Here is a 57671-nt window from a genome sequence, read left to right as displayed (position 1 = left end):
GAGGAATGTTACAGGGGACAAGACTGATTGGCCCTGCCCTCTTTTCACTTTCTGTGTATGTATTGACGTCGCCTACTCCAACGTAGGGGCGGGACCCACGTGTCCGCCCGCCTTGCGACATTCCATTTACAATAAAAAGAACAATTGGAACCAGCGCGAAAGGTAATACAGGAGGCAGACATTGATCACTCTAGAGTTCTGACATCTTTTTCTCCCCGAATATGCACTAGCTAAAAAGAAAAAACTAGCGATGTTGAGTAAAGAAGAGCTTGGAAAGTATTGCGATATAGATGGTGCCATAGAAATATTGGGGCGATTACTTGGGTGGAGTCCAGAAAGAGTTATTGAATGGGCACAACAGTTTGAGGACCAACTGGAAAATCCCTGGTTCGATTACGAAGGTTTTTTTAGGTATATATGTAAGGCATTGATTCCCCCAGAAACGTTTCAAAGGTTAACGCCCGATGAACTTCAGTCATTACAAAACTCCCTTCATGAGCCATTAATTCCGCGTTTTTGGTTAGGAGACAAGCCCGATGATCGCGGGTGGAAAATAGTCCGACTACAAATAGACACATGTATTGGCCTGTATGACAAAGAGTATTTAAAAAACAAGAAAGTGATATCACTTAAAGATCTCGAGCCCTGAATCCAGAGTAAAAAAGGAGCAGGAGAAAGCTATTAAAGGACTATTAAAGTGGTCAGGACTCTATTAGTACTTAATAGTCCTGACCACTTTATTCTGCACAGCAACAGCATTTTCGCAAATTAAAACCGTTACCGATAATCTTCCCAGAGATCCGCGTTTTCATAGCTGTCGCGGATGCGCCATTCTCGGAGGAGGGCGAGCAGTTCTTTCTTCTTTTCAGAATGTGCGGGCGCATCCCAGAGATTGTCCACTTCCAGAGGATCGGCTTTGAGATCGAACAGTTGGCCCCACGGTTCGTCGAGGAAATGCACCAGTTTCCAATCTTGCGTGCGCACCATGGTCATAAATTTGCTGGTTGTCAGAATGCCATCTTTGGCCTGTTCGGCGAACACGACGTCTCGTAAACAGGACGCCGCTTCAGGTCCCGATTGGAGCAGCGGCAACAGGCTGCGTGCTGCCATTGGTTCGGGAATGGGGATGTCCGCGATGTCCATCAAGGTCGGACCAAGATCCATCTGCTGAACCAGACCATCAACGGCCCGCGGTTCTCCAAAGCGATTGGGGGCCCAGATGATCATCGGCACGCGCGTTATGACGTCGTACATGGTCCATTTCTGGCTGTGTCCATGGTCTGTCAGGCAATCGCCGTGATCAGAGGTGAAGATCACAATGGAATTGTCGAGCAGTCCTTTCTCTTCCAGCGCCGCCATAATCTCACCCACCTTTTCGTCAATCATCGTGACGTTGGCCAGATAATAGGCGCGCTGTCGGTGCCGCTGTTCTGCTGTCGGTTCAAGCAGATGCACAACGGAATCGTGATCCACTTCGTTGTTATGAATGCGCATCGCCTTTAACGGCTCCGGCTGGTTAGCCAGATCGCTTTCGAGAACGGGTGCGATGTTGAGCTCTTTTTTCAGATACGACTCTGCATACCGGGGAATCGGATCATAGGGCGGATGCGGGCCGGGAAAACCAATTTCCAGAAACAGCGGTTCGCTGACGGGGTAATTGCGGATCCAGTCGACTGCCATGTTCCCCACAAACATGTCGGGATGCATATCCTCATCCAGCAGCCAGTCAAAGGCGCCCAGGCTTTCCTTGTAATCAGGTAACTGACGGTAGAGTTCCCGTTGCTGTTTCACCAGGCCGCGCGCCCGTAATGCTTTATCCCACTCATCGTAAAAGTAGCGCCCTTCCAGGTAGCGATCTTTGTTCTCCACCACGTAGCGCTGTTCGAAGCCTAGTGGAGTGGTATAGGGCCAGCTGTGCATTTTGCCAATGTTGACCGTCTGATAACCTCCGTCATGCAGGTTTTCGATCCAGCCATGCTTCCAGGTATCGGCATTTTTCAGAATACCCGTCGTATGGGGATAATGGCCTGTAAAGAGTGATGCTCTTGCAGGTGCACAGGAAGCGGCTGTGATAAAACAGTTGTTGAAAACAATACCCTCGCGATGCAAACGATCAATGTGTGGCGTTTCCATGAAATCATAGCCGGCTGCCTGAATCGTATCGAACCGCTGCTGATCGGTAATAATGAGTATGATGTTTGGTCGCTGATCTGTCATTGGAATGCCCTGCGCCCTGCCCCATAGTGATATCGGAAAGAAGTCGAAGTCTTTGATTGGATCGAAACAGTATTGTTTATCTATCAGATGAGAGCGGACAGACGCAAGGACTGCAGTCGGATTTGGCAGGGATGTCACTGAAAAACGTGGTTGTTACTGTGAAATTCACCTGCTGTTTTATGCTAAGCACTCCAGCGAAATAAAGGAAAAACATCCCGTAATAGACATAGGAGGGGTGGTTGAGTTAGAATAAATGAAGGCTTATACATCGAACAGTCTCAGCCCCAACCACAATGGGCAATCCCAGAAAAGAAACGACTTTGATCTCACGATTTTTATACATCAGCGTTTTTGCAGCAATCTGGCTCTCTTCCCTGTTTAGTCAGGGAGCTGAGCGTACGCCTGATCCAAAGTCGGATGCTTTCTCGACCGTCATCCAGCCTCTCTTTCAGCAGAACTGTGTGAAATGTCACGGCAAGAAAGAAAAGGTGGACGGCGATGTCAATCTGCTCCAACTGGAACATGCCGATCAGTTGGTAAGTAATCCCGAACTGTTGGAGAATATCATTGAAGCGGTCGACTCTGGGTACATGCCACCCGAGAGCGAAAAGCCGCTTTCTGAAAAGACAAACAAGCAACTGGTCTCCAGTCTGAAAGCGTACTTGAAGCAATCAATTGCATTACAGAAGAACTGGCCAGAAACGCCGATTCGAAGAATGAATCGGTTTCAATACAACAATGCCGTTCAGGATCTATTCCAACTCAAAGTGGAAGTCTTTTCGCTTCCGGAACGGATGATGCGGGAGCATGACAATTACTTTCAGCCACAAACGGGAAAAATGCGCCCGGAAGTCAGAGTCGGCAGTCGTCCGCTGGGCAAGTCTCAGTTAATCGAAAGACGACTTGGCGGAGTGGCCGCATTTCCCCAAGACCTGCGTGCGGAAAACGGGTTCGATAACAGAGCCGATCACCTTTCACTTTCGCCATTATTGTTGGAATCATTTCTGAGACTGAGCCGTTCGATTGTCTCCAGTGCCGACTTCAACTCAAAGACCTGTGGTATCTGGAAGGAGTTTTTTGAATTTCCGAAAGACAAGTCGACAGAAGAAACACAGGCGATTGTGGAAGTTCGCTTAAGAAAATTTCTGACACGCGCCTTTCGGCGTCCCGCCAGCGATGAACTTGTCAACCGTTACACCTCTTATGTAATGCGGCAGATTCAAAATCAAAAGTCTTTTACGGAAAGCATGCAGGAAGCGGCAGCAGCAGTACTGGCTTCGCCTCAGTTTTTCTATCTGTATGATCAGTCGGCTGACCGGGATTCTCCGAATCAAACAGGAATTGATGATTTCAGTCTGGCATCGCGGCTTTCGTTTTTCCTCTGGGGCAGCATTCCTGACCAGACACTACTCGATCTGGCGGCAGCCGGGAAACTTCATGAGCCTGACGTTTTAACGACGCAGGTTTCCCGCATGTTGCATGACGAACGTCTGAAACGATTTTGTGACAGCTTTCCTGTCCAATGGCTGCAACTGGAACGGATTATCTCTTCCACTCCCGATCCTCAGCGGTATCCGCAATTCTACTTTGCAAAGTACCGTGCCAGCATGCATATGATGCTGGAGCCATTACTCTTGTTTGAGACGTTACTGATTGAAGATCAGTCCGTGCTGAAGCTGATTGATTCCGATTTCAGTTATCGAAGTGATTTGCTGGAAGCCTGGTATCGCGATGGGAAACGGGGAAATCCAGGCTCGCCCGTGACAGTGAATTTTCGACGCGTTCCTGTGAAAGACCGGCGGCAGGGCGGAGTGATCACCAATGCTGCCGTCATGACAATGACATCGAATGCCACTCGCACCCAGCCGATCACGCGCGGTGCCTGGATTGCGGGCGTCATTCTGAATGATCCTCCCAAACCACCTCCCGCTGATGTCCCCTTGCTGGAGGATAAGCCGAAGGAGGGCGAAGAAAACTTGACGTTGCGAGAGCGATTCGCTGCCCATCGAAAACAAGCCAGTTGTGCGGGCTGTCACCAGCGGATTGATCCCTTAGGGTTTGCGTTGGAAAATTATGATGCAGCAGGCCTGTGGCGTGAAACATATCCCAATGGGCGAACGGTCGATGCCAGCGGCAAGCTGCTAAGCAAACATGAATTCTCAAATATTATCGAGTTCAAAGATGCGTTGCTGGCTGAAAAGGACCGGTTTACGCGTGCCTTTGCGGCGCATTTACTTTCATTTGCCCTGGGACGCGAAATGGGAGTGGCAGACTCATTGGCCCTGGACAAGATTGTGGCTGATACAGCAACTGCCGATTACCGGTTCCAGTCTCTCATCAAAGAAATCGTATTGAGCCCCCCGTTCTTACAGAGTACAGTCAGGCAGAGGAACGAGTCCGTCGTTGAATAAGCAGACTCGCCCTCAAACATAATTCCGAACACGTTAGCTTAGAATGGTAGAATGATGATTGAAATCAATCGGCGATCATTTCTCCGCGGCGCCGCTGGTGCGACCCTGGCATTGCCCTGGCTGGAAAGTCTCGCGCACTCTGAAGTTCCTCCGCAACCGGCACAACGACTGGCGGTCTTTTATGTGCCCATTGGTGTTGTGCGTCGTGGTTTCTTTCCGGGCGAACAGGATGCAGCGATTCCCAAATTCACAAGTAGTCAGGAAGAGATTGCCCGGGAAACCGGTCTGAAAGTCGGGATGCGACCTCTAAAAGAGCTGACGCCCACTCAGCAGCCACTCGAAAAAGTCAAGCAGAAAGTCACACTGATCACCGGCATGGATCGTTTCTACAAGCATGGAAGTGACGTTCATGCGCAATGTGCCTCCTGTTTTTTAAGCAGCGCTACTGCCCACGCCGTCAAGTCGTCGGTGTACCCCCTGTCCCGGACTCTCGATCATATCATCGCTGACCATGTCGGGGAGAAGACTCCTTTCCGCACTTTGGAATTGAGTTGCAACAACCATCAGGACAACAAAGAGTCGATCTATTTTGATAATATCTCCTGGTATGGAACGGGGCATGTGGCACCCTCGATTCGTGATCCGCGAAAAGTCTATCGCCGGATGTTCGGCACACAGGAGAATCAGGCCTATCGCGATATCACGGGACTGGTTCTCGAAGATGCGCGCTCATTGAACAGACGACTCGGCCGTGCAGACCGTGAAAAATTTGCAGAGTACTTCGATGGCATCAGAACGATCGAAGAACAGATGGATAAACTCGATCAGATTAAAAATGAAATTGGCAAAGCTTCGGTGAAAGAACCAGATAACTCACAACTCCCCCGTGGCCAATATATTCGCCTGATGGGAGACCTGATGGTGGCTGCACTGCAGGTTGGTTTAACCAATGTAGCCACGTTGATGATTGGTCCCGAACGCTGGGATACCCCCATGCGATACGAATCGCTGTTCGACAAACCGATGAGCCATCATCAGATGTCTCATAATCAAAATAAGTATTTGAAAGAACTGTTGCAGGTGGATCGATTCCATATGGAACAGTTTGTGTATCTCGTGCAGAAGATGGATGGCATTCGTGAAGCGAATGGAACGACATTGCTTGACAATACCATCTTCACGTATGGTTCCGGTCTGGGCGATGGTGCCACGCATCAATATACCGACCTGCCCATTGTCGTCGCGGGTTCTGGCGGAGGACAATTAAAGACGGGACAGCATCTGCATTGCTCCGATGGCACCGCCCTGGCAAACCTCTGGCTCACGCACGCACAAGTCATGGGTTTAAAGCTCGATCGATTTGCCGACAGCACGGGCCCGGTCCAGCAATTATTGACCTGATCCAATCCATGGTTCTTTCTCTTCACCGCTGAAACTCCCCTGCCTCTGCTGAATAAAAATATCTTGACGCCGCCCCGCCGTTTGCCATGATCTCTGGTTATGCGTCGCGCGCGAGAACACTACTGGTTCAGGTGAATCCCCGGAACGAAACAAACGGCACCATCCCATAAACCGCTGGTTTGAGCACGATTTTCCCCAACCAACCCCAAAAAAGTTATGCGGGTCGACACACGCCGACGCACAACACCACACAACCAACACCGCCCGCCCCCCTGACAACACATCCCGCCACGCTTCGCCACAGAACGTTTTTCCAATCCCCTTGACCGCCCCACGCCCTTCACAAAAATCCATTTCACAATCATGATACTCTCTCCCGATGTAGGGGCGAGTCTATGTGCTCGCCCGCCTCACGACATCCCATCCAAAATAAAAGAACAACGGGAACCAGCACGACAAACAAAAAGTGAGCGGGTCGGCGCTAGCCGCCGGTAAAAAAACATCGAACCAGAGCGACTAACAAAAAAAGTAAACGACACGGCATCAGGTAACGATTCTTAATTCAAAAACCGGGGCTAACGCCCTTCGGCTAATTAGTCATTCCGGTTGGAAAGTCACCAAAAACCGGATCAGCCGCACGGCGTTAGCCGCGGTTAATACCAACCTGGGTTAGGTTGCGGTCCTGGTAATCACATTCAATCATTAAAGAAACACAACCTGGCCGCCGGTAGATTCCAGTGAAAACAAACGCTTCACCAGCAAACAAATCCTACCAGATCGCCACGGCAACCCGAGAGATAAACACCCCGCACCAGGGTGAAGAAACGGCCCCTGATCAAGTTGATCGAAAACGTCCGGGCAACGAACGTTTCTCAGATCACAAAATCAGAAACCACAGAGCCTGCACCATTAGCCGCAGGGCGTTAGCCCCGGTTGAAAGTGTCATCGCAGGAAAGAAAAAATGTCAGGTCCATAAAATTATTGGCCCCGACATCTTAAATTGTTCTAAATAACCCCAAAGCCCTGCTACTTATTCTCGTTAAATAATTAAATGACCGAGTTAAACTTTTGCTCGTTGTTCAATCAATATATCAAGCTGAGTTCTAACTTCATTGTAAACCATGACTGTACCACCAAGGTCTTCGATTCGTACGACGACACCTATTTTTGTAGGTTCAACTTTCCTCTGCCATTTTTTATAAGAAGCAATGGCCAATGTATAGTGATTGTTACTAAATTCTTCTCTATGCTGAGTCCATTCACACCAATCATGCTGAACGGTACCTCGCGAGCGACGATTTACTTTATGTTCATATTTTAGTTCGTTCGGTATGTCCACTGTTTCTGATTCATCATTACCTTCTTCAGCAGTAGACATTCCATCTATGATTTTTTCTTGATCAACATCGCCTCTGAACATTCGCCATTTTAAAGAGATGCCGAAATAATTCTCTAACCCCCATTTCTGAACTTCGGGGTCATGTACCACTGTCACAGTAATTCTTTTTTTTGCAGTTGAATCTATCATTTGAGCAGGTACAGGTATCTCAAAGAAAGCAACTTGATCTGCTCCTAACCGCCCTTGATGAAAGAGGATTACAGAATAGTCGTCACATTCAGTAGCTCGTGCAGCGTCAGGCCATCCGTTCCCCAATACATCCAACCATCGTTTTCTATCTAAGTGTTCTTGCAAATGGTTCAAATCACCTCGGTATCCAGCAGAATTTATAAGAAATGCCTTAAGTAAAGGAGCACTCACGTTAGCTGGTCCCATGTCGGTCAAGTCATTTAAAACAATGGCCAACTTATTAGCGACGCGAGGCGCAGCAAAACTTGTCCCATAGTCGTATGCAATGGCTGGAGATAGTTGATGACTAGCCATTACCACATTAGTGGCTAAATTAGATTGCACCCAAAGTGGGTCAGCACTCCTAAGTAAATTGCCCCCAAACTCTACAAGATCAGGTTTTGTTTCTTCTTTGATTCCTGGGCCAGAACGCGTAAATGGTGATGGCTCAAATGCAAGAGCAATTGCAGTATCGGCTGTTTGCGAAATTAATGTAGAGGGGGCAATAGAACCGACACTCAATGCTAATCCTGCCTGTCCCGGATCAAGGATTCGAGAGTCTGAATCACATAGATAGGAAGGATACTCAACCTCTGAATTAATGTATTCGCGTATTTGATTTAGAGGGATGTTGCCTGTCGAAACTACAAACACAATGTCAAATTCACGACTTAAGCGGTCAAGAGTACGTGCGGTCCACGAAGTTCGAGGTTGAGTTCTTTTGTTATCTGGATTCCACTTTTTAGCAAGGTCTGCTACAGACAAGTTAAATATTCTAACCCCCAGAGGGACGAATTCTTTTACAACTTCTTCAATAACCTTGGAAAATAATCGCTCTTCTTCTAATTGGTTAGAAGCGTCCAATATGCGTGCACTAGCAATCCATGCTTTCCCGCTATTTCTTGCCCCCTTATTCAGATCGAGGGCATAATAAGCCGCCAAAGATGCGACACCCGAACCATGACCATTTTCATCATATGGATTATCTGGAGAGTGCTTTAAAAAAGACTTTAGCATCTCATCCTTAGTAACCGGTTCCAAAAATGGGTTTCCCGAGGAAACACCAGAATCGACAATACAAATAATTGGGACCTGATCATTGGGTGCACTAATTGTTTCAAGATCTTGAATTTTAAAATTTTTACGAACGGTCTGAAATGTCTCAAACTTTGGTTTAGGTTCAAACCATGATATTCTTCTTTGCCACCTATCCTCCTCGACCAGCCGTCGAAACATTTCTCCAGTACACCGAATTACGGCTCTACAAACTCCTTCCCTTTCTTCGTGTTCAAACAATGTTCCATGAATACCGTTGGCAAAGACACTTCGCAAATCTGCTAAGATCTGGCGAATTTCTTCACGTTGCTTATTCCTACCATTTAGTAGAGACAGTATTTCTATTTCACAAATTACATACTGCTTCTTCACCAAATCATCGTATTTAGCAAATAGCTCATCGCTTAATCTATCTTTGGGGTCCCCTCGTTCAACATCTTCAATCCGAGCTAATTCCGGGTGTTTGACTCTATCTTTTTTAGGGATATCAGCAGCAAACGCTTGGATTTTCTCTTTAAAAGAGTGAAGGTCGCTACCCGTTGGAACTGCAAGTGTAATAGATTCAGATCGATCAGTAAGTGGCTTCAGCCCAATCCCAGATATTTTTACAGGCCCATCGTGTGTAATTTTGTAGAAGATTGTTCTTCTTTGCTCGTCAGTCAAACTTCTCAATTGCTTATCTAGCTGATCAACTTTTGTACCTAGTACTCTTGCAATTTCGTTTTTGCGAGCAAGAAGTTCTTTGGAGAGTGGGACAGCTCTGCTTTTTTCTTTCTTCCGTTTTTGTATCGTAGGACCAACAAGCTCTCTCGGTGGGAATTCATTATCCATCGGCGTCTATCTCACGATCCATCGCAGCCATCATACTTCTCATATACTTCAATTCTGAAGAGATCTGCTGAGTGGTTAGTTGCTTCTTATCCTCTAAAATCATAGATTTGATTGCTTCAATTAAAATCGATTCAATTTGTGCAAATGATAGTCCTGCCATTTTTTTGACCAGTGAATCAAGTGAACCACTAAATCTGACTCCACTTAGGTGTTGCTGTATGAATTTTTTTCGTACTCCTGGAGACGGAGAAGGGAATAAAACTACATCGTCGAATCGACGCCAAATTGCTGGATCGAGTAGATATTGATGGTTGCTTGCACCTATCAATATGCTCTCTCTAGAGACAAAGGTGTCCATCGCTTGTAACAAACTATTGACTACTCGTTTGAGTTCCCCCACGTCCCCCATGTCACTTCGTGATTTAGCCACTGAATCGAATTCATCAAACAAAATTACCATCGGGGTTTCTAATGCTATATCGAAAACTTGCTGCAAGCGTGCTGAAGTGTCTCCCAAGTAACTTGAAATTAACGCACTCAAACGTACTACACCAACCTTTAGATTAAACTGATTAGCAATATGATGGGCAGTCAAAGTCTTGCCACAACCAGGTGGTCCCCAAAAAAGTAATTTTGACTTGGGAGAATACCCATAACGAGCTAGCTTCGCTGAATTTCGACGCTCATCAATGAACCGATCTATTCGCATCCTTGTCTCATCTTCAAGAAGTAGATGCTCGGTACTAGCAGGTTCATGGAAGATAGCAAGTAACTGCTCACCCGAACGTCGATCTCGGGGTAGTGTAGATAATTTTCTGTTTGGCACATTTGTAGATTGGCTAGAATCAGCCCCAAGTGCAGATCGAAGCTCTTTTGCGAGACTATATTGATTGGCGGCTAGTTGATCAGAAATGATTGACTCTGCCAGTTTCCGAAAGACAGCATCATTTTTATCACGGTGAGCTCGAAATAGCCGTGTGACAGATTCAACATCCGCGATTTGTTTGTTTCTTGCACTTGTCATAATTAACTCAAATTAAAGCAATATTCGTAAAGCCTCCTACCTGTACCCATTCTATCGGTTACAAACTAATGCTGAAGCCATCAATTCCTAAGTAGCTATAAAATCAAAGTCATCCATACATCATCAATGGCAATATACACACTTAAATTAACAATCCTTTAGTTGAGAATATGAGTGTTTAACGGAACACGGACACTGAACACACACAAGTGTACACATAAGTGATAACATTGTCTATAGCCATCTTATGCTTTCCAGACTTGTTCTACTAGGAACTTTTTTGACTGTCTAGTTTGTAAATAGAGAGTTTCCCCTCTCCAGTAAATGATCCTCAACGACCAGCCCAATTCGACGTTGACCTAATCATAGTTAGGGCACCTTCTGCTTCCACACGCCCCCCCAATGAAATACAGGATCGTCGACTGCAGGTCGCGCTCGCTGGCTTTCTTTTCGGATGTAAAAGGCGTTAGCGATTTCGCCACTACACTGCAGGCGTTCCCTCTCCCTACCGGTTGTTTACACCAACATATGCACCAACTATAATATGTTCGTGTTACAACAGCTGTTAGGGGAGTGTTTGAATGTCAGTTTTAGAGGCACGTTTTGTTCGCGGCTTGATTGCCGTTTTGGTGTGGGGGGGCTTGTGGGCCTGTCCGCATGTAGGTCGGGCTGAGTCCAAGGTAGACAAAGCTCTGGCGGCACGGAAAGCGGATGCGAAGCAGTTTTTCAGTAAACGGGTCACGCCCTTCATCAAAAAGTATTGCCTGGAGTGTCATCAGAACAGGCGCCCCACGGAAGCCGGACTCAGCTTTGACCCGGCCCTGCGGAGTCCCGGGCATGCCGCCTTTAGTGAGAAGTGGAAGAAGTCGGCGGCCCGCGTGAAAACGCACGATATGCCGCCGGAGGGGTTGGATCAGCCGACCGACGACGAACGCCAGATGTTTGCGGAATGGCTGCAGAAGGTCAAATATCTCAGTCCGAAAGATCCGGGACCGTTTGTCATTCGGCGGCTCACCAAAACGGAATATGGCAACACGCTGCACGATCTGTTTGGCGTCGATCCCAACATCGTCGCCAGTCTGCCGGACGAAGTCAGCGGCGAGGGATATCTCAATTCGCTCTCCCCGCTGCAACTCGAACAGTACCTGGCCATCTCCGAAAACGTGTTGAATCAGGTTCTGGCGCCGGAAGGGGAACCGCCCACCAAAATACAACAGCAACTCTTTGGTGAACCTCCCCCGTCCGGGACCGACGCGCAAGCAACCGCTGGCAAGGTGGCGTTGTCACTGGCGCGAAAGGCTTACCGCCGTCCCCCCTCTACTGCGGAAATTGATGTCCTGCTGAAAGTCTTCGACCTGGGACGACAAAACAAACTGAGCTACTACGCCTCCTGTCGGCTGATGCTAAAGGCGATCCTGGTTTCTCCCCAGTTTCTATTCATCACGCCGGCCAAGGAGATTGAGACGGAAAAGGGAATTGTGCCCCTCGATGATTTTCAGCTCGCCTCGCGTCTGTCTTATCTGTTGTGGGCCACCATGCCCGATGAGGAGCTGATGGCGTTGGCGGATCAGGGAAAACTGCACGAGCCGCCGGTCCTGAAAGATCAGGTCAGGCGGATGCTGATGGCCCCGCGATCGCGGGCTCTGTTTGACGGCTTTGGTGCACAGTGGCTGAAGCTGGGGAACCTGCACGAGCGAACGTTTGACCCTGAAAAATTTCCGCAAATGAACGCCGCCCTGCGCACGGCGATGTACGATGAAGCCCGGCTCTTTTTCGAAAGCATCGTGCGGGAGAACCGCAGCGTTGCGAATTTTATCGACAGCGATTTTACCTTCCTCAATGAAAACCTGGCCACGATCTACGGTCTGGAAAAAACGGTCACCGGCCCCGAGATGCGCAAGGTCAGCCTGACCAATGGCAATCGGGGCGGAATCCTGGGAATGCCCGGCGTGCTGGCGGCGACCTCCTTCCCCAACCGGACCAGCCCCGTCAATCGAGGCGTCTGGGTGCTGGAACAGGTGCTCGGGGATCATGTCCCCCCTGCTCCGCCCAATGTGCCGTCACTGGAGAAACAGGATCAAAAACAGGTCGCCAGTCTGACGCTCCGCGAACGCACCGAACTGCACCGCTCCGAGGCGGTCTGTGCCAATTGCCATCGCTTACTCGACCCGATCGGGTTCGGCCTGGAGAACTTCGACGCCATCGGACGCTGGCGCGACCAGGACGAGAACGGCCAGGCCATCGATGCCTCGGGCGAGCTTCCGGGAGGTAAACATTTTTCCAATCCCCAAGAACTAAAAGCCATTATCGCCGAGCAGAACGCAAAGTTTTCTCGCAATCTGGTCGAGCGACTGTTAGCCTATGCATTATGCCGACGCTTGGAAGGGTATGACGAGATTGTGATCGATGAATTGATGCAGAAGATCGCCAAAGACGACTATCGCATGCAGACACTCATCACTGAGGTCGTCACCAGTTATCCGTTCACGCATCGTCGCATTGAGTGACCAGCAAACCACACACCCGATTTCCTCTGCATCCCAGCAACCCACCTGAAGGCTTTCCCATGAGCAATTATAAAACAATCGACCGTCGCACCTGTCTGAAAGGGATGGGAACCGCACTGGCTTTACCTTTACTGGATGTCATGGGCTGGGCCGAAGCCAGCGAGAAAAAAGAATTCAAGCCGCCGGTCCGAATGGGGTTCATGTATATGCCGCATGGCGTGATCATGGATCAGTTCTGGCCCAAAGATCCCAAGACGTTTTTGACTTCACCGCCCCCTGCCCTCGCATCGCTGCGGCCGGTACTTGATCAGTGTCTGCTGATGAAAGGCATCGCCGGCGTTTCCAACGGTCCCTTCCGCGGCGCGCCTCACGCGCTCGAACTCTCGACGTGGCTCACCGCGGCCTTGCCCGATCCGGACAAGCGAGACGAGATCAGTATCTCGATCTCCGCCGATCAGATTGCCGCGAATTCGCTGGGCGCGTTTACCGCGCTGCCTTCACTGGAACTGGCCACGATGCCGCAGACGTGGAAGGAAAACCAGGCGGGGTTGAACGAGGCCTACTATTCGCACTGCAGCTTCCGCTCGCCAACCCAGGCGGTTCCTGCCGAGACCAATCCCCGTAACGTGCTGAACCGTCTGTTCAACAAGAAGGAAAAAGGGGACGGACTGTCGGCGAACGGGATGAGCAGTTTAGACCGCAGCATGCTGGATCTGGTGATCGGCGGTGCCCGCGATCTCAGGCGCACCCTCTCGCAAACCGACCAGAAGAAGCTGGATCAATACCTGGACAGCGTGCGTTCGGTGGAACGACGGATCGCCGCCATTGAAATGCGCCAGAAAGAAGCGGCCCTGGAAAAAGCAGGAATCCGCCCGAGCCGCAGTCACAAGAACGACTCGCCGCCCATCGAGATCAAGATTCCCGAGGGAGACAAACGGAGCGAGTACATGCAGGTGATGTGCGACCTCAACGTGCTCGCCTTCCAGACTGATACGACCCGCGTCAGCACCTACATCGGTTCGACCCCGAACGGCGTCTCTTATCCTGAACTTGGCTTCAACGACCAGCATCATTCCCAGACGCACCACAACGGCGAGAAGAAGAAGGTCGACAAAGTCGCCGCGATCACGAAATTCAACATCGACCAGTTTGCCTACATGGTCAACAAGATGCACAGCCTGAAAGAAGGGGACGGCACCCTGCTGGAGAACTGCATCATGATGTGGGGCTCGGGGCTCGAAGACGGCGACCGGCACACCCGGGCCAACCTGCCCTTCATCCTCGCCGGAAGTGGCGGCGGTGCGATCAATACCGGACGCTTCCTGCCCGATGTGAAAGGAAACCAGGGCGACCTGCTAACAACCTTACTGACGTGCATCGGGATTCCGCTGGACCGTCCCGTGGGGATCGCCACGAAGCAGATCGCAGAGATCCCTGCCAAATCCTGAAACAGTTACCTGCCTCCCTAAACAAAGTGATATCGATCCCAGATGCAGCAGAGTAGATTCCTCGTCAGGTCCTGCGCAGAATCGCGTGCAGGTGCCTCTGTTCAAATCAAAATGAGAGTAGTTCGGTCTCTTCGTTTAAAGACCCAAAAAACTGATCCGTCTCTTCATTCCAGTCCGGCAGCTTTCGCACTCCCGGTTCCAGTGTCGCTTCCATCACGCCGACTTCAGCATGTTCGTATCCCAGAATGTGCCCCAGTTCATGACAAATAACAGTCCAGAGATCAATCAAACCATCTGCCTCACTGCCGGACAAAGCAATCAACGTTAAGCGACTATCGAATTCAAACTCGTGATGATCCAGAGGGGTCTCATCAATAAACCAATGATATCCTGCGGCGTCCTGATCGAGATAAATGGTATCCGCAGATGCCAGCCCCAGAGAATCGCCTTCTAAATCGCCGATCCGCACCTGGATTTGATCGAGTTTTTCTCGTCCACTGGAATTAAGATTAGTAGTCAGGCTAACCTTTGCAGATTCCAACATGCTCTCTGCTGCCGTTTGAGTCAAAGTGTCTCCACTCTGATTTAACGTCTGCGATATTTTTACGATCAGTTGTTGATTCCAGGCTTCGGGAAAATTTGCAGGATAACTGATTCGGGAAGAGTTTGCTTTCCCTTTGCCGTAGTTGCTCACAAATAGAACCAAATCTCTGATTTCGACGCGATTGTTTTGATTCAAATCCGCAAACCAGGCATCGTCTGAATCGGACTCACTGGGAATATCTCCATAGACAGTGATAAAGCGAACCAGGTCACGGATATTGATTTCACCGTCGTCATTCAAGTCATAGGGATTGGCCCAGATGGTCGTATCGGCATTTTCAATATTCAGCGGTTCGACCCCCTGCCCGTTTCTCAGACCAATCAGGGAATTCGTAATCTCAAATGAAAGTGTCTCCGATCCCAGGCTCTCGCCACCCAGCCCCAAAGTGACTTCATCCTGCTCCTGTGCTTCAAATTTAATGCGGGCGAATAACAGTTGATTTTCGATGCCCAGATCAGCAGTCTCAGTGCTGGCGGCCAGTTGATGGATTACACCATTCGCGTCATAGATCATGCCAGACTGGTTCTGTGTAAACGCCTGACCAAAATGAATCTCAGTGGCGGAAGTCGCGACTGTCAGATAATTCAGATCGACAGCAACCAGGGCCACGCCTTCGCTGTTTAAGTTTTCAGTATGCACCCAGATTTCCACCCAGTACGTCGACCATTCTCCGATCCAGGTTTCATTCGCCGGTAATACAGACGCTTCACCGTTGGCGTCAACAGTGGTCGGAGTCTCTACGATTCGCAAGGAGAGAGACTCATCCGTAGATTCTTCAATGGCGTTGATCGTCAGTGTAAATATTCGCTGGAAGGTACCGTTATCTTCGGGGGTATCCAGATTCTGATCCAGGCCGCCATCTTCGACCTGCACCGTAATCCGCGCGGTGCCGGTCCTGCCTGCGGGAGGAGCGACGCGCAATCGCGGCCTGCCCCCCTCATCCAGAACGGTCAGCCCGGAATCAGGAATGACATCAGGATTGTCTGACGAGGCCGACCAGATGACAGGCCCCTCTGTGACGGGTTCCAGTCCCGTGAGATCGATGGATTGCTCTGGTGCATTCTCGCTGATCACAACATCCTCAATCAGATCAAAGGTCGTTCCCGCAAAGCCGTCGATCTGCGAACCAATCCAGATCGTATTTTCTTCCTCGTAGGCCACCAGAAACGTCTGATTAACATCGTCGCGAATGAGATTGATGAAGAAGCTCCCCCCCTGCATCGATGCCACGCTGTTCCCGGAAGTAAGGAAGCCGCTCACTCCGGTGGTGCCATCGCCAAACGTGACTCCGCCTCCTTCATCGATGGAACCATTGTCCCAATCCATGCTCCGTACCAGGTAGTTTCCGTTCGGGAGTGCGGTCACTCCGGGTGCGCCTGCTCGATAAGCCCCCACCCTATCGTCACTGTGAGCACCAACGAGGCTGTTGGCTGATGTAATCACACCACTCACCCCTGTCATTCCATTCCCAAAGGTCACCGCACCGGCATCCACAATCGCGCCATAGTCCCAGTCAGGACTCGCCACGACATAGTTCCCATTGGAAAGTACGGTCACAGCCGATAGACCAAATTCACTGTGCCCTAGCTGATCGCCGGCTGTGGAACCGACCAGGCTATTGGTTGATGAGACGAGACCACTGCTACCGATGGTCCCATCGCCGAAAGTTACGGCTCCGGCGTTCAGGATTGTGCCGTTATCCCAGTCCGGGCTGCTGAGCACATAATTCTCATTCGTGAGTGCCACAACTCCCTGAGATCCCACTCGGTCACCTCCTTTCGCCCCCACATAACTGTTTGCTGCCGAGACTGCGCCTGTCACGCCCGCGGTTCCACTTCCCCAGGTGACCGCTCCCACATCGTAGAACGATACATTTCCCCACTTCGAACTGACCACGACATAATTGCCGTTTGCCAGCACAGTCACACCATCTAAACCGACGTAAGAACGATCCTCGGTCCCCACCAGGCTGTTATCCGCAGAAAGAATCCCCGTTATTCCAGTGGTCCCGTTACCAAACGTGACGGCTCCTTTTTTGAATGACCAGTTGCTGCTGATGGCGACATAATTTCCATTGGGCAGTGCGACGACGCCACCAATGCCCACGTTATCTGCGTTGCTCGATCCGACCAGACTGTTGGCGGACGAGATTGTGCCGTTAATTCCCGTGCTGCCATCACCGAACGTCACCGCACCAACGACTGTCCCAGAACTGTCGCTCCAGGCGGGACTACTCACAACGTAATTCCCGTTTGTCAACGCAGCGACCCCGGCATGTCCCACCAGGTCATCTTTCGTCAAGCCGACCAGACTATTACTGGCGGTGATTGTGCCGCTGACGCCTGTTGTGCCGCTCCCGAAGGTGGCAGCGCCGGCATCAGACACGGAGCCATTATTCCAAAAAGGACTGCTCACCACGTAATTCCCGTTCGCGAGTGGCGAGACCCCATTCAAGGATGGACCTCCAGAACCCAATTTGTCACTTTTTGCGACACCAACAAGACTGTTCGTCGCAGAAATTTCTCCGATAACACCAGTCGTACCACTACCAAAAGTCACGGCACCGGCATCGATAATCGTACTATTATCCCACAACGGACTGGTGATCACATAATTGCCGTTCGTGAGCTCTGTTACACTGGACGTGGTCGGATGAATGTAGCCCAGTTTGTCGTCAGCCGTCGTTCCCACCAGGCTGTTGGCTGAGGAAATCACGCCGCTCGTTCCCGTCGTTCCATTCCCGAATGTCACCGCACCGGCGTCCATGACAGAACCGTTATCCCATCCCGGGCTGCAGAGCACGTAGTTCCCATTGGCGAGCAACGTGATATTCACTTCTCCGTCTTTGAAGTCTCCGACAAAATCTTCTTCAGAGGAACCGATGAGGCTGTTGAGGCTCGAGACGATGCCAACTGTACCAGTGGTGCCATTGCCCCAGGTCAGCGCGCCGGCATCTTCATAGGAGCCGTTGTCCCAGAATGGACTACCCACGAGGTAATTTCCGTTCGCAAGCACTTTGATTCCCGGTTCGTTCCCATAGTTGAAACCGATGCTGTCGCTCGCGCTGGCCCCGACCAGACTATTCGCTGCTGAGATCGCACCGGTCACACCGGTGGTCGCGTCACCGAACGTAACTGCCCCGACGTTGGTCATCGATCCGTTGTCCCAGAAAGGGTTACTGACAACATAGTTGCCGTTGTCCAAAACGGTAATCCTTGCACCGCCAATGCCATCGAGGGGGGAAGCCCCGATCAGGCTGTTGTCCGCCGAGATGACGCCGCCCACGCCGGTCACTCCATTCCCAAACGTGACTGCGCCAACTTGCCAACCCGGGTTTCCATTACTCCACTTCGGACTGCTCACCACGAAATTCCCGTTGGGTAACGCCGTGACGCCTCCACTTCCGATCTGTTCATAAGAGTCCCCGACCAGCGTGCTGATCAATTCACCCGAGTCGCCATTGAAGAGATAGACGGCCCCGCTCCAATTGTTGTAACTCGGGTCGGTGACAACAATGTTACCAGTACTCAACGTGACCACCGAGTCGCCGAAGTCAGAAAAAACAGCAGGATTGGGATTGGTCAATTCCGAAAAGGCAGCCGTGAGCATGGTACGCGCTTCCAGGAATTCGACCTGACAGTTCGTTGGTTGAAAACGTTTTTTGTGCGTCCGGGAAGCAGCACGTCGCTGCGGCCGGGCGAACAGTCCCTGGTACATCGGTCGCATCAAATACAGCAGTTTTTGGAATCGTATCTGGCTGTGTCTCATGATTATTTCCTTTCCCGCGAACGGGATGTCTCTTTCACACTAGTCTCTGCCTGCACCAGACTTGGCGATGCTTGAGAGGAGGGTGTGCAACGAGAATCGGGAGAATTTCTGATTTCCCCATTTTTTTCCTGTTTAATCCCGGCTTCGGATGAGGGTAGAGAACTCATGTGAAATTGACTGGATTGTCGTGAAAGATTTCAGTGCAAGAAATCAGGCTTATGCGTTTAATTTTTCCCGGCATCATTTTTTTTCACAGAGCGATAGTCCTTCAGCACCAGTGGGAGCACTGTCTTACCCGTAGCAGGATCGACCAGGCGAGCCGATTTCAGCTTCACCTGGATCAGGGCGTACTGACCGTTGTCAGGAATGCGATCGGCAGGATAGTCCCTACTGTGAAATTTCGCGTCGCCCTCAATCCAGGGATGGCGGGGTAGTGTATCGATCAGCTTGAGCGAAGCCACTTGAAACACAACCTCCAACCTTGGCTTCTGAGTGGTCGCCGCCAGTTTGTAATTTTCGGGTGGCCAGATCTCTTTATCGAAACGCAGCACTGGAAAAATGGGTTCAGCAGGTTTGACGTTCGTCAGACCGGGAATACCCTGGTTGTTCGGGATCAGCAACTTGTGAGTGTTGCCTTTTGTATCCGGGACAGCAAATTGCTGCTCCAGTACCACATCCCGGGGGGCAATCGCAAACAGATCCAGGAAGCTTTGTACTTCTTCAGCAGACATCGGCGGCTGAATTCGATCAGGGTGCTGTAAGTCATACATAACATGATGCAAATTGTATGGAAGACCGGCTTTCAGCCATGGGACCAGACTCCGGGAAACCAAAGCGGGGCTGGGACGCTGGGGATCCAGTCCTTCGAAGCGAAAATCATTAAGTTGCACGGCAATCTGATCCGGCACGGTCTCTGCACACCGCCTGGCCCAAGTTTTAAACTGTTCCGCTTTAGCAGCCCGCTCTGCATCACTCGGAAGAGCTGGCGACCCCTTGTCAAAGAAATGGATTTGATCGGGCATTAAGCCGGACAGGGGAACATTTTCAAAACGCCAGCGCATCACCATTAACTGATCGAGTCGCTCCTTGTCATCCAGAAATTCAGGGGCGACTTTCGCAATCAGCGGCAGCATTCTCTGCGGAGTCAGTTCGAGGGGTTGACCATTCCCTGCCGGCTGATCCGGGATTTTTTTCTGGGGCTGGCTGGCTTCAAGCTTCTGTAGCAACGCATGATCCAGAGGCGCCTCAAACAGGGGAGCCTGATGATCTTCACCGACAGCCAGACGCGTGGGTATCACATCGAATACGACACACGGACGCCCTCCTGCACCCTCATTTTGAAAACCAGCATCCAGGAGTTTCAAATCACGAACCTGGACGTCCAGAAAAACGGCAATGCGTGTTTCACCCGGTTTTTGTGACAACGCTGTTTTGACAACCTGCTCCGGCAACGCTCTTGTCAGCGTCCTGCCGGAATGACCGAGATTGAGCAGAAACTGAAATGTTTTAAACTGAGGCCCCGGAACGCGAAACAGTCCGGTTTTCGTGCCGTTCAGATCCAGCTCCCCTCGTTCGTCAAAGGCCAGATTCTCATCCAGGGAAAGGTAATGTTCTGGTTCCTTGCCTTGCTTCTGTAAAGCGGCAGCCAGTTCCTTATTCAAACGGCTTGAGATCAGTGTCGATTCATCCGTTCTTCCATCCAGTGACAGTTTTAACGTCAAGCGAAATCGATTCTCGGCAGCCCGAGCTCGCTGTGCCAACCAATCAGTTAGTCGCTTCTGCTGCGCGGTACTCAGAGTGTTGTCTTGCTCACCCCAGTCCCGACCAACGTTTCCGGCATAGGGAGGAAAAAATGGACGGCGCGTCGGATACATCCGTTTGTCGATACTGGACTTGAGTTTCGACAGGGTGTCACTGGCATCACTTAACTGCTGGTCTCTCCTGGTTGAAGCCGGTTCTGAACTGAGCATGTTCGGAATGCCGCTGCTGGTATCGAAGTATTTCTTCAGTTGGTTGTTTGTAAAAAGATAAGCTGCCTGATCCTGTTTTCCGGTATGGTTCCAGATTTCTTTCCAGGTCTCTGCATGCAGCTCGATCTGTTTGCCGTTTGCGATCAGACCTGCTAAAGCAAATTCATCAAAGGGAATGACCGATTCCGTTTTTTGAACAGACAGAGCATTCTCGGCGGTCAACACGGAAGTGGGATATCGCTCCAGAGGGAAACTAAAAAGGTGAGTTCGCAGCGTTGGTTCAGCATAAATTTCGATGGAATCCACACTTCCAAAAATGGCAGGCAGGTTACGCTCGGTGATTTCCAGTAGAGGTGAACTACGAAAAGTCACAACCGTGGCGATATACGCCCAGCGTTCTGTACGGACTCCCCCCGTATAACCTTTGATTGTCCGACCAGGTAATGTTTTGACAATTTCCGGCGTGACAGGCCAGAAAGTCGATCCGGCAACAGATGGTCCAGCGACGCTGATCTTTTTACGATAGTAGCCTGTAGACGGCAGAACGGGGAATGCACTCTTCCATTCATCACCGGGGGCGACAGGGCTCTTGTCCTTTTTCAATGCGGCCACTGCCAGACCGTTGCGGGAAAAGTCGTAACGCGACAACCTCGCTTTCGAAAGAAAGCAGATACGAAACGGAGTTTTGATCGTCATCTTCGTCAGTTGGTTCCGATACTCCCTGTTAAAGCGCTCTTGTACAGCTCGCTTTTCAAATTCATTGTTGCCTTTCCAGATCCCGATTGCGCCTCCGGTCTGATACTTGAAGTTCACAAGTGACTCGACGACGGATTTCGGAAAATGATTGGCGATAAAAGAAGGCAGGAAGGGTTCAATCCATTCAGCATCGATTCCGAGTGCGACCAGTTCGAGGAACTTTCCGAAGTTCTGCTGTTCTTTTTCCAAGGCCTGTTCCGCCTGCTTGTACACGCGGCTTCGCTCCGTTGCCGATGGGATCGAATCCAATCGTAAGAAATGATCCAGATGAATGACCGGTAATCCATGTAATACTGGCAGGCCATGTTTCTCTGCCAGGGCTCGCGATGACTGCCCGATTTCATCATTCGCCAAAAGTTTGAGATCACCGGGGGTGCCCTGTGTGTCGGCATTTGAGGGTTCGTTCATCGCAACAGGACGGTCGGTCTCATTCGCCTCCGGTTGGGTGGAAGGAGCCGGCGAGTCTGCTGCCGATGCCTGCTCAACGAACTCCTGATCGCGTCGACTGAACTTGGATTTGGGAAGGCTCACCAGAATGCCGTTGGGTAATATGAGTTGTATGTGCTCTCCTTTGACACCCGCAAAGGCCGCTTTGACCCGTTGTTTTCCATCGGCGCTGGTCCAGATTCGATCTTCCGCAAGCGCAGGACCGAACAGGATACCGAAAACCAGAAACAGCATGATAAAACATGGTTTGAACATAGGGCTCTCCCTTGATGAGATTTACGAATGAGCTTTCTGAGTGGATGGCCTAAATAAGAATGTGGCTCAGGCAGCTTTATGCATTGAACAGAGCATTCAGCACATAGAGACCGCCTAAAAACAGCCCCCCGCAGGCGATGACCAGGATCAGCATAAAACAGAGGTAAAGCACTGACAGGATCAGGTATAATGTGATTTGCATCAGCCCCGCAGCAATGCGAGGAGCAAACCAGCCGGTGGCTGTTACGGCCAGCAGGCTCCACCCACCCAGTTCGTAAGAGACACCACCGATCAGAAATGCCATGATGCCCATCAACCGCAGCGCCAACCCCGTCCGTTCAGGAACCCAGCGAAATACAGATGAAATCAATTCGACGATGGTTTCCGTCCATTCATTCGCGAAATCTCCAGCGGCATTGAATACGTCATCGAACACACCCGGTCCGGCACTGCCTTTCGAACTGTTCCCCCCGGTATAGTTTGTTCCCCCCCATTGATTTGCCTGATTGCGATGATCTACCCCCAGTGAACTATAAGCGTTGTAAGCACAACCTGTTGCCTTGCCAGTAATATAGTCACTCAGTTCCTGATCGGTTGAGTCGTAGATCGCCATGTTGTTTTCTCTCCTGAAGGTCCCAGTACGATGGGGGAGAATTCTCTTCGCCTCCCCTGTATCTTCCTTGGCGATGACTCTCAGCGAAGTGTGCAATCAGAAGTCCTTTTTTTCTGAATTTGCAGCTTTTTAAACATCTTCCGGCAACGGATCGTGAAAAGTCAGCGTTGCGAAAGGGGGGGATTCCCCCGTAGAATACAATCCCGCCAGAGATGCTTTGCCTATCTGTAGGGGCCCCTGTTTTCAAAATTCCCCGGCATAGATCCGGGACGACGACGTTAATCTGATCGACAGGCAACGCAGATGACCATATCTTCTAAAGATGACTCAAACAGTTGGAATCAATCGATTTACGATCAACTGCATGAGCTTGCTGAGAGGGCCCTGAGTCGGGAAAGCCCTGGACATTCCCTTCAGCCGACACTCTTGGTCAATGATGCTTACCTTCGCCTCCAGGAACAACAAAATCTCAATCCCGACGAACGCTCATTAATGCTGGCTGCAGGAGCAACGATCATTCGGCGACTGCTGGTCGACTACGCACGCCAGCGAAAGCGACTAAAACGCGGTGGAAAAGAGGGCCGCGGAATTCCGTTGCACATTTCTGTGGCGGATGACGCCAAAGGGTTAGACATCCTTGAACTGAACGATGCTCTGAAAACACTCGCCAAAGAGTTTCCCAGGGCGGCAAGGATTGTAGAACTCAAATTTTTTGGCGGTTTGACCGGCGAGGAAATCGCGGAACAACTGGACGTCTCCTTACGAACAGTCAATAATGACTGGAAGTATGCCAAGGCCTGGTTGTATCGCGCGCTCGGTCCGGACACAGAAAGTGACCAGACAAATGACTGATCCCCAGACAGGAACAGTGCAACGGGTTTTCCTGCAGGCCCTGGATGTCCCGGCAGAGGAACGCGAGGCCTGGCTGCAAAAAAAGTGCGGCTCGGATAAGAAACTGTTGGCCGAAGTACGCTCACTGCTTGAGCATGCAGAACCCTCCGCGGACCTGCTGGAACAGGATCTGGATCAGGTGATTGCCGACATTCCACGACTGGGAGATGAGGACACTCCCGAAAGTGAAACAGCACCGGAAGACGATCCGCCGGTGGACTGTGATCACTTCCTTTCCCGGCTCTCGCAAGTCGGAGTCCTGTCGCCTGATGAATTCGCCTCTGTGAGTGATTCCGTATCGTCGAACGAACTATCAGCCGATCCCCGACAACTGGCCTCGCAACTCGTGACGGAAGGCAAGTTAACTTCCTATCAGGCCTCTGCTCTCCTCAAAGGCGAGCCAGAACTGCTGATCGACAAATATCTGATTCTGGACCTGATCGATGTTGGCGGCATGGGCATGGTTTTCAAAGCCATTCATCGCAACATGAATCGGATCGTGGCTTTAAAGATGATTTCACAGCAGATGCTGGCATCAGAAGAACAGACCAGACGTTTCAAACGGGAAGTCCGAGTCGCCGCCACACTGGAACATCCCAACATCGTTCGCGCCTACGATGCCGACGAAGCCCGCGGCGTCAATTTTCTCGTGATGGAATATGTCCGGGGAGACAACCTCAGTCGAATCGTGCGGACTTCAGGGCCACTCTCTCTCAGTCAGGCGGTTGACTGTATCAGGCAAGCCGCCTTCGGGCTGCAACATGCCCATGAGCGCGGAATTGTTCACCGGGATATCAAACCGGGCAATCTGCTCCTCGACGATCAGGGGACGGTCAAATTACTCGATCTGGGACTGGCACACATCGACGATTCGATTCGGCATAATTCTTTGGATGGTGACTCGACCGCAAATGACAGCGGCCACCCGTTTGTCAGCCGCTCGGAATTGACGGCCGCCGGAGCCATTCTGGGAACAGCTTCATTCATGGCACCGGAACAGTCACTCGATGCACATCTGGTCGATTCTCGATCAGATATCTACAGCCTGGGATGCACCCTTTACTATCTGCTCACAGGCGAAACACCCTATTCCGGAAATACCATCTTTAAAGTCTTCGTGCAGCACCGCGAAGCAGAGATCCCTGACCTGCAGGAAAAACGTCCCGACGTTCCGGATTCCGTCGCCGCGGTCTATCGCAAAATGGTCGCCAAAGATCCGGACAATCGCTTTCAGTCCATGCGGGAATTGATCGTGACACTCGATGACTGTCACATTGCACCTCCCGACTGGCAGACTAAAACTCCCCCACCCAAAGCACCGTCTGCACCTGACAATTCTGAGCCGACGAGCGTCGAACCTGGAAAGGTCCAGCCACGCACTCAGATGACACCGCGCACCAGGGCAGGTCTGATTGTGGTAGCCTGTCTTGTGACTTTGGTCGGTGTATTCGCACTCTTCTGGACTGGTGATTCACTACCAAATCAAAACCAGGCAAAGGACACGAATGCATCGTTGAAGGAATCCGTGGTTTCTGCCAATGTCAAACTTTCCGACCCCTCGCAGGCATCGGCTGCCGACCTGCTCGCTTCGGGCGACTGGGAATGGAAAATCGAAAAGAACCTGGGGCCCGTCATTAATTCACGGAAATTTGATCTGGGTGGAGACATGACTGCCGACGAACGGACTATTGTTTTCTCTTCCGTTCGTGACGCATCTCCCCCCGGCAATCGTGATTTATGGATTGCGACCCGTCCCTCGCGGGAAGCAAACTGGTCTGCCCCGGAACGCTTACCGGCAGAGATTAATACCGACTCCAAGGAAGAGAGCCCACAGATTTCCGCGGATGGCCTCAGACTGTTATTCCATCGTGGAGCACAAACTCTTCTCTCAACGCGAGCGAGTCTGGATGCACCCTGGCAGGAAGCAGTTCCCGATCCGATCCCCGTGGGAAACAAAGGCGCTTACAAATTAACACCGGACGGTTTGACAGCCTTCCACCCCTCCATTGTCTCGTCCTGGAAAGGCCTCTCAGATCATGACGACACCCTCTTCGTCTGGCGCCGAAAATCGCTCGATGCTCCCTTTGAGTTTCTGAGTGAGGACGTTCTGCCCGCGGTCGGTCTGACAAGAGATGTGGGAACCATGAGTAATGACGGTCGCCTCTTCATCATGACTCAGCATCTTGAGTCTGATTCGGAAAAACCCCAATCCAGACTCGTGATGTTTACGCGATCGGGCTGGAATCAGCCCTGGTCAAAGCCGCGCCTGCTCTTGCCCGAAAATATTCATGGAGGGGGACGCGAACGGCTCCTCAACGATGGCAGAACCTTGCTCTTCGTATCAGGTCGACCGGGGGGACAGGGGGCAAGCGACCTGTGGATGGCCCGACTGGTGAAAAAACCACGATAAGGCCGACTCACATACGTCTTGTTCAATGATGGTTTCCTGGGCTGTTGTGACAGACAGCAGCATCGAGTCTCTGGAACGCAGGATAAACCAGAATCATCTCCCCGGTTAATTCATCTTCCTGACAGCTTAGAAGTCAAATCGTTATTGATCTAGAGCTTTGTCAAGCTGGAAATTGAGGGTGGGGTGTGTTGTTTACGTGCTCCGTTGTCGTACTCTCGTGATATCCATTATCTCATAATTATAAAATGACACTCCACTAGTTACCGTCGTGATAGAAGTGATCTCGATTGTCACTGCATCTCGATGACCACCTTTTCAATTTTGCCGGTGAATTTGATCTATAACAGTTTTGAACACTAAAGGAACAGAGGGAGTCTGAAATCTTCCCCGTATTATTACTGCTCTTCAAGATGGTCACTTTTTTATGATGGAACTGCGTCAGCGAATGCAAAAAACTGAAAAACGCAGGCAATGTACCTATGGATAAACTTCTCATACACAAAAAAACAGCAATTCCTTGGCTTTCAGAGTTTTATCTTGGTAATATTTTACCAACGCCAATGCATGCGGCGAGCCCGTTTCGTACTTGACTTACCAGCGGCCAGAAGGAAGACATAATGGACTATACCAGTATTCATCCATCAAGCATCAATCTAGCGCATCTCATTGATCTGCATTTATGGCGAGGTGCGCCTCAAAATCTCGACGAAACTCGTCCGATCGAGATCCTGGTGAACCATGGTTACGTTGTTGGATTCAGCTCGGACCGGCTGCAGCCAGCATGGTCGGCATACCGGGTAGCGCATGCGGATGAAGATGTCGACTACGATCGTCCCTTGTCTTATTACGACGACATGCGTCTTTCCGAGGAATACCGTATCGGACGGAAAACTTTTGGCAGGATCGGCGGCATTCAGCTGAATGTAGGGCACATGACTCCCAACGAAGTAATCAACAGGCAGTTTGGCCGTCTGGCGCAGCTGGAAACTTTTCTCATGTCAAATATGAGCCCGCAATATGCATCACTGAATAGTGGCGTATGGCTCAAACTTGAGACCGCGATACGCGAGATCAAAGATGAACAAGGCAAGGATCATTTGTGGGCAATCATGGGACCAGTCTTCGGCGACAATCCTCCTTTGATCAATCGTGGCCAGGGAAAACACCTGCCGGTCCCTGAACATTACTTCTGTCTGGTCGTCGATCCACAAATCTACCCGTATGACACTCTATCAAAAGTAGCCATCGACTGTTTCTTGATTCCTCAAACCGCTCCGCGCAATTCGAGGCCAGAAGATTATCCTGTAACACTGGAAGAATTAGAAGAAATTACGAATTTGAAGTTCTTCGCGTCGTGGGCGCGTGAACTCCCACACGAGCCTCTGGCGTCAACCGCAACAGTATTTCCTACCGAAAGCCGACTCATGAAGGTGCTCGAGAGGAAACGTTCAGAAGAACTGGCAATGGCAAAAGCGGAAGCCGTCGATACCAAAGCCGATTCTATAGATGAACTCATCGAAATACTTAAATCGGAAGCGGAAGGAATCCAGGCACAGAGGGGCACGCTAATCGAAGAGGATTTGACGCGTCTTCGTACAATCCAGCATACCATTTCCTGGTTGATTCGCGCTCGTGACATCTCTCCTGAGGAAGACGAACGCCAAGGCGCTACGTTGATCACATACAAGATCACATCAGACATAGGAGGTAAGCTCGAGCAGGGAGCGCGGACTGCATGCAACTTCTGGAATCGTTTTGTGGAACCGAAACAATCGATTGTGATTCGCCTTGGGATTTTCACTCAAAACAGTAACACCATCGCCAGGGCCTACAAACCCTATGAGAACAATGGAATTCGCTACGGCCGCGTTGAATTCAACACGAAATTTCTCGCGAACTATGCTGACGACGCGATCGCAGGAACGATCATTCACGAGATCGGCCATTCACTCGGCATCGGATTTAATAAGTGGTCAGAGTTATTTGATCGGGAGACAGGTCTGTTCAAGTCAAAGGCAATCCGCAAATTAGGCACGCTCGAATACATGGAAGTTGAGCGGGAAGGCGGGCCGGGCACTGCCTTCTCACACTGGGATGAACTTAAGTTCGACAAAGAACTCATGACCGGATATAAGGATCATGGCGAACATGTGCTCCCTGTCACAATCGACCTCATGAAAATCCTCGGACACACAGTGATCGAACGAATCACGGAGAAAACGCTGCTTTCAGATCTACTGCAAGATGCAGCAAGTGTGATGTTCTCCAGGCAGGATGAGGCCAAGCTCTTGAATCTCGACTACTTCGAAGACACAGAACTCCTTGAAACGATCCCTCACGGACGATAGGACGATTGAGGTCAGGAGCTGCTTGCTACTAAGTGCTGCCCCAACAAATGACATCAGGTGTTACCTCCAACGCTCGATCGCGTTTTTTTGTACGAGTACATCAATTTGCACCAGGGAAAGACAAACGGCGTTCCCACTGAGAAAACCAATACGCTGAGACATCATCAAAGGCAAACAAACCCTACCAGATATCACCAGTTGGATCTCAGATGAACGTTCAGCACATGGTGCACGCATGCGAGATACCAGAAACGGAAAAGATTCTGATCCAATTTCACAGGGAACGAAATGCGGATTGATTCTTATTTGATTTAATAGCAAGATACCATAAAGTCAGTCTTCAGCTTCAGATGAAATCGGTATCCATTCAATGATTTTTCGCCTTTCCCATAAACTCAACCAGAAAATTAAGACAGGGACTCTGACTACACATTCCTTAAACCAGAACCCGTTTACCGACTGGTCCTGTCGCCTGTTTACTGCTGATCGCCGTCAGTATATTTTGCTGAGCAACACAAAGTCCCTTTATTCCTGCCTGATGATCGGCAAAGGAATCACGAACGAAAGGCAATTCGCGGAAGGTGCCTTGAAGTGTATTCGGAATTTCACAGCCGATGATGCCCATCAACAAACGTTCGATCAATTCATTGCTCCCGAAATGGAATCCATTCAGTTTGCCAGAAACTTGAATCATTCCGTCACAAGTTCGATGAATCTACTGGTCGAATGCGCGCAATTTCTATTGATGGAACGTCAGCTTGCTCCCCATGAGGCTGGTTTTGAGCTGAATAATGAGTTGTTATCCGCCATTGTCGAAAAGAAATCGGATGGTTACTGCACCCCCAACTCAGCATTTCAGAGGATGGTGAATTTGCCAATCGATTTGAACGTTGTGACATTGGCAGAAGCCGAATTAGAAAAAGATCAACCGGAGAAGAAATCTACAATCTGGTTTGTGTACATTCTCCGGTGTGCCGATCACTCCTTATATACGGGCATCACGACAGACTTGACCCGCAGATGTCAGCAGCACAACGCGGGTACAGGTGCCCGCTATACCCGCAGTCGTCTTCCCGTCAGCATTGAGTACCACGAAACACAAGCCAGCCGCAGCCTGGCATTGAAACGCGAGTTAAAAATCAAAGCCATGTCACGAGTAGAAAAAGAAGCACTCATCAATTCTAACAACCGCTAAACGAAGTATCAGTCCGCCTGGTTGACCCAGCGATGGACGACCTCGTTCAAATCGGGTTCTTCGCCTTTGGGAGCTTCGAAGTAATAATGTTCCAGTCGGGAAATCGAGACTCCCAGTTCCTGTTTCCCTGCAGGACTTAAGCCATTATTGCGTTCAATATCTTTCAGAAGCCCCAGGACGGTAAACGGAGTAATGTGCTCCGGAACCTGATAGCGGGCCGTGGTCACGGTTTGAGTTTTTCGAGTACTCAATTTGAAAATAATCAGAATCAACAACAGAACGGCGACCACGCCCGTAATCGGCAGGAGCCAGGATCGCTCCGGTGTGCCGTATTCCTGCTGTAACATGATTTCTGGTTCAACAGACACCAGATCCGCATCGTCGAAACGCTGGTAGGTGACTTCGTGTTCCTTCAGTTTCGGTAACCCAAACGAGAATGATTCCGGGTGCTTCGTCAGGTCCGGCCGGGCTTCCATCGAAACCATCCAGATGCGTTCTGAATTGACCGCGTTTTCTGGGCCTGTTTTATCAAACTGTGAAACAGAAACCCCTTCATTTTCAATCGAAGTGATCTCAAATTCTTTTGGCTTGAGATCCACAATCTGTTCTAGATCGGGAATCAACCCAACCCCGGTCGCACGTACCTCCAGTTTAAGCTTTCCCTCTTTGGCTTCGCGTTCATCAAGGGTCTGCGTGATCTGTAGTTTCTTAAATGGCCGCAGGTCACCCTGTTCCGGCGCGGCATCGATGGGTAGCGGCGACGAACTGACGGGAACCACGGCATAGCCTGAGGTATCCATAAAATCCATGTCGAGGGTCAGGCTCGGAATTTTATCGACTTCCGGCCCTTTGGGCTTCAATAAGAGGTAGGCATAAGGTGTCACGCGCCAGCCATACTTTTCCGTCGCCCGGGAATGTACGTCTTCGCTCTGAAACGTAATCGAACGAATTTCGAAATGTTCTTCCAATGCCAGTTTGGCTGCTTCTTCAAATTTATCGCGGTAGTTTTCCAGAGGACGACCATAATTATAGTAATAATAGCCCCCTTGATTCTGGTTTTGCAGATACTTGGCAAATCCACCCGACTCGCGCTCAATCTCTTTGGTATGATGCAGATTGACAAACAGGCCAAACGGTTCGCCATGTCCTACTACATCGGAACCATCAATCTCGGCTTCCAGTTTGATTTCCGTCACGAGGTCCTTGTAATAATCGTAGACCTTCTTGGCTTCCCGTGCCTGTTCATGGTCTCCCACAATCTCGAAACCGGCTTTGAGATAACGGAATTTGACACCGGGATTCAGCGCACTGAGCCGCACAAACAGGGAGTTCGCAAACTGATCCATATGCCGTTTGGCAATTTCTCCAGGCAGTCCTTCAATCGCCTCGCGGATTAAAGGGAACTGCGTCGGATCTGATACAGAGGTATTCGAAATCTTGCCCAAGTCAGGTGCGCCCAGACTGGCGTAGAACCAGGTTTCATAAACTGTCGCTTCCTGTTTTTCCTCCTCGAGTGTCATTACCTCGGCGGCATAAAGCTTCGCTGCCTTCTGAAATCCGTCCAGTGAAATCTGTCGTCGCTCTGAAAATTCCGTGGTGCGGTTCAACTCCTGCTGAAATTCATTCGCATCATGATCCAGAGCCGCTTTGGCGAGTTGAACGGACCAGGACTTCGGATATTTCTGAATCGCTGTTTCCAGAACCTGCTGAGCGGTGGCGTACCCCTGTAAGACTTCACGCTGAATGTCTTTCTGCTTGCGATTGGTTTTCGCCGCTTTCTGAGTCGCGGGTAAACGCCAGACTTTCCCGAGGTTTGTTCTCATCGTTTGAATCAGAGACGCCAGTGTATCGGGGCTCAATCCATCCACGGTCCCGTAGATTTTTTCAATCGCGTCCAATTGATACACTTCTGCGGAACTATGCACCTGTGTGAACGCCTGCGTGATCAGTTTTTCATCTATCGGTTCGATGGGCAGTTCATTGATGCGTTGCAGCCACTTCGCAAGTTCTTCCAAATTACGCACCTGTTTTGAACGCGTGAGCGGAATTCCCTGTGCACGCTGATTAAAGCCCCAAGAAAACATATAAATGCTGGTCCGCTGTCGTTCGGAATTGGGATTATGGTTTTTCGTCCAGACCTGTAAAAACTGTTCGACCAGAGACTTGGCTGCACGCGGATCAAGCGGCGCCAGCTTTTCAATATACGGAAACGCTTCGTCCTCTTCTTCCACTTTCAGATACAGCTGGGAGATGGTTGTCATGAATTGCAGATGCAGTGATGGCTCGATTAACGCCATCCATTTCTCATTCGGAATCAGTTCGAGAATTTTTCCCGTTTCGATCGCCCGGATTCGATTCGACCGCGACACTTGAGACTGCATCGACATGCTATTGGAATAATAGTAGTTCCCGTAATAATCTCGTTGCATCATCCGTCCCCGACGGGTGGAGTAATCATAGGTCTGAGAGGTTTGTGCTTCCCGTAACCAGTTGACTGCCATCATCTGTAATGTCGGCTGCCAGTCACTGGCCTGTTCGGGAGCTGCAGCCAGCAAGGCATCAACGGCGGTTTTCTGAAGTTCGAGACTCTTCAACCGAAACTGAGTGTTACTGCTCTGGGTCTGCAGTCCGGTGGCGACTGCGGCACCAATGGTGGAAAGAATTTCTTTGCCGCGTTCGGGCCGTTTACTGAAACTTTCATTCAGCCAGGCTTGTCCTAATTCCTCTTTAATCCGCGGCGTCAATTCTACCGCTCGCTTCAACGCTTCTTCCTTTTCAGACGGGCTGATCTCGCCAACCGCAAGGACTGCCTGCAAAGCCGTCCATGCGTTTTCCAGATGCTCGTTCCGCTTCTCATGCTGGGGGAGTGCAAGATAATACCGCGACAATAAATTGAGTGCTTCGCGATCATCCTGTTTGATGGCAGCGTCAAGATCAGGCAAGAAGTCTGCCAGAAACTGCGCCTGTCCGGAATCGGCCAGCAGTCGGGCGATCTGGCGCTTCGTCAGCAGGGCTTTCTCGGAAGCCGTTTTCGACTTTGTTTCAGGCGTCGTTTGATGCATTTCCCGAAAGCGGTTCAGATATTCCTGAATGGAAAAGCCGTTCTGCATCGAAATGCGAAACACGCCTGCCAACTGAGTGAATAATGGATCTTTCTGTTTCTGCTGCTTAGAGCTATGAGTGCCTTCCGACTGTTTTTGTGTCTCGTTCTTATCAGTGTCATCGTTCTCAGACGCTACTTCCGTTAATAGTGCTGCCAGTTCAAAAAAATCGTCAACGGTAATCACATTCTTTTCCGCTAACTGAGGATAACGCGAACCCGAGGGCCGCACCGGATTCTGTAGTGACGACAGCAGTTGCAGGTAGAGTGCCTTGGACTCTTCTTTCGGGAGTGTCTTGAAGAAGGGTTTGACTTGACTCCACTTTCCGAGTGTGACGTCCTGCTGTAGAGTTTTCAGCTGTTCTTCAAACGCTTTCAACTCGGCATCCAGTTTCTGCTGCAGTGCCTTTTTATCAGCTGCTTTCTGCTGTTCCGGAGTCAGCGGACGCTCTGCAACGAGGGGTTGATCGGAACTCGTAGACTTTTCTGACTTCGAGTCGGTTTTCTTCTCTGGGGGAGTGGCCCAGACTTTGATGATGGCCGAGGAGCGGCGATCAAACTTTAATTTTTTAATCGCCGCCAGTCGTTTCTGTTGATGCGCTTTTTCCTGCGCGTCCTCGGAAGAAGTTTGTGCAGAGCTGGATGACGCACTGGAAGTTGTTGTAACTCTGGCTGCAGCCTGAGCCGGCACTGCACCGGACGGTGTCGCATAAGCAGGTGACAGAGAGCGGCTCACCCGCCCCGAGGAAATGACGGCGCGCCCCTGGGCGGAACAGAAACTGGAATTCCCAACAACCAGGAAGATCGTAGATGTGATCGAAAGAGCGAGATGAAGTCGCTGCATCGTTAGTCACCTTTTTTAGTACAGTATCAAATAAACAGAAGCATTCTCTTCGGGAGTGAAATCAACCAAAATCGACGTTGGCTCTTATGAACCTCGCTTGTCAGGCGGTGGACCAGAGCTTGCCCCTCGATTGTCTTTGGGCTTTTTCTTCCCGGCCCCTTTCTTCTTTCCTTTTTTCTTGCTGTTACAGACACCATTGCAACAGCCCTTGCATTTACACTGTTTGGGAATCGGCATCCCCTGCAGGTCAGTCAGATCCAGATTCGCCAGTCGAATGACAGCTTCCAGATTTTCCTGCTGCTCTTTTAATTCGTCTGACTTTCCAGACTCAGCTGCGTTCTCTGCCAGCAGACGATAATTTTGACGCGCCGATTCAATAATCGGTTCCCAACCTTCTTTGCCGACTCCCTCCAGCCGTAAGGTCCAGGTCACATAATATTCCGCATTGGCCATTGCGGAACGCGCCTCTTTGAGCAGTTCTGCATCGGGATTGGGTTCTGCTTGAAGTTCGTCTAAAAGGGCCTGTAGGTCGAGGTAGGCATCGGGTAGCTGCCCGTTCAACATCATGGCCTTATTCCGTTCCAGCCGTAATTTCTGTGCTTCTTTCACACGGTCGGCTGGAACCAGAGGCAGCGCATCGTTATAGAGCTGAACCGCCTGCTCCCAGTCTCCCTGCTTGCCCGCCGCCTGCGCAGCCTTGATTCTCTGATCCACATCATCAAGCTTAAGCTGTGCCTGACCTGGCCCATAATGATAGGCTCCCAAAAAACAGGGCACCAACCCCCAGCAGAGTAGCAGCATGATTCTCATTGGACTTTCCTTCCTGCAATCAGATCCAATTGCGCGACTGATAAAATACGTTTCCTGTTTCCGTTTTCCCGACGGTCATGAGGCCGACGGGTGTAGTTGTTTTGTATTCCGAGAATGGTCCGATTTCCGGTGGGACTTTTCCCTGTTGTTTCGACTCGTTAAGACACCTGGCTTCCATCTGGTTCCCCAACGATGGAGCAACCAGGGTAAGAGTGCATAAATCAAAGCAGACAAGCCGCAGATCGCCAGAGCATATTCGCGACGTGTCAGTTTTTCGAACGGATTCTCTTCACCGCCGACCGCCAGTTGGTCAATCAAATCGGTACTGAGATGTTTTTCATTTCCGTTGTGATAAGTCCCGTTTAAGCGGATCGCCATCTGCCGCAATGTCGAGACATCCTGCCGTGAATGATGGCCGTTAATGAACGATCCCTTGAGTGAATCGCCGACACCAATTACCACCGTATTTGCAATCGAGACCGGCATTTTAGGCATGCCCACGCCGGGAACGGTATCCCCATCACTGATTAATAAGAGTGTGGTGCTGCGGGGATTCCATTGTTTTGATATTTCGCGTGCTTCTTTCAAGCCAGAAAACAGGTCGGTCTCGCCGGATACAAACGCATGATGCATCGGCAGGTCATTAAAAATATTGCGAATGACTTCCAGATCTTTTGTTTCTTCGACCACCCGTTTCGCCGCGTTATAGACGGCGACCACACTGGTACGATAGCGATTCATATTGGCCCGCTGGAAAAACGAATTCATGAGCACCGCCGCCCGCTTCATGCGAGATTGATCTTTCTCCGTGCCGGCATCTTCGAGCCGCATACTGGGAGAGACATCAAGCACAACCAGTAGATGCTTCATTTCATCATCCTCGATTGTTTCCGCCACATGAATTTTCGGGGGCAACAGCATTAAGGTCACCAGTCCCCAAGAGAGTGCTGTCAGCGTCAGCACGCATAGAGTGGGAGCAAATCGGGCCCAGTGAGCGGGCTGCGCATCCGGTCCGAACACCAGCGGCGCAATCCGCCTGACACGCCGGGAATGGAGCTGTTCTGCTCCAATGGCAATCACCAACACAACAAGTGCCGCCAGTTCTGCTACCAAGGCGTGTACCTCAATCCGAATAATGAAAGTGTGCTGCTGCCCAGCAGAATCAACCCTGTCAGACTATAGGGATAAAAATCATCCATCGACTCCGCCGCCGTCCGTTCCATCCGCGTTTCCTGCATTTTGTCAATATGTTGGAATACGGTTTCGAGTGCCGTTGGATTTTCCGGCTCAAAAACTTCGCCTCCCGTCAACCCTGTGATATTCACGACAGAGCCGGGAACCTCGCTGGAGGCGATGTGAATTGCATAAACCACGATCCCGTCTTCTTTTAACTTCGCTGCGATTTCCAGATCCTGTCCGTTACTCAAATCAAAACTGTAGCCATCAGAAACGAGTACAATCATCCGGTCGCCTTCTTCTCGGGAGATCAGCACTTCCCGACACGCGCGCAAGGCTTTTCCAATCGCCGTACCTCCCAGCCAGTTCGGATGCCCGGGACTGGTAGGGTCCATAAATGGAGGCGCGCATTTGATGGCGGAAACATCGGTCGTCAGAGGCACCCAATGCAGTACTTCGTTGCCGAAAAACGTCAGGCCGAAGGCATCGCCTTCACGATAATCGAGAAATTTATTGATCGCTTCCATCGATGCATCGTAGCGTGTGCCTTCTCCGAATGAAGCCGTCATACTGCCGGAGACATCGACACAGAGTTCGATATTCGTCAGCACCCGCCTGGATTTCGGTGCACTCAACTGCTGAGGTCCCGCCAGAATCAGCACCACCACCGCCAGCAGCAGTGCCGGTATTGACTGCGCAAAATTGACAGCGGTACCCCAGCCTCGTCCGCGCGATTGAGTGCCATGGTCAAACGGCATCACAACACGCCCCCCTTCCCGCCGCCAGACCCAGGTCAGCAGCAAGATCGGAAAGATTAAAAACAGAAGTATCCAGGGGTGGGTGAAACTCATTGCGTCTGGTTACCTGGCATAAGAAAACCATGTTTCATTTTAATCATTTCGGGGCGATTCCCCGATCTCCTTTTCAATATCAACCTGTCTATTCAATCGACTTCTTGTTCAGGAAGCCAGTGCAGCCAACTCCTCATCCAAAGCTTCCGCCGGCAGATCTTGATAGGGCTCGAGCATCTGAGCCACATTCACTTCCTGACTTGCATCCGGCCGATGCAGCAGAATTTCCAACTGCTGGAGTAACGGGCCGGCTTCTTTGTGTTGTTTCAATATTTGTGTGACCTCGGCAACGTCTGTCTGTTCCAGATGCAATCGCTTGCGCCAGAACGCGACCAGCATCATCTCCAGTTCCGCCATCTGCGAATTGCTCAACTCCCCCGAAATTGCCTTCTCCACCATCGGCTGCAGACGCTCTGACAATGTGGGGGGAGGCTGCTCATCTTCTTCTCCCTCCGCTGCCGCCTTTCGTCTAGCGAAGACAATCAAGAAAATCCCCAGTACCCACATGACAAAAATCAGTGTCATCCAGAGTCGATATCCACCAATCCGGGGAATGGAAACCGCATCAGGACTGTTCGGCTCGACCCGGTCCGCGGCCAGAATCGATTCCACCTGCACAGGAACAGCAGAAACTTCGCCGAGAGGTGTCCCATCTTTGCGTTCCAGGAAATCGGCGAGATTATATTCACCCGGCTGCAAACCGTAATATTCCAGTTCATACCGGAACATGTCCGGCCCGTGGGGATGCGTGCTGATGATTCGTAAAATAATCGGATCGCCGTCAGCAATCTCTTTCACCTGAAGCTCTGAACCCGGCAGAATGACTTCCTCGATACGTGCGGACATTCCGACTGATGCCGTCGATTGACTCTCCGCGAATCCAGCATGTGTGAAGACAAGGCAGAACGCGAGCCCAGCGAAAATACGCATCAGATCTAACAGCCGATTTCGTTTCTGTTTCCCAGGCATTAGCGGCTCCCTCGTGAGAGAATATCGCGTGCCGAAAAGAATTGACGCAACTGAGGCACAAACGGCTCATCCGTCTCGATCAGCAAATGGTCAATGCCGCTCCGTTTTAACTGAAAATCGATCTGTTCCTGATCGAGCCAGTTCTGTCTGCCGTGGGTCACAAAGTCAGCGCCCGTTTCTGCTTCCTGCGCCCGCATCAGCCCCGCGCCTTTCAAGTGGACTTCTGCGGGATCACGAAACTGAATCACCACCGTGTCATGAACTTGCGAGAGCTGTTTGAGAGCCGGCACGGCGCGCGGGTCATGTAGATCAGAGAGAACAATGATCAATGCCCGATTTTTCAGACTCGGGCTGAATTCAGCAACACGTTGCCCCAACGTCGTCTGTTCGTCGTAACGAAAGCGTCTTAAACGCACCAGCCACTGCATCACCTGATCTTTCGACAGGCTGGGATGAATCCGAAAATCGGTTTCGCCGACTCCCAAGACGCCGACCGGACTGACTCGCTCCAGACATGCAAATGCAAGTCCTCCCGCGATATGCAGAGCCAGCGCGTATTTACTTTTCGCAGTGGAACTGATCATCATCGAGGCAGACGTATCGATCAGCAGATAACAGGGCAACCGCTTGGGAGTTTCGTACTCTTTGATATACAACTTCCCCGTGCGGGCGGTCACGCGCCAGTCAATGCTCTTGATCGGATCTCCTTCCTGGTAAGGCCGCGACTGAAAGAATTCGAGCCCGGAGCCGAGAAAAGGAGACCGGTCGGTTCCATAACTCAAGCTGTCGGCCAGACGCTTCACCGCAATATAAAACTGCCGGGCATTCAGCGGATCAATCTGTTCCAGCAAGCCTTCCATGAAATACCTGTTTCAACTCGGAGAAAAATTGGTAAACGATTTAAAAAAACCCGGCTAAGCCTCCTGGGAAATCTGGGAAGGCGTAGCGCCCAGATCACGCAGCATATCCTGTAGAACTGCCTGACCGGTCAGACCGTCGGCCAATGCTTCGTAATTCAACCGGATGCGATGCAGAATGACGTCTTCCGCCAGCACAAACAAATCTTCGGGGATGACATAATTACGACCATTGATCAATGCCCGCGCCCGTGAGGCTTTGATCAAGGCAATCCCGCCGCGAGGACTGCAGCCCAGTTCAATATTCGGATGATTTCGTGTCCGGTTAATCACCTCAATCACATGTTCCAGAAACGTATCGCTGACATGAATGTCGTTCACCGCCTGCATACAGCGTACCAGATCTTCCGAGGAGCCAACCGGTTTGTGTTGCATCACGTCAAACTCTGTATTCACGACCGCCCCCCGGTCTTCTTTACGAATACCGAGTGCCATGTTGCGTTTCAAAACTTCGCGCTCTTCGGAAGGCTCCGGATAATTCAACCGGTGACAGAGCATGAACCGGTCGAGCTGTGCTTCCGGCAGTTCGAAGGTACCAGCCTGTTCTACCGGGTTCTGTGTCGCGATCACCAGGAACGGAGCGGGCAGGGACAGCGTCTCGTTCCCAATCGTCACTTTCCGCTCCTGCATCGCTTCCAGGAGCGCCCCCTGCACTTTCGGTGCGGCGCGGTTGATTTCATCCGCCAGTAACAGGTTGGTAAAGATCGGCCCGGTGCGGGTGACGAATTCATTGGATTTCTGATCCAGAATTTGTGAGCCCAGAATATCAGAGGGCAACAGATCGATCGTAAACTGAATCCGGGAAAAATCGAGCTCAATTGATTTAGACAACACTGAAACCAGCAGCGTCTTGGCCAGTCCGGGCACTCCCTGTAATAGAATGTGGCCGCCCGTGAACAGGGAAATCAGCAATCGTTCGACGACCTCATCCTGTCCGACCACCACAGTCGCGACCTGATCACGCACATCCTGAATAAAACGGGTATTTTCGAGAACTTCAGCAGAGACGTCGTTTTGATCAGTCATGGAAGAATTCATCGGCATCCTTCGATTCAGGCTATTTTATTGAAATGCTTACACGGCAAGCGGATCTACGGCTTGGCTGTATGAAGAGAAACAGCGTGCTCCTCCACAGGGATTGGAATGGTGATTACGATCTAAACAATGGTTCTATCGTATAAACAAGAGCACAGTGTATCTTAAAACCCTGAATCACAGGCTGTCAACTACTTTCATTCCATTTTCATGACGCATCCCAAGCCTCGTCAGTTCCACGAAATGAAAACCGTTTGAAAAGAGGGAAATCAATCACAGCGACCTGATTTTCTCATTTCCCACCACTGTCTTCATTCCCTATGACGGTATCAAGCTATGTGACCCCCAAAGCAATATTCATCCTGTCTTTTGCAGAGTGTGAAATTCTATAAATAATTAAATAATTAACTAGCCTAACCAACGGAGTATTGGTAACGTTGTTTATACTACTGTATCAGAAGTATACACTGAACCTTAATTTCAATCACCACTACACTTTACACAAAAGCTCATCACCACCTCCTTTCTTTAAAGACGACCCACCACCTGTTAATACAAATTAAAAAAATAAACTGGATAAGGGCCTTTATCACATGTTGCTTACGAACTGGCTTAAGTCGATAGTAAATCGTTGCCGCTCAAGTCGCACTCACCAGCGAAGATCACTCTGGCGCCGCCAACATGTTTCACATCGGCAGCGACGCTATCAATCCCAGTCAGTCAACATCGTCGAACTCCTTGAAGATCGTACGTTACTGACCTCATTGTTCAGCATTGATGATGTTTCAATCAGCGAAAGTGATAGCGGAACATCAAACGTCGTGTTTACAGTAACACGTAGCGGGAATAGTGCTGGTGACCTTAACAGTATCGCAACCGTCAACTTTTCAACACAGGATGGAACTGCGGCGCTAGCTGATGCCGACTATATTGCGCAGTCCGGAACACTCGTCTTCACTGCGGACCCTACCGGACTCACTCAGACACAAATCATCACCGTCTCCGTTAATGGGGACACGCTGACAGAAACCGATGAAACATTTCAACTGCTTTTATTAAACAGCAGTCCCGGAACGACAATCGCAGACGATACTGGAATCGCGACCATCGTCAACAATGACTCTGTTTCTCTCAGCATCAGCGACGCCACCGCGCTCGAAAATGAGCCATTCACCTTTAACGTCTCACTTTCTGAAGTCGCTGGCGCTGATATTTCTTTTCGCGTGACGACACAGACGGGCACAGCGGATCACAGTGATTATACGTTTCTGAATAATCAACTGGTCACAATCAAAGCGGGCGACTTATCCACGTCTGTTACCATTTATGTCCATGATGACAACACTCAAGAATCCGATGAAACGTTTTCTGTCGTCATCAGTGATCCTCAACTGGACGGAATGACTCTTCCAGGAGCGTTAACCGTTTCGGACGCTACAGGAACCGGTACGATTGTAAATGATGATGCTGTGCCAGGGTCGGTCTTCAGTATCGAAGATACCTACTTTTCTGAAGGCGATGATGGTACCCTGAATATGGTGGTTCGTGTTACCCGCACCGGTGCCAGTCCTGGAGATTTAAATTTTGCGACTACTGTTGACTATACGACCATCGATGGAACCGCGATCGCTGGTGAAGATTACACAGCCAAAACGGGGACACTTAGTTTTTCCGCCAGCGCGACGGCGACTTCCCAATCGAAAAACATCTTAATTTCCATCTCAGGCGATTTCTATAAAGAGCTGACTGAAACCTTCAACGTCCGCCTGAGTAACCCGACCGGAGGCAGTGTTTTAAAAGGGAATGTTCCCAGCCTCGATGGAACTGCGTATATCCTGAATGATGACACTGATTTTGCTTTTCAGGAACAACTCCTGGCAGACCCGCTGTATGCAAATCATACCTATGACCGATATGGAAGCCAGATTGCAATCGATGGAAATGTGATGGTTGTCGGTGCGCCTGACAATTCTGCGAATGGAGATAACGAAGGAGCCGTTTACATTTATGTACGGAACCAGCAGGGAACTCCTTTAGACGAATCAGACGATACCTGGGAATATGAAACCGCTTTATTACCCGAAATCCCCCCGTCCACAGGCGGCCAGTATGCCACACGCTTTGGTTCGTCTGTTGCCATTGAGGGCGATACGATTGTGGTCGGTGCTGAATCAGCATACGTTGATACAACCAATCGAGGACTTGTTTTCATCTATACCCGCTCAGGCAGTGACTGGAAAACAGTAGCGCCCCTGGTCGAAACACTTGATGTTTCAGGAACCTACAACACGAGTTACTTCGGTTCTGCCGTTTCCATCTATCAGGATACAATCGTAGTCGGTGCCAGATCCGATCATTCCGTCGTTTCAGCCGGGGGAGCAGCTTACATCTTTGAGAAAAATGGTTTGGACTGGAGCACTCCCGATATCAGGCAGTTAACATCATCGGATCTTGATCAAAATGATTTTTTTGGGGCGGCGGTTTCCATTCAAGACAACCTGATCGTTGTCGGAGCTCCCAAGGATAATACTTCCAGCGTCGACAGTGGATCAGCCTATGTCTTCACAAAAAATGGCGCTGACTGGATCACGAATGCGCCGGTTGAAGCAAAGTTGACTGCTTCGGATGCAAGTTCCTATGACTACTTCGGATATTCAGTGACGACAAATGGTGTTGATGTCGCCGTCGGTGCACATCAAACAGATGATTTTGGATACGGTACCGGGTCGGCTTACCTGTACTCCCCAAACGGCTCAGACTGGACGACGCTTGCTCCCACTGAGATCGAATTCACTGGCCAGGCCCAAGACGACTATTTCGGATCCTCGGTCGCACTCGGTTCGGACCGGCTGGTCGTTGGCAGCATTGGTGGAGGTGATCACGGAACAGTCCATGTCTTCAGTCAAAGCAACAGTGTCTGGGATCCGGGCACTGTGAATGAATCGATACTGACAATCACATCAAATCAAACACAACACGAAAATCTGGGGGATGCCGTTGCAATTTCGGGAGACACCATCGTCGCTGGCGCCCCCAATATCGATTTTGATGGCGCAGGCAGCGGGGCGGCTTACGTCTTCCAGGATACAGGAGCAGAAAACTGGATTCAGCGCAGTGAAGTCGGACCAGACCAGGTTACGACCGCCCATAATGCGGGAGATGCCATCGGAAAAGACATTGTCATCAAAGGCAATTATATGTTGATCACTGCTCCCGGAACAGATTCCAGTCTGGCCTCCGATGGAGTGGTCTATCTCTATCAGCGAAATGATGCTGGTACTGCAGCAGACAATACCGATGACACCTGGGATTTTCTCACATCCCTCACCGCGCCCAACCCCGTTCAGACACATAGTTTTGGAGACCAGATCGCGATTGACGGCGAAGTCATTCTGATCAGCGCGACTCTCGATAACAATACCTCGGAAGTATACCTCTATGAGAAAAATGGGAGCGACTGGACAACCATCGCACCAACCGTAACCGCTCTGCTCTCATCTGTTTTCAGAAACCTCAGTCCTGATTCGACCATCGCCATCGATGGCGATACCATCGTCGTCGGTAACCAGAGCGCGACCGGAAATTCTGTCCTGTCCGGCGCTGTCTACGTCTACACGAAAAATGGGGCTGACTGGTCAACCCTTCCCCCTTCAGAATCAATCCTGTTCGCCTCCGATGGCGCGGCGGGTGATCAGTTTGGAATTTCAGTCGCGATTGACGGTGAAACGATTCTGATCGGCGCTTCAGAACATGCAGGTCGCGGCGCAGCCTATCTCTATCAACGGGGGATAACGGGCTGGGACACAGCGATCGAAACCAGACTGATTGGATATGACATCAGTTTAAACGACAAGTTTGGAACCACAGTCGCCATCGATGGCAATACCGTTGCCATTTCTGCTCCTGAGTATGATGGCGCGTCAACGAATGTGGGAGCCGTCTATCTTTTTGATGGTAGCGCAGGATGGGATCAACCGAACGTCACCCGATTTTCGCGTACAACGGGAAATGGTTATGATAATTTCGGGAACACCCTGAGCCTTGATGGACAAACTCTTGTTGTAGGAACTCACTACAGTAAAAGAGTCGCTTATATTTATGATAATGTATCGAACTGGAACCCGCTGAATGAAACAAAGATCTCCTACAGCACCAGTTCTCCATTATATGGCTCGGGCTTCGGGTCCACAGTTACGATTCAAGGAAATAATTTTGTTGCAGGCGTTGTAGGAAACGAAAGTACTACCACCAGCAAAGTCTATAGCTATAATCAGCAGACTCCCAGCTTCAGCATCGATGATGCCAGCATTACGGAAAGTGATAACGGTAGCCAGACACTGAATCTGACCGTCTCAGTCAGTGACATCCCAGATGGAATATATAATCAGCCAATCTCCATCGATTTCGCCACCGTCGACGGCACCGCGACTGCAGCAGACAACGATTATCAACCCTTGTCCGGCACACTCTATTTTGACGAAGATTCCCCTCTCGCGACCCAGACCCAGACGATCTCGATTCTGATCAACGGAGATACAAAGGTCGAACTTGCCGAATCCTTCTCCGTCATTTTGTCGAATCCGTCGGTAGCCTCTGACTTCTCCGAAGGAACGGCTGTGGTCACGATTAATGACAATGACACAGCCTTACTCTCCATTTCTGATGTCAGCGTCAACGAAGATGCTGGAACAGCCACGGTAACAGTTTCGTTCAATCAACCTCTGCCTGGAAATGCGACGGTAGACTACACTACCAGCGCTGGCTCCGCACTCGCGGGTACAGATTATTTAGCCACCAGCGGTACGTTGAACTTCACTGCCGGCCAACAGACCCAGACCATCACTGTAGATATTCCTGATGATGATCTGGTTGAACTCGATGAAACGTTTGATGTCGCTCTCAGTAATCTCCAGAGCGCTGGTTTCCTGACAAGTATCCTGGATGGTAGCGGCACGGTCACAATCGAAGATGACGACCAGCAGTACGAACTGGAATTCAAATCGAAGATCCATGCCGTCGGAACGATACACGAGGGAGACCACCTGGGAAATGAGATCGCCGTTGATGGCGATACCATGATTTCGGGCGCTCCATTCTGGAATGATTCGGTTGAAAATCAGGGTGGTGCCTTTGTCTATGTCCGCAACCAACAGGGGACTTCGGACGACCTGTCGGATGATACCTGGGACTACCAGGCGACGTTACTTGCCCCTGATGCAGCCTATTTTGATCGCTTCGGCTGGTCGGTAGCCATCAGCGGCGATACGGCAGTCGTCAGTGCAGTGACCGGCCAGGAGGGTGTCCCCAACAGTGGTTCGGTTTATGTCTTTACCCGCACTGGAACAACCTGGTCATTCCAGCAGGAACTGACAGCATCGGATGCCGTCACAGATGACTTTTTTGGTCAGGTCGTCGCAATTGAGGGAGATACGATTGTTGTCGGCTCTCTGCGCAACAATGCTTATACCGGAGCCGCTTATGTCTTTCAGCGTTCCAATGGCGTCTGGTCAGAAACCACAAAGCTGATACCCTCTGATGCCACTACAGGCCAGCAATTTGGAAGTTCCATCGACATCGAAGGCGCCACCATTGTGATTGGCTCCTATCGGGATTCAGAAACATTCGGTCAAAGCGGTGCAGTCTATATTTTCCGCCAATTCGCGGGAAACTGGACTGAAACCCAAAAACTAAAGGCTTCCACTCCAACTTTAAATGCACTCTTCGGAACTTCTCTGTCAATTGAAGGAGAGAATCTGATTATTGGCAATCCTGGCACTTTCGTCAGTGCTGTCAATAGCGGTAAAGCCATTCTGTTTACCTTCGATTCCAGTACAGGCTTGTGGAGTGAATCACAAACATTGATTCCTACTGACGGCAGCGAAAGCGCCTATTTTGGACGACAAGTCAGGATTCAGGACAATCTGATTGCCATTGGAACTCTGAGGGATCCTGATACGGCGGTTAGCAACGGTGTGGTTTACACCTTTGTCAAACAGGGGGCAAACTGGGTCCAGGACCAGAAACTAATTTCACCAGATGCCGTCGAGGGAGACACCTTTGGTAAAGCCATCGGAATCACAAACGGCAGTCTGCTCGTGAGTTCCTACTATGATGACGATGGCCTGGATAATACGGGATCTATCTATCACTTTGGTCCCAAACCTCCCGCAATCACCATCAGCGATGCCGTATTTACCGAAGGAGATAACGGCTCTCGATTCATCAACATCGAAGTGACCCGCACCGCATCCCATGCAGGTGACCTGTTACTTCCTGCTACAGTTGATTTCACTACCCTCGACGGCACCGCGACAGTAGCCGGTGGTGAGTATCAGACCAGTTCCGGCACACTCAACTTTAGTAGCGACCCCACTGCCCTGACACAAACGGAAACAATCTCAATCGAAATCTTCGGCGATACACTGGTTGAACTGGATAAAGCGTTTTCAGTGGTCCTTTCTAATGCCACCGGCCCTGGCCGAATCGAAGATGACACCGCAGACATTACCATTACAGATGACGATCAAGCACAGATTTCCATCGCTGACGTCACCGTTAATGAAGACGCCGGCACAGTGACCCTGACTGCCTCACTCGATCAACCTGTGGCAGCAACAGTCATGGTCAACTTCGCCACAGCAGATAATTCGGCAACGAAAACTGCCGACTATGTTGAAGCTTCCGGTGTCCTGAACTTCAATCCTTACGAACTGACCAAAACCTTCACTATTTCGATTACAGATACCAATCTGGTGGAACTTGATGAAACCTTCCTGGTAAACCTGGCAAATATTCAGTCTGGTACCGCTGACGTAATTTTCTCAGACAATCTAGCCTACGTTACGATTACAGATGATGATCAGGCAGCCATCTCCATCAGCGATCTCACCGTCGATGAAAACGACGGCACTGCCACGCTCACGGTCTCACTCGACAATCCTGTCGACACCAGCATCAGTGTTGATTACACCACCGCAGATGGTTCTGCAACTTCCAGTAGCTCTGATTATCAGTCCACAACAGGCACACTGACATTCAATCCGCTTGAAACTTCCAAAACGATCACAGTTTCAATCAATGATGAAAATCTCGTCGAACTCGATGAAACGTTTTTTGTCAATCTCCTGAATCTGCAGTCCAACGACGCAAATGTCGTTCTCACAGACAATCAGGGCAGCATCACAATTCGGAATAATGATCAGGCCAGCGTTTCCATCAATGACATCTCAGTCGATGAAGACGCAGGAACAGCAATGCTTACCGTCTCGCTGAGCCATCCGGTCGCGACCACAGTATCTCTCGATTTTGCAACGCTCGACGGAACGGCCCTCAACAATTCTGATTATACCCCAACTACGGGCACAGTCACTTTCAACCCGGGCGAGACCACAAAAACTATCAACCTGACAATTATAAATGATGACCTCTACGAACAGTCAGAATCGTTTTTTGTTCAACTCTCGAACCTGGAACAGAATGGATTCAATGTAGATTTCGCTGTCGATCAGGCAGAAGTCACGATTTTGAGCAACGATTTCCCAACTCTTTCAATCAATGATGTTGAAGTCGATGAAGATGCCGGAATGGCCACACTGACTGTCTCACTTGATCAGCCTGTCGATACCATCGTCAGCGTTGATTACTCTACCGCAAACCTGTCTGCCATCAGTTCTCTCCATTATGTAGCTACTTCAGGCACGATCAGCTTTGACCCGGGAGAACAGTCCAGGACAATCTCCATTTCGATCATTGACTCAGACTGGGTTGAGCTCGATGGCAGATTCTTTTTCGTCAACCTGGCGAACATACAGGCTAATGGGAACGACGTGATCTTTGCAGACGATCAGGCACGGGTCACAATTCGAGAGGACGATCAGGCAGTGATTACCGTCGACGATATCATCGTTGATGAAGATGTAGGATTGGCGACACTCACTTTTTCAGTCAGTAATCCTGTCAAAGCTGATATTTTCCTGAACTACTCCATGACCGAACAGACAGCAGTCGCCGATCAGGACTATGTGAACAGGTCTGGCGTCTTCGTCATCACCTGGGGAAAACAAACACAAAAACTGGGGTTCCCGATCATCGATTCGGACCTGGTCGAAAATCCGGAAAGCTATTTAATCAACCTGACCGGAATTGATGCGAATGGTCGAAACGTGGTCATCGGCGATAATCAGGCCCAAATTACCATTCTCGATGACGATCAGGCAAGTCTTTCTGTAAATGATGTGATCGTCAATGAAGCGGCAGGAACGGCTACTCTGACGGTCTCTCTCGACAAACCGGTTGACACAGCGGTTACGGTAGATTATTCGACCATCGGCCAGAGCGCAACTGCTCCTGGTGATTATCTAAATCAGACCGGCACACTCACTTTCAATCCGGGCTCGGTGTATCAAACCATCGTGATTGATCTGGTTGACAGTGCGACTGTGGAACTGCCAGAAACTTTCGATGTACAACTCAGCAATTTGCACTCTGGCGGATTGAATGTAGTCCTGGCTGATAACCTGGGAACCGTCACGATCCAGGACGATGACCTCGGCGATTTGGAACTGAAGTCCAAGCTGCATGCTGAAGGAACCCCAGGCATCAATGACAACTTTGGATATGACGTCGCCGTTGATGGAGACACACTGATCTCCAGTGCCTTGTTTTGGAATGAAACATATTCCAGCCAGGGGGGCGTCTTTATCTATGTCAGAAATGACCAGGGAACCCCGGAATATACAGGCGACGATACCTGGGACTATCAGGCAACATTACTGGCTCCTGATGCCGACAGCACACCGGACCGATTTGGCTGGTCAGTCGCCATCAGTGGCGATACCGCCGTCGTGGGAGCTCAGTTTGGTGATGGCACGACTGACAATATCGGGGCTCTTTATGTTTATACTCGCTCAAATGGAATTTGGAGCTTCCAGCAGAAATTGATCGTTTCCGATACAACCAACGGCGGTTTTTTTGGAGAGATCGTTACCATCGAAGGTGACACGATTGTGGCAAGTTCCTATTCGATTGATAGCTATACCGGCGCTGCGTTTGTATTTCAGCGAGTCAATGGCTTTTGGTCCGAGACGGCAAAATTGACTTCAGACTCACCACAGGAACAGGCGTTCTTTGGATCTTCCATCGCCATTGAAAATTCCACCATTGTCATTGGGTCCCGCAGGGAGACTGATACGCTTAGCGCAAGTGGAGCCGTTTATATTTTTAGAGAGACAGAGGGTAATTGGACTCTTGCTCAGAAGTTGAATGATTCTTTACCCGCTTCCAACGGAGAATTTGGGGGTTCTGTCAGCCTTGAGGGAAACCTGCTCTTAGTTGGTGCCCCTGCTCTCTCTGGCCATAATTCAGCGCAAAGTGCGGGTAAAGCCATTCTTTATGAGCTCGACCCTGAAAGTGGTTTATGGGCTCCGATACAGTCCTTAGTCGCATCAGACGCCGCGCTGAATACCTTCTTCGGAACAAATGTCAAAATACATAATCGTCATATCTATATAAGTAGTCTATCAGATCCGACTGTCGAGATCGAAAACGGGGCCGTATATGTCTTCAAGGAGGAAGGACAGGACTGGGTTGAACAGCAGAAAATCAGTTCCCCTGATGCGGAAGCCTATGATCGATTTGCGAGAAGATTCACTATCTCAGATGATACTCTCTTTCTTGGTGCTTATCGTGATAACCAAGGAGTCGAGAATGCAGGCTCGGTTTATGTCTACGGGCTGCCGCAAAACCCACCCATCTCAATTGAAAACGTCACCATCACAGAAGAAGACGACGGCTCGCGTCTGATCACAGCGACTGTAACGCGCACAGCCACCAAAGCAGGTGATTTGATCTATGCAGCGACCGTTGATTTTCAGACTGCAGATGGTTCTGCTACAGTCGCTGACGGCGATTATCAGAGCACCAGTGGTACACTCACCTTTAACAGCGATCCAGCAGCCTCCAGTCAGTCACAAACGATTTCGGTCCGCATATACGGCGACACAGTCTTTGAAGCAGACGAAACATTCTCAATCGAACTACTGAATGCCACAGGACATGCTCATATTCTCAATCCGTCCTCGACTGTCACGATCCTGAATAATGATCCGGCCTTCATTTCAATCAATGATTCCATCGTCGACGAAGATGCTGGCACTGTCACAGTCAATGTTTCACTGAGTGACCCGGTTGACACGACAGTGACCGTCGACTTTGCAACCGCCGACCAGAGCGCAACCAGTTCCACAGACTATAACCAAACGACCGGTACAATCACCTTCAATCCCGGCGTGCAGTCGCAGACGATTGTCATCCCAATCACTGATTCAGAGTCCGTCGAATACGATGAAACCTTCCTGGTCAATCTCTCCGGAATTCAGGCCGGGGGACGCAACGTTATTTTCGCCGATGACCAGGCTCAAGTAACCATTCACGAAATTGATCAAGCCGCGATCTCGATTGACGACGTGGCCGTTGATGAAGATGCCGGCATAGCCACCCTGACAGTCTCACTCGATCGAATTGTCTATACCGATGTCTTCTTTGATTTCACGATGACAGACCAGACGGCAGTGGACCTGCTCGATTACGAGAACAGCTCGGGACTTCTGCCTATCATAGCAGGACAACAAACCCAAATTTTAGAGATCCCCATCATCGATTCAGATCTCGTCGAAAATGAGGAATCCTTCTTCGTCAATCTCTCAGGCATCCAGGCGGACGGATTTGATGTAGTCTTTGCCGACGATCAGGCTGAGGTGACAATTCACGATAATGACCAGGCACAGCTTTCCATCGGCGACGTCACCGTCAACGAAGACGCTGGCACGGTAACCCTGACGGTCTCACTCGATCAACCTGTAGCTACAACGGTGCTGGTCGACTATGCCACCGCTGATAATTCGGCAATAGAAACCGACGACTATGTTGGTGCTTCAGGCACCCTGAGCTTCAGTCCGGGTGAACTGACCAAAACCTTCACCATTTCGATTACAGATACCAATCTGGTGGAACTTGATGAAACCTTCCTGGTAAACCTGGCAAATATTCAGTCTGGTACCGCTGACGTGATTTTCTCAGACAATCTAGCCTACGTTACGATTACAGATGATGATCAGGCCGCCATCTCCATCACAGATATCACCGTCGATGAAAACGACGGCACAGCCTCGCTCACGGTCTCACTCGACAATCCTGTCGATACCAGCATCAGTGTTGATTACACCACTGCAGATGGTTCTGCAACTTCCAGTAGCTCTGATTATCAGTCCACAACAGGCACACTGACATTCAATCCTCTTGAAACTTCCAAAACGATCACAGTTTCAATCAATGATGAAAATCTGGTCGAACTCGATGAAACGTTTTTTGTCAATCTCCTGAATCTGCAGTCCAACGACGCAAATGTCGTTCTCACAGACAATCAGGGCAGCATCACGATTCGGAATAATGATCAAGCAAGCTTAACCATTGCTGACACTTCTGTTGATGAAGCAGTGGGAACAGTCACACTCACTGTTTCGCTTGATCAACCGGTTGAAACCACAATCAGTGTTGGCTATTCCACCGCAGATCAAAGCGCAACTGAAACTGAAGATTACATGAGCGTTTCTGGAACATTAACTTTTAATCCGGGTGATCAAACCAAAACGTTCACTGTGCCTTTAATCTATTCCGGACTCGTGGAACCGGACGAATCGTTTCTGGTCAACCTGACTGGTCTGCAGAACAACGGATTTGATGTCGTTCTGGATGATAGCCAGGCTGTAGTCACCATTATCGATCGTCCTCCGAATTCGGTGTTTAATATAGAAGCCACGTCCTTTCTTGAAGGAAATGATGGCACTAAAAATATTTACTTTCGAATCACTCGAACAGGAGAAAATGCCGGAGATCTGAATTTTGCGACAACCATCGATTTCACCACAGTTGATGGAACCGCGATTGCAGGAGAAGATTACACATCACTCTCGCGCACTCTCACCTTTAGCGCCAGCCCCACTGCCACATCTCAATACTCGAATGTTTTATTTTCGGTCAACGGAGATCAGTATCATGAACTTACGGAAACCATTATCGGGCGTTTGACCAATCCGACAGCAGGCAGCACGTTAAAGGGTGACGTTCCAGTCCTGGAGGGAGAACTGTTATTACTGAACGATGATACTGAATACATCCACATGGGAACTCATTATGCAGATCCCCTTTATGCGGATCATACATATGACAGGGTCGGCTCTCAAATTGCCATTGATGGTGATGTCATGGTCGTCGGGGTTCCAGAGAATTCAGCCAGTGGGAATGCCGCAGGAGCAGTCTATATCTATGTGAGAAATGACCAGGAGACTCCCTTAGACAACACAGACGATACCTGGGAATTCGAAACATTTTTCCTCCCCACTTTTCCTCAGGCTGGCGGAGCTTATCTGGGATCGGCATTTGGCTCATCTGTTGCCATCGATGGCGACACAATCGTTGTAGGAGCAGAGAGAACTTTGGATGGTTCCCCCTATGCAGGAGCCGTCTATGTCTATACAAAAGTGGGTGATGACTGGAAAACCGAGGCCCCACTCGTTGAAACCCTGACAGTTACCGGAATACCTGATTCTGCCTCCTTAGGTAATTCTGTTTCCATCTTCGAAAACACCATTGTTGCGGGTGCCTACAATGACAGATCCGCCGCATCCAGTGCGGGTGCTGCTTATATCTTTGAAAAAACGGGAGGCAACTGGTCAGCACCACAGATCCAACAACTGCTTCCCGCTGATCTCGCACAGGGAGATAAATTCGGTACTTCCGTTTCGATTTATGGTGACTTAATCGTCGTTGGCTCACAACATGATGACGACTATGGCAGCAGCAGCGGCTCTGCTTATGTCTTCACAAAAAATGGGGCTGACTGGACGACACTTGCTCCCACAGAAGCGAAACTGACCCCATCCGATGGCTCAGCCGGTCAATACTTCGGTCGCAAAGTTGCCACAAACGGCGTTGATGTCGCCGTCTCTGCCTACAACAATCTTTATGGAGCAGTCTATCTCTATTCCAGGAACGGAGCAGACTGGTCGACCATCGCGCCGGATGAATCCCAATTCACCAACAACGATATGGGCAATGATTTCGGAAAGTCGATCGCTCTGACTACTGACCAATTGGTAGTCGGGGAATTCGGAGCAGCGTATGTCTATACGAAATCGGGGCTTGACTGGGATGTCAATACGGTTTCAGAAGCAGTCCTCACGAAATCGACGACCGAAACCTCCGGATTAGGAAGCGGTGTCGCAATTTCCGGAAAGACAATTGCTGCCGGGGCTCCTAAACTGAGTTTGGACGGATACGACAGCGGTGCTGTATTTATGTTTGAGGAAACAGGCACAGACGTCTGGACATTCACCACGGAAATCAATCCTACACTGGAAGAGACTGCACATAATGTTGGTGACGTATTCGGAGACTCAATTGTTATTGATGACAACTATATGCTGGTGACCGCTCCGGGATTCGTTTCTGACCCAGACGCCATCAGCGTCGTCTATGTCTATGCCAGAAACGACGGCGGAACACCTGCTGACGAAAATGATGATACCTGGATCTATGAAACATCATTCACGGCTCCCGAACCTGAATCGACATACCGTTTTGGAGAGAGCGTCACAATTCAGGGCACTACGATTCTAGTAAGCGCGACCTTGAATAATGGTACATCGGAAGTCTACATTTATGAACGAAACGGATCAGACTGGACCACCATCGCCCCCACAATCACGCCTCTGTTAGATCGTGCTTCCAGAGTACTCCATCAGGAACTAATCGTAGCACTGGATGATCAGACTATTGCCATTGGAAGTCCAAACGGAAATGGTAACGCCAGCGAGTCAGGCGTCGTTTATGTTTACACCAGAAACGGTGCTGACTGGTCATCGAGTATCCCCCTGGAATCAACAATCATTGCTTCGGATGGCGCCGCGGGAGACAACTTCGGTACGTCCCTCGACATTGATACTGACAAACTCATCATCGGCGCCTCTGGAAATGACAACCGCGGTGCAGCCTATCTGTTTGAGAAAGGCATTACAGGCTGGGACTCTGCTATCGAAACGAAAATCACGGGATCAGATAGCGCAACAGGAGATAAATTTGGCGCATCTGTTGAGATTGAAGGACATTCAATTGCGATCGCTGCCCCTGAATATGATGCAGCTGGCGCAATCAATACAGGAGCCGTCTACCTTTATGATGGGAGTGCTGGATGGAATAATTTAGTCGAAACGAAATTCTCTCGAACCGATGGCATAAACAGTTATTATTACTATGGAACTGATATCGACCTTGATGGCACGACGCTTGCTATTGGAACGACAAAATGGACCGGCTACCTGTACGATGGATCCAATGGCTGGAATCCCCTGAATGAGACAGTTTTCCCTGCCTCTTCATCGCTTTATCCCTACCCGATCGGCCTGGGGGGATCTGTCGCGGTGCAGGGAAACAATCTGGTCTTCGGAGTACTCTATTATCCGACCACTCAGTCATCCAGTGTATATAGTCTCAATAAACAAGTCCCTCTGTTCTCTGTTGAAGATGCTACTATCGTAGAAAACAACAACGGCACGCAGTCGCTGCTTTTGACCGTCACCGCCAATGGGATTTTACCCGGTAACTATGAGACTCCCCTGACTGTTGATTTCACAACAGTCGATGGAACCGCAACAGCTCTCGACAATGATTACCAACCTGTCTCCGGAACCCTGACTTTTGATAATCATGCTGCTTCGACTTCGCAGACCCAAACCATCACAATTCCTATCATCGGTGACACAAAAGTAGAAGTGGATGAAACATTTTCGGTAGTGCTTTCCAATCCTTCCGTTGAAGCCAATCTCTCTCAGGGCACGAGCCTCGTCACCATTGATGATAATGATCAGGCATCGATCAGCATTACTGACACCATTGTCGACGAAAATGCCGGCACAGCAACACTCACGGTTGCACTCGATCAACCCGTCACTACGATAATCGCCGTCGACTATGCAACCGCCAACCAGAGTGCCACCAGTCCCAACGATTTTCAATCTACCTCAGGCACTCTGACCTTCAATCCAGGTGACCTGTTCAGAACCATTACAGTCCCTCTCGTGGATTCGGAGATGGTGGAACTGGATGAAACGTTTTTGGTGAATCTCTTCAACATACAATCCAGTACGGCAGACGTTGTCTTTGCTGACTCACAAGCGCAGGTTACGATTCACGACGATGATCAGGCCGCTTTCTCTATCGGCGATATTACGGTTGATGAAAATGCTGGCACCGCAACACTCACTGTCTCACTCGATCAACCCGTCGATGCAACGATCAGCGTTGACTACACCACCGCTGACCAGACTGCCGTTCAACCTGATGATTATAGCAGCACTTCAGGGACGCTCACGTTCAACCCCGGTGAGCTGACTCAATCCATCACAATTGCCATCTCGGATTCCGAGCTGGTTGAAATCGATGAGACGTTCCTGGTGAACCTCGCTAATATCCAATCCAGTACGGCAGACGTCGTCTTTGCTGACTCACAAGCGCAGGTCACGATTCAGGACGATGATCAGGCCGCTTTCTCCATCGACGATATTACCGTTGATGAAAACACAGGCACCGCCACGCTCACTGTCTCACTTGACGAACCCGTTGATGCAACGATCAGCGTTGACTACACCACCGCCGATCAGACTGCCGTTCAACCTGATGATTATAGCAGCACTTCAGGGACGCTCACGTTCAACCCCGGTGAGCTGACTCAATCCATCACAATTGCCATCTCGGATTCCGAACTGGTTGAAATCGATGAGACGTTCCTGGTGAACCTCGCTAATATCCAAGCCAGTACGGCAGACGTCGTCTTTGCTGACTCACAAGCGCAGGTCACGATTCAGGACGATGATCAGGCCGCTTTCTCCATCGACGATATTACCGTCGATGAAAATGCAGGCACCACCACACTTACTGTCTCACTTGATCAACCCGTCGATGCAACGATCAGCGTTGACTACACCACCGCCGATCAGACTGCCGTTCAACCTGATGATTATAGCAGCACTTCAGGGACGCTCACGTTCAACCCTGGTGAGCTGACTCAAACGATTATAATTTCCATCATTAATTCTAATCGGGTTGAAATCGATGAGACATTCCTGGTGAATCTCTTCAACATCCAATCCAGCACGGCAGACGTCGTCTTTACTGATTCTCAAGCGCAAGTCACGATTCTAGATGATGACCAAGCTGCTCTCTCCATCAACGATGTGACTGTGAATGAAGATGTCGGCACTGCGATGGTAACAGTATCCCTGGACTCGCCTGTGGATGCGCCTGTCAGTATCGACTATTCCACCGCAGACCAGACCGCTGTCAGCACTGCAGATTACAGCAGTACCACTGGTACCGTGATTTTCAATCCGGGAGATCAACTAAAAACGATTTCGGTTTCCATCACCGATTCCGATCTGCTCGAACTGGATGAAACCTTTCTGGTAAATCTGTTCAATCTTCAAGCCGATGGCCGCAATGTAATTCTGTCTGACAGTCAGGCAGAAGTCACTATTCTCGACGATGAAATTGCCACTGCCGAGATAAATGTGCGTGTTGTCAATTCTCCTACGATCACACAACCCAATGGAGAATTAGCCGCACTCCCGGAAAGTCAGAACTGGGTCAGCGAGTGGTCTTCCTACTGGGTCGAAATCTGGATCGATGCCACAAATCCGATTAACCGGGGAATTGTCACTGCTTCGTTAGATTTCAATTACAATACCGAATATACATCAGCCACAGAGTTCGAATTTGGAAACGCCTTCACTCAAAACCAGGCCGGCACGATCAACGATCTTACAGGAACCGTCGCAGGCCTTTCCGCAGAAACGAATGCCTCTGGACTGGGAGTCGAGAACCAGGTTCTCTTTGCCCGAATCAAATTTGAATCGCTGACGGGAGATCAGGTCAGCCTGGATCTTCCAGGCAGGAGTATCGGCCCCTATGATTTGGGGCTTGATGTCAGCTCGCCTCAGGTCAGTTTAGAAGGCGATATCACTACGGCAGCAAGCCCGGGATCCGATAACGGAGCCAGTATCTTCGCCAACCCTTTCGATCTCAACGACGATGACACAATCAACATTCGCGATCTTGTTTTATTCATCAATGTTTATCGAAGTGTTCCCAGTGAATCGAGCTCCGACTACGCCTGGTTTGCAGATTTTGACAAGAACGATCATGTTAACATTCGAGATTTAATCCAATTGATTAATAATTATGGAAAAAGTAAACAGGGAAATTCAGCAGTCTCCTACCCAGACAATTATCCCGATGCCTGGAATCAGTTGTTGACACTGGATACGATAATCGAGCCGCCGTCAACACCACCACAATCACTCACCCAATCCACCGCAGAGACGGCATTGGAGTCGGTCGTCAATCAGATCAGCCCGGCGCTCGCCCCCAGTGAGAGTCAAACGCTTGAGTACATTGATATCCAGGTTGTCGACCTGAAAGACGACACGTTAGGCCGTGCTGCCGCCGGGACAATCTATATCGACGTCAACGCCGCCGGCTATGGCTGGTTTGCAGATACGACGCCTGCCGACCACAACGAATTTGCCTGGTCCAGCGAATTGACATTAATCGCATTACCCGACAGCAAAGCCAGAGGACTCGTGGATCTTCGGACCGTCATTCTTCATGAACTGGGACACATTCTCGGTTACGAACACGAAAATGAAGGCGCTATGCAAGACAGGCTGGCCCCCGGCGTTCGCCATCTGTCAACCTGGGATAATGATCTCGACTCATTCTTTACAACAGTACAAGACGATTCAGAGATGTTATTCTTCTAACACAAGTGCTTTCGAATGAGGTCCATTTATTCTTCCGTCACCTGACTTTGACTCAGCCGGCTGACAGGCACCTTGAGAAAATGAACCCCCTGCCGGTTCATAAAAACGGTACCAACGTGTTGCTGATCGATCTGAACCGTACGGGCCGAGTAATATCGGGCTGTCACTGCCGTTTTCGGCAGCAGCACTTTAGTTCGCTGCGCATCCCAGGTCACGCCGTCATCGTCTGACAGGTTATAGCTCAGCCCCATATTTTTCTGTCCCCTGCCCCACGTCACCAGTACGCGTCCATCGGCAAGCGTTGTCAAATAGCGTCCCTCAGCGTTATCACGTTTGTCCGGAACAGCCGGAAAGTTCTTCACGATTTTCCAGTGCGCGCC

The 57671-nt window shown here is 50.2% G+C and carries 24 protein-coding genes (1 of these 24 running past the window's edge); 10 read left to right on the top strand and 14 right to left on the bottom strand.

The genetic code is table 11. The features are described from left to right. Nucleotides 1-250: 250 nt before the first annotated feature. Entirely contained in the window at nt 251-649 is a 399-nt protein-coding gene (locus Enr17x_RS10180) for a hypothetical protein (protein ID WP_145308352.1), read from the top strand. 128 nt (nt 650-777) lie between these two features. Here Enr17x_RS10180 and Enr17x_RS10175 read toward each other — a convergent pair whose 3' ends face one another. Continuing rightward, nucleotides 778-2217 (bottom strand): sulfatase family protein, encoded by a 1440-nt coding sequence (locus Enr17x_RS10175; protein WP_145308350.1) that lies wholly within the window; start codon nt 2215-2217, stop codon nt 778-780. Between the two features lie 320 nt (nt 2218-2537). On the opposite strand from Enr17x_RS10175, the gene Enr17x_RS10170 reads away from it, so the two are divergent. Together Enr17x_RS10170 and Enr17x_RS10165 are read left to right on the top strand one after the other, a co-directional pair. Then, on the top strand, nt 2538-4628 hold the full coding sequence (locus tag Enr17x_RS10170) for a DUF1592 domain-containing protein (protein ID WP_198001081.1): 2091 nt from the start codon (nt 2538-2540) through the stop codon (nt 4626-4628). A gap of 51 nt (nt 4629-4679) precedes the next feature. Further along, the gene (locus Enr17x_RS10165) at nt 4680-6029 is read left to right on the top strand and encodes a DUF1552 domain-containing protein (protein WP_232101010.1); all 1350 of its coding nucleotides are present in this window, start codon (nt 4680-4682) and stop codon (nt 6027-6029) included. A 1060-nt stretch (nt 6030-7089) separates the two neighbouring features. Here Enr17x_RS10165 and Enr17x_RS10160 read toward each other — a convergent pair. Next, a complete protein-coding gene (locus Enr17x_RS10160; protein WP_145308346.1) occupies nt 7090-9483 on the bottom strand; it encodes a S8 family peptidase in 2394 nt (797 codons plus the stop codon). After that, on the bottom strand, nt 9476-10507 hold the full coding sequence (locus Enr17x_RS10155) for an AAA family ATPase (protein ID WP_145308344.1): 1032 nt from the start codon (nt 10505-10507) through the stop codon (nt 9476-9478). Before Enr17x_RS10155 ends, Enr17x_RS10160 begins: the two co-directional genes overlap by 8 nt. 581 nt (nt 10508-11088) lie before the next feature. On the opposite strand from Enr17x_RS10155, the gene Enr17x_RS10150 reads away from it, so the two are divergent. Together Enr17x_RS10150 and Enr17x_RS10145 are read left to right on the top strand one after the other, a co-directional pair. After that, nucleotides 11089-13014, top strand: coding sequence for a DUF1592 domain-containing protein (locus Enr17x_RS10150; RefSeq protein WP_145308342.1), 1926 nt, complete (start codon nt 11089-11091; stop codon nt 13012-13014). A 59-nt stretch (nt 13015-13073) separates the two neighbouring features. Then, on the top strand, nt 13074-14462 hold the full coding sequence (locus Enr17x_RS10145; protein WP_145308340.1) for a DUF1552 domain-containing protein: 1389 nt from the start codon (nt 13074-13076) through the stop codon (nt 14460-14462). Between the two features lie 106 nt (nt 14463-14568). On the opposite strand, the gene Enr17x_RS10140 is transcribed toward Enr17x_RS10145, so the two are convergent. The 3 genes from Enr17x_RS10140 to Enr17x_RS10130 form a co-directional block, all read right to left on the bottom strand. Beyond that, nucleotides 14569-18834, bottom strand: a complete 4266-nt coding sequence (locus Enr17x_RS10140) for a hypothetical protein (protein WP_145308338.1) — start codon at nt 18832-18834, stop codon at nt 14569-14571. Between the two features lie 224 nt (nt 18835-19058). Further along, nucleotides 19059-22262 carry an SHD1 domain-containing protein gene (locus Enr17x_RS10135; RefSeq protein WP_145308336.1) on the bottom strand — a complete coding sequence of 1068 codons (3204 nt, stop codon included), beginning with the start codon at nt 22260-22262 and terminating at the stop codon, nt 19059-19061. Nucleotides 22263-22338: 76 nt separating this feature from the next. Further along, nucleotides 22339-22875, bottom strand: coding sequence for a hypothetical protein (locus tag Enr17x_RS10130; protein WP_145308335.1), 537 nt, complete (start codon nt 22873-22875; stop codon nt 22339-22341). 303 nt (nt 22876-23178) lie between these two features. On the opposite strand from Enr17x_RS10130, the gene Enr17x_RS10125 reads away from it, so the two are divergent. From Enr17x_RS10125 to Enr17x_RS10110, 4 genes are all read left to right on the top strand, one after another. Further along, complete coding sequence (locus Enr17x_RS10125) at nt 23179-23727, top strand: ECF-type sigma factor (RefSeq protein WP_145308333.1); 549 nt, start codon at nt 23179-23181, stop codon at nt 23725-23727. After that, nucleotides 23720-26176, top strand: a complete 2457-nt coding sequence (locus tag Enr17x_RS10120) for a serine/threonine protein kinase (RefSeq protein WP_145308331.1) — start codon at nt 23720-23722, stop codon at nt 26174-26176. The genes Enr17x_RS10125 and Enr17x_RS10120 overlap by 8 nt, the downstream gene beginning before the upstream one ends. 617 nt (nt 26177-26793) lie before the next feature. After that, nucleotides 26794-28524: a DNA/RNA non-specific endonuclease gene (locus Enr17x_RS10115; RefSeq protein ID WP_145308325.1), complete on the top strand. Its 1731-nt coding sequence runs from the start codon at nt 26794-26796 to the stop codon at nt 28522-28524. A gap of 370 nt (nt 28525-28894) precedes the next feature. Continuing rightward, nucleotides 28895-29719, top strand: coding sequence for a GIY-YIG nuclease family protein (locus Enr17x_RS10110; RefSeq protein ID WP_145308323.1), 825 nt, complete (start codon nt 28895-28897; stop codon nt 29717-29719). A gap of 8 nt (nt 29720-29727) precedes the next feature. Here the strand turns inward: Enr17x_RS10110 and Enr17x_RS10105 are convergent, their stop codons facing one another. The 7 genes from Enr17x_RS10105 to Enr17x_RS10075 form a co-directional block, all read right to left on the bottom strand. Further along, the gene (locus Enr17x_RS10105) at nt 29728-33663 is read right to left on the bottom strand and encodes a hypothetical protein (protein WP_145308321.1); all 3936 of its coding nucleotides are present in this window, start codon (nt 33661-33663) and stop codon (nt 29728-29730) included. Between the two features lie 84 nt (nt 33664-33747). After that, on the bottom strand, nt 33748-34473 hold the full coding sequence (locus Enr17x_RS10100; RefSeq protein WP_145308319.1) for a hypothetical protein: 726 nt from the start codon (nt 34471-34473) through the stop codon (nt 33748-33750). A gap of 75 nt (nt 34474-34548) precedes the next feature. Beyond that, a complete protein-coding gene (locus tag Enr17x_RS10095; protein WP_145308317.1) occupies nt 34549-35586 on the bottom strand; it encodes a vWA domain-containing protein in 1038 nt (345 codons plus the stop codon). Further along, nucleotides 35580-36500: a vWA domain-containing protein gene (locus Enr17x_RS10090; protein ID WP_145308315.1), complete on the bottom strand. Its 921-nt coding sequence runs from the start codon at nt 36498-36500 to the stop codon at nt 35580-35582. Before Enr17x_RS10090 ends, Enr17x_RS10095 begins: the two co-directional genes overlap by 7 nt. A gap of 108 nt (nt 36501-36608) precedes the next feature. Then, a complete protein-coding gene (locus Enr17x_RS10085; protein WP_145308312.1) occupies nt 36609-37469 on the bottom strand; it encodes a hypothetical protein in 861 nt (286 codons plus the stop codon). Then, nucleotides 37469-38329, bottom strand: a complete 861-nt coding sequence (locus Enr17x_RS10080; RefSeq protein WP_145214322.1) for a DUF58 domain-containing protein — start codon at nt 38327-38329, stop codon at nt 37469-37471. The genes Enr17x_RS10085 and Enr17x_RS10080 overlap by 1 nt, the downstream gene beginning before the upstream one ends. A gap of 54 nt (nt 38330-38383) precedes the next feature. Then, nucleotides 38384-39412 (bottom strand): AAA family ATPase, encoded by a 1029-nt coding sequence (locus Enr17x_RS10075; protein ID WP_145308310.1) that lies wholly within the window; start codon nt 39410-39412, stop codon nt 38384-38386. A 602-nt stretch (nt 39413-40014) separates the two neighbouring features. Between Enr17x_RS10075 and Enr17x_RS10070 the strand changes: the two genes are divergently transcribed. Beyond that, a complete protein-coding gene (locus Enr17x_RS10070; RefSeq protein WP_145308308.1) occupies nt 40015-57291 on the top strand; it encodes a Calx-beta domain-containing protein in 17277 nt (5758 codons plus the stop codon). A 26-nt stretch (nt 57292-57317) separates the two neighbouring features. Here the strand turns inward: Enr17x_RS10070 and Enr17x_RS10065 are convergent, their stop codons facing one another. Then, nucleotides 57318-57671 carry the 3' portion of a sialidase family protein gene (locus Enr17x_RS10065; protein ID WP_145308307.1) on the bottom strand. It continues 693 nt past the right edge of the window, so the window shows 354 of its 1047 coding nt (coding positions 694-1047); its start codon lies beyond the right edge, outside the window — the gene reads right to left on this strand; its stop codon occupies nt 57318-57320.

The sequence above is a fragment of the Gimesia fumaroli genome (assembly GCF_007754425.1).
Lineage (GTDB): Bacteria > Planctomycetota > Planctomycetia > Planctomycetales > Planctomycetaceae > Gimesia > Gimesia fumaroli.
The sequence above is the reverse complement of the archived record's forward strand: the minus strand, read 5'-3'. Positions and strand labels throughout refer to the sequence as shown.

Bases quoted from the DNA above. Each gene is read 5' to 3' on its own strand.
- Enr17x_RS10120 (WP_145308331.1), top strand. From the start codon at position 23,720: ATGACTGATCCCCAGACAGGAACAGTGCAACGGGTTTTCCTGCAGGCC.
- Enr17x_RS10070 (WP_145308308.1), top strand. From the start codon at position 40,015: ATGTTGCTTACGAACTGGCTTAAGTCGATAGTAAATCGTTGCCGCTCA.
- Enr17x_RS10090 (WP_145308315.1), bottom strand. From the start codon at position 36,500: ATGAGTTTCACCCACCCCTGGATACTTCTGTTTTTAATCTTTCCGATC.
- Enr17x_RS10085 (WP_145308312.1), bottom strand. From the start codon at position 37,469: ATGCCTGGGAAACAGAAACGAAATCGGCTGTTAGATCTGATGCGTATT.
- Enr17x_RS10180 (WP_145308352.1), top strand. From the start codon at position 251: ATGTTGAGTAAAGAAGAGCTTGGAAAGTATTGCGATATAGATGGTGCC.
- Enr17x_RS10135 (WP_145308336.1), bottom strand. From the start codon at position 22,262: ATGTTCAAACCATGTTTTATCATGCTGTTTCTGGTTTTCGGTATCCTG.
- Enr17x_RS10155 (WP_145308344.1), bottom strand. From the start codon at position 10,507: ATGACAAGTGCAAGAAACAAACAAATCGCGGATGTTGAATCTGTCACA.
- Enr17x_RS10160 (WP_145308346.1), bottom strand. From the start codon at position 9,483: ATGGATAATGAATTCCCACCGAGAGAGCTTGTTGGTCCTACGATACAA.
- Enr17x_RS10075 (WP_145308310.1), bottom strand. From the start codon at position 39,412: ATGACTGATCAAAACGACGTCTCTGCTGAAGTTCTCGAAAATACCCGT.
- Enr17x_RS10080 (WP_145214322.1), bottom strand. From the start codon at position 38,329: ATGGAAGGCTTGCTGGAACAGATTGATCCGCTGAATGCCCGGCAGTTT.
- Enr17x_RS10150 (WP_145308342.1), top strand. From the start codon at position 11,089: ATGTCAGTTTTAGAGGCACGTTTTGTTCGCGGCTTGATTGCCGTTTTG.
- Enr17x_RS10115 (WP_145308325.1), top strand. From the start codon at position 26,794: ATGGACTATACCAGTATTCATCCATCAAGCATCAATCTAGCGCATCTC.
- Enr17x_RS10165 (WP_232101010.1), top strand. From the start codon at position 4,680: ATGATGATTGAAATCAATCGGCGATCATTTCTCCGCGGCGCCGCTGGT.
- Enr17x_RS10130 (WP_145308335.1), bottom strand. From the start codon at position 22,875: ATGGCGATCTACGACTCAACCGATCAGGAACTGAGTGACTATATTACT.
- Enr17x_RS10105 (WP_145308321.1), bottom strand. From the start codon at position 33,663: ATGCAGCGACTTCATCTCGCTCTTTCGATCACATCTACGATCTTCCTG.
- Enr17x_RS10110 (WP_145308323.1), top strand. From the start codon at position 28,895: ATGATTTTTCGCCTTTCCCATAAACTCAACCAGAAAATTAAGACAGGG.
- Enr17x_RS10125 (WP_145308333.1), top strand. From the start codon at position 23,179: ATGACCATATCTTCTAAAGATGACTCAAACAGTTGGAATCAATCGATT.
- Enr17x_RS10140 (WP_145308338.1), bottom strand. From the start codon at position 18,834: ATGAGACACAGCCAGATACGATTCCAAAAACTGCTGTATTTGATGCGA.
- Enr17x_RS10145 (WP_145308340.1), top strand. From the start codon at position 13,074: ATGAGCAATTATAAAACAATCGACCGTCGCACCTGTCTGAAAGGGATG.
- Enr17x_RS10100 (WP_145308319.1), bottom strand. From the start codon at position 34,473: ATGAGAATCATGCTGCTACTCTGCTGGGGGTTGGTGCCCTGTTTTTTG.
- Enr17x_RS10175 (WP_145308350.1), bottom strand. From the start codon at position 2,217: ATGACAGATCAGCGACCAAACATCATACTCATTATTACCGATCAGCAG.